The 47,672-nt window shown below is 63.1% G+C and carries 44 protein-coding genes; 31 read left to right on the forward strand and 13 right to left on the reverse strand.

The features are described 5' to 3' along the window. Positions 1–497 precede the first annotated feature (497 nt). From AX729_RS16255 to AX729_RS38680, 7 genes are all read left to right on the forward strand, one after another. Positions 498–1,787: a DUF2254 domain-containing protein gene (locus AX729_RS16255; protein WP_061024751.1), complete on the forward strand. Its 1,290-nt coding sequence runs from the start codon at positions 498–500 to the stop codon at positions 1,785–1,787. 127 nt (positions 1,788–1,914) lie between these two features. After that, positions 1,915–3,000 carry an AI-2E family transporter gene (locus AX729_RS16260; protein ID WP_061024753.1) on the forward strand — a complete coding sequence of 362 codons (1,086 nt, stop codon included), beginning with the start codon at positions 1,915–1,917 and terminating at the stop codon, positions 2,998–3,000. Between the two features lie 65 nt (positions 3,001–3,065). After that, positions 3,066–5,285 carry a DUF3141 domain-containing protein gene (locus AX729_RS16265; protein ID WP_061024755.1) on the forward strand — a complete coding sequence of 740 codons (2,220 nt, stop codon included), beginning with the start codon at positions 3,066–3,068 and terminating at the stop codon, positions 5,283–5,285. A gap of 29 nt (positions 5,286–5,314) precedes the next feature. After that, positions 5,315–6,277 (forward strand): phosphate acetyltransferase, encoded by a 963-nt coding sequence (locus tag AX729_RS16270; protein WP_061024829.1) that lies wholly within the window; start codon positions 5,315–5,317, stop codon positions 6,275–6,277. Between the two features lie 5 nt (positions 6,278–6,282). After that, positions 6,283–7,497, forward strand: coding sequence for an acetate/propionate family kinase (locus AX729_RS16275; RefSeq protein WP_061024757.1), 1,215 nt, complete (start codon positions 6,283–6,285; stop codon positions 7,495–7,497). Next, positions 7,494–8,282, forward strand: a complete 789-nt coding sequence (fabI, locus tag AX729_RS16280) for an enoyl-ACP reductase FabI (protein WP_061024758.1) — start codon at positions 7,494–7,496, stop codon at positions 8,280–8,282. The genes AX729_RS16275 and fabI overlap by 4 nt, the downstream gene beginning before the upstream one ends. A gap of 18 nt (positions 8,283–8,300) precedes the next feature. Beyond that, complete coding sequence (locus tag AX729_RS38680) at positions 8,301–8,564, forward strand: DUF3551 domain-containing protein (RefSeq protein WP_082770448.1); 264 nt, start codon at positions 8,301–8,303, stop codon at positions 8,562–8,564. A 41-nt stretch (positions 8,565–8,605) separates the two neighbouring features. Here the strand turns inward: AX729_RS38680 and AX729_RS16285 are convergent, their stop codons facing one another. The 5 genes from AX729_RS16285 to AX729_RS16305 all read right to left on the reverse strand — a co-directional run bounded on the left by AX729_RS16285 (position 8,606) and on the right by AX729_RS16305 (position 11,999). Beyond that, positions 8,606–9,064 (reverse strand): MaoC family dehydratase, encoded by a 459-nt coding sequence (locus AX729_RS16285; protein WP_061024760.1) that lies wholly within the window; start codon positions 9,062–9,064, stop codon positions 8,606–8,608. 13 nt (positions 9,065–9,077) lie between these two features. Beyond that, positions 9,078–9,728, reverse strand: coding sequence for a 3-oxoacid CoA-transferase subunit B (locus AX729_RS16290; protein WP_061024762.1), 651 nt, complete (start codon positions 9,726–9,728; stop codon positions 9,078–9,080). Between the two features lie 4 nt (positions 9,729–9,732). Then, positions 9,733–10,386, reverse strand: coding sequence for a CoA transferase subunit A (locus AX729_RS16295; RefSeq protein ID WP_061024764.1), 654 nt, complete (start codon positions 10,384–10,386; stop codon positions 9,733–9,735). A gap of 90 nt (positions 10,387–10,476) precedes the next feature. Next, on the reverse strand, positions 10,477–11,076 hold the full coding sequence (locus tag AX729_RS16300; RefSeq protein WP_061024766.1) for a hypothetical protein: 600 nt from the start codon (positions 11,074–11,076) through the stop codon (positions 10,477–10,479). Beyond that, positions 11,073–11,999 carry an alpha/beta fold hydrolase gene (locus AX729_RS16305; RefSeq protein WP_061024769.1) on the reverse strand — a complete coding sequence of 309 codons (927 nt, stop codon included), beginning with the start codon at positions 11,997–11,999 and terminating at the stop codon, positions 11,073–11,075. The genes AX729_RS16300 and AX729_RS16305 overlap by 4 nt, the downstream gene beginning before the upstream one ends. A 131-nt stretch (positions 12,000–12,130) precedes the next feature. On the opposite strand from AX729_RS16305, the gene AX729_RS16310 reads away from it, so the two are divergent. The 5 genes from AX729_RS16310 to AX729_RS16330 all read left to right on the forward strand — a co-directional run bounded on the left by AX729_RS16310 (position 12,131) and on the right by AX729_RS16330 (position 19,354). Continuing rightward, complete coding sequence (locus tag AX729_RS16310; RefSeq protein ID WP_061024771.1) at positions 12,131–14,638, forward strand: alpha/beta hydrolase; 2,508 nt, start codon at positions 12,131–12,133, stop codon at positions 14,636–14,638. A gap of 8 nt (positions 14,639–14,646) precedes the next feature. Then, the gene (locus AX729_RS16315; protein ID WP_061024774.1) at positions 14,647–15,510 is read left to right on the forward strand and encodes an alpha/beta fold hydrolase; all 864 of its coding nucleotides are present in this window, start codon (positions 14,647–14,649) and stop codon (positions 15,508–15,510) included. Positions 15,511–15,547: 37 nt separating this feature from the next. Then, entirely contained in the window at positions 15,548–15,898 is a 351-nt protein-coding gene (locus tag AX729_RS16320; RefSeq protein WP_061024776.1) for a phasin, read from the forward strand. A 58-nt stretch (positions 15,899–15,956) separates the two neighbouring features. Next, entirely contained in the window at positions 15,957–16,409 is a 453-nt protein-coding gene (locus AX729_RS16325) for a potassium channel family protein (RefSeq protein WP_061024778.1), read from the forward strand. Positions 16,410–16,552: 143 nt separating this feature from the next. Continuing rightward, a complete protein-coding gene (locus tag AX729_RS16330) occupies positions 16,553–19,354 on the forward strand; it encodes a PAS domain S-box protein (protein ID WP_061024780.1) in 2,802 nt (933 codons plus the stop codon). Between the two features lie 61 nt (positions 19,355–19,415). Here the strand turns inward: AX729_RS16330 and AX729_RS16335 are convergent, their stop codons facing one another. Continuing rightward, positions 19,416–19,772 carry an HdeA/HdeB family chaperone gene (locus AX729_RS16335; RefSeq protein WP_061024782.1) on the reverse strand — a complete coding sequence of 119 codons (357 nt, stop codon included), beginning with the start codon at positions 19,770–19,772 and terminating at the stop codon, positions 19,416–19,418. A 142-nt stretch (positions 19,773–19,914) separates the two neighbouring features. Further along, on the reverse strand, positions 19,915–20,598 hold the full coding sequence (locus AX729_RS16340) for a helix-turn-helix domain-containing protein (protein ID WP_061024784.1): 684 nt from the start codon (positions 20,596–20,598) through the stop codon (positions 19,915–19,917). 246 nt (positions 20,599–20,844) lie between these two features. Between AX729_RS16340 and AX729_RS16345 the strand changes: the two genes are divergently transcribed. The 3 genes from AX729_RS16345 to AX729_RS16355 all read left to right on the forward strand — a co-directional run bounded on the left by AX729_RS16345 (position 20,845) and on the right by AX729_RS16355 (position 22,934). Next, positions 20,845–21,477, forward strand: coding sequence for a response regulator transcription factor (locus tag AX729_RS16345; RefSeq protein ID WP_061024786.1), 633 nt, complete (start codon positions 20,845–20,847; stop codon positions 21,475–21,477). Positions 21,478–21,591: 114 nt separating this feature from the next. Then, on the forward strand, positions 21,592–22,023 hold the full coding sequence (locus tag AX729_RS16350; protein ID WP_082770449.1) for a response regulator transcription factor: 432 nt from the start codon (positions 21,592–21,594) through the stop codon (positions 22,021–22,023). A gap of 251 nt (positions 22,024–22,274) precedes the next feature. Then, positions 22,275–22,934 carry a helix-turn-helix domain-containing protein gene (locus tag AX729_RS16355; protein WP_061024788.1) on the forward strand — a complete coding sequence of 220 codons (660 nt, stop codon included), beginning with the start codon at positions 22,275–22,277 and terminating at the stop codon, positions 22,932–22,934. Between the two features lie 32 nt (positions 22,935–22,966). Here the strand turns inward: AX729_RS16355 and AX729_RS16360 are convergent, their stop codons facing one another. The 3 genes from AX729_RS16360 to AX729_RS16370 are packed head-to-tail and all read right to left on the reverse strand — an operon-like array spanning position 22,967 to position 26,157. Further along, entirely contained in the window at positions 22,967–23,551 is a 585-nt protein-coding gene (locus AX729_RS16360; protein WP_061024790.1) for an invasion associated locus B family protein, read from the reverse strand. Positions 23,552–23,570: 19 nt separating this feature from the next. After that, positions 23,571–24,458: an alpha/beta hydrolase family protein gene (locus AX729_RS16365; protein WP_061024791.1), complete on the reverse strand. Its 888-nt coding sequence runs from the start codon at positions 24,456–24,458 to the stop codon at positions 23,571–23,573. Between the two features lie 10 nt (positions 24,459–24,468). Next, positions 24,469–26,157 (reverse strand): aspartate:alanine exchanger family transporter, encoded by a 1,689-nt coding sequence (locus AX729_RS16370; RefSeq protein ID WP_061024793.1) that lies wholly within the window; start codon positions 26,155–26,157, stop codon positions 24,469–24,471. A 140-nt stretch (positions 26,158–26,297) separates the two neighbouring features. Here AX729_RS16370 and AX729_RS16375 point away from each other — a divergent pair, with 140 nt between their 5' ends. From AX729_RS16375 to AX729_RS16395, 5 genes are all read left to right on the forward strand, one after another. Then, positions 26,298–26,969, forward strand: a complete 672-nt coding sequence (locus AX729_RS16375; RefSeq protein ID WP_061024795.1) for a YoaK family protein — start codon at positions 26,298–26,300, stop codon at positions 26,967–26,969. Then, positions 26,966–28,723, forward strand: coding sequence for a SulP family inorganic anion transporter (locus tag AX729_RS16380; protein WP_061024797.1), 1,758 nt, complete (start codon positions 26,966–26,968; stop codon positions 28,721–28,723). Before AX729_RS16375 ends, AX729_RS16380 begins: the two co-directional genes overlap by 4 nt. 82 nt (positions 28,724–28,805) lie before the next feature. After that, positions 28,806–31,559 carry a decarboxylase gene (locus tag AX729_RS16385; RefSeq protein ID WP_061024799.1) on the forward strand — a complete coding sequence of 918 codons (2,754 nt, stop codon included), beginning with the start codon at positions 28,806–28,808 and terminating at the stop codon, positions 31,557–31,559. A gap of 11 nt (positions 31,560–31,570) precedes the next feature. Beyond that, on the forward strand, positions 31,571–33,271 hold the full coding sequence (locus AX729_RS16390; RefSeq protein ID WP_061024801.1) for an aspartate:alanine exchanger family transporter: 1,701 nt from the start codon (positions 31,571–31,573) through the stop codon (positions 33,269–33,271). A gap of 32 nt (positions 33,272–33,303) precedes the next feature. Further along, positions 33,304–33,738 carry a hypothetical protein gene (locus AX729_RS16395; protein WP_061024803.1) on the forward strand — a complete coding sequence of 145 codons (435 nt, stop codon included), beginning with the start codon at positions 33,304–33,306 and terminating at the stop codon, positions 33,736–33,738. 99 nt (positions 33,739–33,837) lie between these two features. Here the strand turns inward: AX729_RS16395 and AX729_RS16400 are convergent, their stop codons facing one another. After that, entirely contained in the window at positions 33,838–34,266 is a 429-nt protein-coding gene (locus tag AX729_RS16400; RefSeq protein WP_061024804.1) for a hypothetical protein, read from the reverse strand. A 1,131-nt stretch (positions 34,267–35,397) separates the two neighbouring features. On the opposite strand from AX729_RS16400, the gene AX729_RS16405 reads away from it, so the two are divergent. Next, complete coding sequence (locus tag AX729_RS16405) at positions 35,398–35,667, forward strand: hypothetical protein (RefSeq protein ID WP_061024806.1); 270 nt, start codon at positions 35,398–35,400, stop codon at positions 35,665–35,667. Positions 35,668–35,992: 325 nt separating this feature from the next. Beyond that, positions 35,993–36,739 (forward strand): outer membrane protein, encoded by a 747-nt coding sequence (locus tag AX729_RS16410; RefSeq protein ID WP_061024808.1) that lies wholly within the window; start codon positions 35,993–35,995, stop codon positions 36,737–36,739. Positions 36,740–36,966: 227 nt separating this feature from the next. Here AX729_RS16410 and ppk2 read toward each other — a convergent pair whose 3' ends face one another. After that, complete coding sequence (gene ppk2, locus AX729_RS16415) at positions 36,967–37,767, reverse strand: polyphosphate kinase 2 (RefSeq protein WP_061024810.1); 801 nt, start codon at positions 37,765–37,767, stop codon at positions 36,967–36,969. A gap of 43 nt (positions 37,768–37,810) precedes the next feature. Beyond that, a complete protein-coding gene (locus AX729_RS16420) occupies positions 37,811–38,266 on the reverse strand; it encodes a hypothetical protein (protein ID WP_061024811.1) in 456 nt (151 codons plus the stop codon). Between the two features lie 149 nt (positions 38,267–38,415). On the opposite strand from AX729_RS16420, the gene AX729_RS16425 reads away from it, so the two are divergent. The 9 genes from AX729_RS16425 (at position 38,416) to AX729_RS16465 (ending at position 46,811) form a co-directional block, all read left to right on the forward strand. After that, positions 38,416–38,871: a hypothetical protein gene (locus AX729_RS16425; protein ID WP_082770451.1), complete on the forward strand. Its 456-nt coding sequence runs from the start codon at positions 38,416–38,418 to the stop codon at positions 38,869–38,871. After that, entirely contained in the window at positions 38,864–40,099 is a 1,236-nt protein-coding gene (locus AX729_RS16430; protein WP_061024813.1) for an HlyD family secretion protein, read from the forward strand. The genes AX729_RS16425 and AX729_RS16430 overlap by 8 nt, the downstream gene beginning before the upstream one ends. 12 nt (positions 40,100–40,111) lie before the next feature. Further along, complete coding sequence (locus AX729_RS16435) at positions 40,112–40,528, forward strand: hypothetical protein (RefSeq protein ID WP_061024815.1); 417 nt, start codon at positions 40,112–40,114, stop codon at positions 40,526–40,528. 85 nt (positions 40,529–40,613) lie between these two features. Beyond that, positions 40,614–41,405 (forward strand): DUF2092 domain-containing protein, encoded by a 792-nt coding sequence (locus AX729_RS16440; protein ID WP_061024817.1) that lies wholly within the window; start codon positions 40,614–40,616, stop codon positions 41,403–41,405. After that, the gene (locus tag AX729_RS16445; protein WP_061024819.1) at positions 41,402–41,683 is read left to right on the forward strand and encodes a hypothetical protein; all 282 of its coding nucleotides are present in this window, start codon (positions 41,402–41,404) and stop codon (positions 41,681–41,683) included. Before AX729_RS16440 ends, AX729_RS16445 begins: the two co-directional genes overlap by 4 nt. A 92-nt stretch (positions 41,684–41,775) precedes the next feature. Further along, positions 41,776–43,659, forward strand: coding sequence for a sensor histidine kinase (locus AX729_RS16450; protein WP_061024821.1), 1,884 nt, complete (start codon positions 41,776–41,778; stop codon positions 43,657–43,659). 128 nt (positions 43,660–43,787) lie between these two features. Continuing rightward, a complete protein-coding gene (locus tag AX729_RS16455; protein ID WP_061024832.1) occupies positions 43,788–45,437 on the forward strand; it encodes a DUF3300 domain-containing protein in 1,650 nt (549 codons plus the stop codon). Further along, the gene (locus AX729_RS16460; RefSeq protein ID WP_061024823.1) at positions 45,434–46,348 is read left to right on the forward strand and encodes a DUF2950 domain-containing protein; all 915 of its coding nucleotides are present in this window, start codon (positions 45,434–45,436) and stop codon (positions 46,346–46,348) included. Before AX729_RS16455 ends, AX729_RS16460 begins: the two co-directional genes overlap by 4 nt. Next, the gene (locus tag AX729_RS16465) at positions 46,332–46,811 is read left to right on the forward strand and encodes a hypothetical protein (RefSeq protein WP_061024826.1); all 480 of its coding nucleotides are present in this window, start codon (positions 46,332–46,334) and stop codon (positions 46,809–46,811) included. Before AX729_RS16460 ends, AX729_RS16465 begins: the two co-directional genes overlap by 17 nt. The last annotated feature ends 861 nt before the right edge of the window (positions 46,812–47,672 follow it).

The following is a 47,672-nucleotide window of genomic DNA, read 5'->3' on the forward strand; positions in this document are numbered from 1 at the left end:
GTGTGCATTTTGCGCAGCGGACCGCGGGTGCGAGGTCAGCACCCGGTCTTCCCTGCGCTCTCTTGGCTCGAGAGGGTGAGCGACGAAGCAAAGCTCGGGCGGATTGCGCCGCGAGAGCGCGAAGCCGTGGCCGCTGTCCGCAAGAGCGAGGGCAACCGCTGGTTCGCCGGCCGGAACGGAGTCCACCCGGCGGATGCGATCGGAAGGCCAGCCAAGATCGCAGATCGGCGGCTTGCGTTGCTGCCACCAGCCCGAGCCAAGTCGAGCGAGCCGCACGCTGCAAAGCCGACGACCGCGCCCGCCAAGGCAGGTTTCCCGCATATGCCAAGCTTCATGATGATTTCCGTGCCGTGAGGCAGGGCATCATCGATCCGCTGCCCCCGCACACCGACCATTGATCGAGATCAACGAACAGGCGGCATCCGCGCCGATGCTGGGCGAGGCCGACAGAGGCGATGAGCCTCCCGCGCGACGCCGAGCCATGGAGACGAAGCGGAATGCAGCTGTGGCTGATACCCACGTTCTACGCGGCTGCGAGCATCGCGGCAGGCTTGGTGGTGCCGCGGCTGGAGTCCCGGTTCCTGGCCTCCGGTCTCGATCTGTCGACGTCCTCTGCCCAGGCGTATCTCTCGGCCGTTGCCTCCGGCATGATGGCGCTGACCGGCATCGTGTTCTCGATCGCCTTCGTGCTGGTACAGTTCAACGCCGTCGTCTATTCGCCGCGGCTCGTGGTCTGGTTCGCGCGCGACCGGCTGCTGTTCCACTCGCTGGGCATGTTCGTCGCGACCTTCATGTACAGCCTTGCGACGCTGGCCTGGGTGGATCGCCAGGGTACCCAGGGCGTCCCCCTGTTGTCAGCGGTGATTGTCGGAGCCATGCTGACGGCGAGCGTGCTGATGCTCGCACAGCTGGTCCAGCGCCTGAACAACCTTCAGATTACGCGCGTGTTGCAGTCGCTGGGCGATTCGGGACGAGAGGTCATCGCGAGCACATATCAAAAAGTGCAGTGGTCGACCGCAGCAAGCGCAACTCCCGCCCCACGGCACGCCGAGGCACCGGCGCTCACCATCAGGCACGTCGGAAGCCCGCAATCGGTGACGTCGATCGATCTCGAGAAGCTGGTCGAGCTTGGCCGCCGCATGGATGGCCTCATCGTGCTGGAGTGCGCCGTTGGCGATACCCTGATTGAAGGCACCGTCATCCTGCGCGCTCGCGGTGCGGCCAGCGCCGGCTTCGAGAGCCAGCTGCGCGCCTTCATCCATCTCGGCGACCAGCGGACGTTCGAGCAGGATCCGAAATATGCCATGCGTCTGCTGGTCGACATCGCCATCAAGGCCCTGTCTCCGGCCATCAACGATCCGACGACGGCCGTCCAGGCCATCGACCAGATCGAAGACCTCCTGCGGCGGCTGGCCAGATGCGACCTGGAGGCCTGTCGCGCCACCGACCGGGATGGCATTCCGCGCGTCGTCTATCGGATGCCGACATGGGAGGACTACCTCGCACTCGCATTCGACGAGATCCGGCAGTTCGGATCGACGTCCATCCAGGTGATGCGTCGCCTGCGATCGGCCCTCGTCGAGCTCGCCGCATGCGTCGACAGCGAGCGGGCACGAGCGGTCCACGCTTATCTCCGTCATCTGGATTCCGGAATCGAACGGTCCGGCTTCGATCCGGAGGATCGCGCCGCGGCCCGCATCGAGGATCGGCAGGGCCTCGGCCTGTCCCATCGCCAGGACGAGAGCGACCCGATCAGACGCGGGGGACAGGGGCGGGTGGCATCATGAGCAGCGGCTCCGCAGGATTGACGCGCGTGGAGTTGCGGGCGCCAGGCGTCGCCACAGCGGCCTGCACCGGCCTCACGCCGGCGTCGCTCGCTTGCCGTCGCCAACGAGGCGGCGGAGAGGGACGATCATGAGGACGCTCCTCCAACGCCTCACCGGCGAAGACGCGATCCAGCTGTCGATCCGTCTTGGTCTGCTCGCTCTGCTGATCTTCTGGACCTTCTACCTGGTTCGCCCGTTCGCGACTATTCTGGTCTGGGCGCTCGTGCTTGCGGTTGCGCTCAATCCTGCCTTCGTCCTGCTCGGGAGGGTTCTCGGCGGCCGCCCCAAGCTCGCGGCCGTCATTCTCACCGTAGTCAACCTCGCCATCTTCATTGGACCTGCAACGTGGCTCGGCGTGGGTGCGGTGGATGGCATCAAGGATTTTGCCGCCGAACTGGCCGCGGGCGAGCTGGCGCTTCCAATGCCGCCGCAGGCCCTCAAGACCTGGCCGCTGATCGGAGCGCAGCTCTACGAGCTGTGGGAGCAGGCCTCTACCAATCTTCGCGCGGCCCTGCAGCAGATCGCGCCGCATTTGAAGCCCTTCGCCGGAACGCTCCTCGGCCTTGCGGGGGATGCGGGCGTGGGGGCGATCAAGTTCCTGCTGTCGATTGCCATCGCCGGCGTCATCCTTCCCTATGGGCCGCAGCTCGTGGCGGCGGGCCGAGCCTTGCTCGCGCGGATCGTGCCCGAGCAGAGCGAGCATTTCCTGGATCTGGCCGGAGCGACCATCCGGGCGGTATCCCAGGGCGTGATCGGCATCGCGGTGATCCAGGCGCTGCTGGCCGGTGTCGGCTTCAAGCTGGTGGGCATCCCGATCGCCGGCCTGCTGGCGCTTCTGGTTCTGCTGCTCTCGATCGTGCAGATCGGCGCAGCGATCATCATGATTCCCGTGATCGTCTGGATCTGGACCGACAAAGACGTCACCACCGCACTGCTGATGACGATCTTTCTCGGAATCGTCAGCATTCTCGACAACGTCCTGAAGCCGCTGTTGATGGGGCGCGGCTTGACCACGCCGACGCTCGTCATCCTGATCGGCGTGATCGGCGGGACGCTTGGGCACGGAATCGTCGGTCTCTTCATCGGCCCCATCATCCTGTCGGTCGCCTGGGAGCTCACGGTCGCCTGGATCAAGACGGACGCCGCCCCACTGCCGGCCGTCGTCGAACGTTGACTTAAATCAACGGCGGCGCGTCGCGGAGGCGCCTTCTGAATGCAATACGACAGCGAGATCGGGACATGACGATGGAAAACTTGAACCTGCCGGGTGGTCCCCTGTCCGGGATGGTGGCGTCGGCCGTCGAATACATGGTCGATGCAGGACAGCGGAGCGTCCTGTTTCTGGACATCATGCGCCAGCGCGGCGACCAGTATCGCGAGCACGTCGCGCAAACGGCGCCGCATGTTCTGCAATATGCCGCTGAACTGATCATCGACGGGCGCAAGCTCGATGAGCCCGTCAACTACGTGCTGGTCCGCATCATTCCACCCAAGGGGGTCGAGATCGATCTCGAACGGCGGCCCTTCGTCGTGGTCGATCCACGCGCGGGACACGGTCCGGGAATCGGTGGCTTCAAGGCGGACAGCGAGATCGGCGTTGCCATGAAGGCAGGGCATCCCTGCTACTTCGTCGGATTCCTGCCCGAGCCGATGCCGGGGCAGACCATCGAACGCATCGCGCGCGCCGAGGCGCTCTTCATCGAGAAAGTCATCAGCCTCCATCCAAAAGCCGACGGCAAGCCCTGCGTGATCGGCAATTGCCAGGCCGGATGGGCCGTCATGATCCTGGCGTCGCTGCGGCCTGAGCTATTCGGGCCATTGATCATCGCCGGCGCGCCGCTCGCCTACTGGGCCGGCGTGCACGGCAAATATCCGATGCGCTATTCCGGCGGCCTGTTGGGAGGAAGCTGGCTCACCGCACTGACCAGCGATCTCGGCGCCGGCAAGTTCGATGGCGCCTGGCTGGTGCAGAACTTCGAGAACCAGAACCCCTCGAATACGCTCTGGACCAAGCAATACAATGTCTACTCCAAGGTCGATACCGAGGCCGACCGCTATCTGGACTTCGAGCGCTGGTGGGGCGGGCACGTCAACCTGAACGCCGAGGAGATCCAGTTCATCGTCGATGAGCTCTTCATCGGCAACAACCTCGCGGCCGGCAGGATCGAGATGTCGGATGGGCAGAAGGTCGATCTGCGCAACATCAGGTCGCCGATCGTGGTGTTCTGCTCCAAGGGCGACAACGTCACGCCGCCGCAGCAGGCGCTGGACTGGATCCTCGATTGCTATGCCGACGTCGATGAGATCAGGGCGTATGGGCAGACCATCGTCTACACCGTTCACGAAAGCGTCGGACATCTCGGCATCTTCGTCTCCGGCGGCGTTGCGAAAAAGGAGCATGCGGAATTCTCCAGCAACATCGACCTGATCGATATTCTGCCGCCTGGACTTTACGAAGCGACGTTCGAAGCCAAGGGCGAGGAGACCACGAGTTCCGATCTCGTCGTAGGGCGGTGGGTCATGCGCTGCGAGGCGCGAACGCTCGACGATATCCGCGCCATGGGCGGCAATTCGCCCGAGGACGAGCGGCGCTTCGCGGCGGCAAAACGCGTCTCCGAGATGAATCTCGCGGCGTACCAGAAGTTCGTCCAGCCCTGGATCAAGAAAATGGTCACGCCGCAGATGGCGGAGACCATGCGCAACCTGCATCCGCTGCGGCTCCAGTACGAGGTCCTCAACAGCCAGAATCCCTGGATGGGCGCCGTGAAGACGGCGGCCGAGGAGATCGAGGAGAAACGCAAGCCTGTGGCAAAGGACAACCCGTTCCTGGCCTTCCAGGAGCAGATGTCCAAGCAGATCGTTCATGCGCTGGATAGCTGGCGCGACGCACAGGAAGCCCTGAGCGAGACGATCTTCCTCAATGTCTATGGCTCGCCCGCACTTCAGGCGGCGGTCGGGATCGATCCGAACTGGGAGCCTGCGCGCAAGCGCGAGATGTCGGCTGAGCACCGGGCGATGCTCGAAAAGCGGATCGCCGAACTGAAGTCCAGGATTGGCGAGGGCGGTCTCCGTGAAGCCGCCATCCGCAGCCTGCTCTATATCGGCTCGGCACGCGGAATGGTCGACGAGCGGAGCATCGAGGCGTTGCGTCAGATTCGCCGTGACGCCGGCGGCTCGCGTATGACGCTGCCCGAGTTCAAGATGCTGGTGCGCGAGCAGTTCTTCATGCTGTTGCTCGACCAGCAAGGCGCCCTGGCCGCAATCCCGAAGATGCTCCCGGAAGATGTCGCGCAACGGCTCACGGCATTCACGATGATGCGCCAGGTTCTTTCCGCCAGCGGCGAAATCACCGGCGAGCGTGCAAGCCGCCTGCAGCGCATTGCCGCGCTGTTCGGTATCGACGCGGGAGAGGGGACGTCGAACATTGCCCCTTTCGACCCGAAGGCGAAAGCGTCCTAGGCGTCCATGGAAGGATGGGGAGCGAGATCATGTCAGCCGATACGAGGCCAGCGCAGTCTCCCAGCAAATACGATCGCTTGATTGCGGCAGCGAAGGCGGTGCCGCCGGTGCCGACCGTGGTGGTGCATCCCTGCGACGAGACCTCGCTGCGCGGAGCCGTCGATAGCGCCCAAGCCGGCATCATCCGGCCGATCCTGGTCGGACCCGAAAGAAAGATCAGGGAGACGGCGGGCAGGCACGATCTCGATATCTCCGGCTTCGAGATCGTCGATGCCGCGCATAGCGAGGAGGCCGCGTCCAGGAGCGTCGAGCTGATCCATGCCGCCAGGGGCGAGATGCTGATGAAAGGCAGCCTGCATACCGACGAGCTCATGCGCGCCGTGACGGCCAAAGCGGGCGGCCTGCGCACCGACCGCCGTATCAGCCACGTCTTCGTGATGGATGTTCCGGCCTATGCCGAAACCCTGTTCGTCACCGACGCTGCCATCAACATCTTTCCCGATCTCGATGCCAAGCGGGATATCATCCAGAACGCCATTGATTTCTACAATCAGGCCGGTTTCGGCAAATCGCCGCGCGTGGCGATCCTGTCGGCCGTCGAAACCGTGACCTCCAAGATCCCGTCCACGATCGAGGCGGCCGCCTTGTGCAAGATGGCCGACCGCGGCCAGATCAGCGGCGGCGTGCTCGACGGGCCGCTGGCCTTCGACAACGCCATCGATCCCGAGGCGGCTCGGATCAAGGGCATCAAGTCGGAGGTGGCCGGGCGGGCACAGATCCTCGTCGTTCCCGACCTCGAGGCCGGCAACATGCTGGCAAAGAACCTCGCGTACTTTGCCAAGGCCGATGGTGCCGGCATCGTGCTCGGCGCCCGGGTGCCGGTCGTGCTGACGTCCCGGGCGGACACGCCGCGTGCGCGCATGGCGTCCTGCGCGGTGGCGTCCCTCTACGCCAACGCCCGGCGCCAACATGCGCCGACAGTTGCCGCGTGACCGCCATGGACACGATCCTCGTCGTCAACGCAGGCTCCTCGAGCGTCAAGTTCCAGGTTTTCTCGGTCGAGGGCGAGGGTAGGCTGCGGCGGCAACTCAAGGGTCAGATGGACGGCATTGGCAGCCGCCCGCGATTGCGAGCGAGCGGCGCGAGTGGCGATCCGCTGGCCGAGCGCGCCTATCCGATCGAGGCGGTCGCGGACGTTCCGGCTGCGATGGAGATCGCGGGAAGCTGGCTGCGTGACGAGCTTCGTATCCACCCGATCGCGGTCGGGCACCGCGTCGTGCATGGCGGTCCGGATTATGATCGGCCGGTCTTGATTGATCACGGCGTTGTAGCCCGGCTGGAGCGGTTCGTCAGCCTTGCACCGCTGCATCAACCGCACAATCTGGCGCCGATCCGGTCGATCCTTGCCGGCTTCCCGGCCCTGCCGCAGGTGGCCTGCTTCGATACCGCCTTTCACCGGACGCACAGCGCGGTCGCCGACCACTACGCGATCCCGCATCGGCTCCATGCCGAGGGCGTGCGGCGCTACGGCTTTCACGGGCTGTCGTACGAGTATATCGCGAAGACTTTGCCGCAGGCCGCGCCCGATATCGCGAACGGGCGGGTCATCGTCGCTCATCTCGGTAGCGGCGCCTCGATGTGCGCCCTCAAGGCAGGGCGAAGCGTCGAAAGCACCATGGGCTTCACGGCGCTGGACGGTCTTCCGATGGGAACGCGCCCCGGGCAACTCGATCCCGGTGTCGTGCTCTATCTCATCTCCGAAAAGGGCATGTCGGCCTCGAACGTCCAGAACTTCCTTTATCGCGATTGCGGACTGAAGGGACTCTCGGGCGTCAGCAACGACATGCGCGAGCTCGAGGCCAGCGACGATGCCAGGGCGAAGCTGGCGATCGATCATTTCGTGTATCGGATCGGCCTCAACGCCGGCATGCTCGCGGCTGCATTGCAGGGCCTGGATGCCTTCGTCTTCACCGCCGGCATTGGTGAGAACTCCGCGACGATTCGTGCGCGTGTCGTCGAGCAGCTCGGATGGCTGGGTGCCAGCCTCGACGAGGCCAGCAACTCTCGCCATTCGCGGCTGATATCGCGTTCCGGGAGTCTCATCCCCGTCTATGTCGTACCGACCGACGAGGAGCTGATGATCGCGCAACACACGCTGTCGCTGCTGATGAAACAGCCATCGACCAATCCCAGACAAGAGAGGGCGTCATGATTCCCGTGTTCCCGGATACCAAGGTTGCCTTGAAGGGCAAGAAGGGCCTCATCGTCGGCATCGCGAACGACCAATCGATCGCCTGGGGCTGCGCAAGTGCATTTCGCGCCCTCGGGGCGGAACTCGCCGTCACCTACCTCAATGACCGCGCCAGGAAGCATGTCGAACCGCTGGCACAGGCGCTGGAAGCGCCGATCTTCATGCCATTGGACGTCATGGTGGAAGGTCAGACCGAACAGGTGTTCGAGCGGATCGCGAAGGAATGGGGCCAACTCGATTTCCTGCTGCACTCGATCGCATTCTCGCCCAAGGAGGCGCTGCACGGCCGCGTGGTCGATGTCGGGCGCGACGGCTTCCTGAAGACGATGGACGTCTCCTGCTGGTCGTTCATGCGGATGGCGCATCTCGCCGAGCCGCTGATGAAGAACGGCGGCACGATGTTCACCATGACCTATTACGGCAGCCAGATGGTCGTGAAGAACTACAACGTGATGGGGGTGGCCAAGGCCGCACTTGAAGCGGCGGTTCGCTACATTGCGGCCGAGCTGGGGCCGAAAGGCATCCGTGTTCACGCGATCTCACCAGGCCCGCTCGCCACGCGCGCGGCGTCGGGCATTCCCGAGTTCGATGATCTCATGGACAAGGCGCAGTCGACCGCGCCGACCCGCAGCCTCGTCAGCATCGAGGATGTCGGCAATGCCACGGCGTTCCTGGCGCTCGACGGCGCCAAGCTGATCACCGGCGGAGTTCTCTATGTCGACGGTGGCTATCACATCATCGACTGAACGATTCAGGAGGTTCGGGTGCGTGCGCTTGGGTTGAGCTTGTTGTTGCTTGCGATCAATCTCGTGCCGGCGCAGGCGCAAACCTACGATCCTCGCTATGCAGTATGTATGAAAGTCTACGACGGGTCTTTTGGCGGAGGTGAATGGATCGACTGCAGCTACGTATCGCTGCGGCAGTGTCAGGCTTCGGCATTCGGCCGAGCCGCCATGTGCGTGATGAACCCGTACTTCGCTCAGGCTCTCCCCCGTGGGGGATACAAGCGATATCCGCGAATCTACTGACGCCGACCCCCGTATCGTCGCGGCCTTCTGTCGGCTGCACGCTAGCGATAATGCAGGGCGATCAGCTCGGCGACGCAGGCCGGCTTCTTGCCGCCCTCGATCTCGATGACGAGATGATAGTTGACGCGCAGGCCGTCCGGCGGCACGTCCTCGGCTTCGGCGACCGTGATCCGCCCGCGTAACCTCGATCCGGCGGGCACGGGGGCCAGGTATCGAATTCGATCCGCGCCGTAGTTCAGGGTGTTGCGGAGGCCCTTCAGGCCCATCACCGAACGAATGAAGAGGGGCGCAAGCGACAAGGACAGCAGGCCGTGCGCGATGGTGGTGCCGCCTGGTGCTTCCCTCCTGGCGCGCTCCTGATCGACGTGGATCCACTGCTCGTCGCAAGTCGCCTTTGCGAACTGGTTGATGCGATCCTGCGTCACCTCGATCCAGTCGCTGACGCCGATCTCGGTGCCGACCGCGGACTTGATCTCGTCGAAACTGCTGAATATGCGCATGATCGTTGCCCGCTCAGATCTTCATTTCAGGAACGTTGTCGGGAATGACGAGCTCGGCGTCCGTCACCGCCATGACCTCGGCCACGCTGCTCCCGGGAGCAATCTCCAGCAATGTGGCCTTGCCGTCGTGAAAGCCGATCACCGCCATGTCGGTCACGACCAGCTGCACCGGCCGGACCGACGTCAACGGCAGCGTGCATTTGGCGACGATCTTGGATTTGCCCTTCGCAGCGTGCTGCATGGCGACGATGACGCGCCTGGCGCCGCTGACGAGATCCATTGCGCCGCCCATGCCGGGAACCATCTTGCCGGGGATCATCCAGTTGGCGAGAAGACCGTGGGCATCGACCTGGAGCCCGCCGAGCACGGTGACGTCGACGTGGCCGCCGCGGATCAGTCCGAACGACATCGCGCTGTCGAAGGTGCTGGCCCCCGGCAGCGCGCTGATCGGGCGGCCGCCGGCGTCGGTCAGGAGAGGGTGCTCCAACCCTTGCTCGGGAATCGGGCCCGTGCCGATCAATCCGTTCTCCGACTGGAAGAAAACGTTCAGCCCGGCCGGGACGTAATTGGCAACGAGCGTTGGAATGCCGATGCCGAGATTGACGAGGTCGCCGCTTCTCAGCTCCCTGGCGACGCGTCGGGCGATGATCTCCTGTGCGTCCATGGCTTCACCCGTTTGGGTTGGTGATGAGATAGTCGACCAGCGGCGCCGGCGTCACGACGTGGTCGGGCGCGATGACGCCAACGGGCACGATGTGTTCCGCCGTCACGATCACGGTGTCCGCCGCCATCGCCATGACCGGATTGAAGTTGCGCGCGGTCAACGCATAGGAGAGATTGCCGAGGTAATCGGCGAGAAAAGCGTGCACGAGTGCGAATTGCGCGCGCAATGCGGTTTCGAGCAGGAACGGCTTTCCGTCGACCTCGATCTGGCGCTTGCCTTCCGCGACCAGCGTACCAACGCCGGTCGGCGTGAGGACGCCGCCGAGACCGCACCCGCCTGCGCGAATGCGCTCGACGAAGGTGCCTTGTGGAATCAGATCGACTGCGATCTGCCTGGCCAGCATCTGTTGCTGCGCCTTCGGATTGAGGCCGATGTGGGTCGCCGTGAGACGCGAGACGAGTTCCGCATCGAACAACTTCCCGACACCCTTGCCGGGCAACGCAGCGTCGTTGCTGATGATGGAGAGTCCCGCCTTTCGTTGCCGGACGAGCTCGTCGAGCAGACGCCACGGCGTGCCGACCCCCATGAAGCCGCCGACCATGATGCTTGCGCCTGCCGGAATCAACGCGACGGCTTCTTCGATGGAAACGGCCTTCATGGTCCTAACTCCAGTCGGCAGAGATCAAGGAAGCGACAGAGAATGCTCGCTTTGCGTTCGTCACGGTCCATTGATCTGCGTCAAGGCTTCTCATGATTCGTGGACTGAGATGCCGACACCTTCGAGCGCATTGGTCCACAGCCCGCGAATCTCGGTGTGGCGATGTTCGAGCGCCGCGCTGACCGCGTCGCGATGGGGCACCAGTTCGGGCCCTTTCAGGAAGAGGATCTGAGCCTGTAGCAACCGGCCGCTCTCCAGTTCGATGCGGCGCAAGGCCATGACAAAGGGATCGTTGGCATCGGCTTCCCTGGGGAGCAAAGCTGCCGGCCTTATGCCGGCATGAACGGCATGCGCGAGTGTCGCCAGGCCGGCTGCCAGCGCCAGCGGCTGATCCGGAATGCCTTCGATTGGCTGAGGAAGCCACGCCATCTCCCAGGTCATCGACAGGTAGCCCAGCGCAACATCCGGGACCCAGGACGTGGCCCGAAGCAGCAGGGAGACGATCTCCGCCTCATGGTAGACCTGCGCGTTCAATTCGGTCTGCCAGGCGGATACGAGCTTTGCGGGCAACGCAATCGCGAACTGCCGGGCCAGCGCGCCATGGGCGGAAGTCAAGAACGCGGCGACGCGAGTCTGCTGTTGCGGCGGCACACGGCCTTGCGGGTCGAGCGGTCCAAAGAATTCGCTCATGTGGCGGGTCCCTGCACGGGAATGGCACGCAGATGATCGTAGCCGGCGGGAAATGGAATGAGCTCGCCGCCGGCTTGCTCCGGCGCGATCCAGACAGTCTTGTTGCCCTGCCAGCGGCCGGCCAACACATCCTCTGCGAAGCGGGCGAGCAGGTCCGCGGTCAGCGCCGGCTTCTCCAGCGTGAAGGCGTGATAGGCGCGTTGGATGATCACGAGCGCGCTGTTCGGAATCTCGGCGCGCAGGGTCTCATGCACTGAGCGGGGCGTCAGGAAGTCGAACTCGCCGTTCAGGATCATGGTCGGCAGGGCGATCGACGACAGTTGCGACGTCAGCGACCGGAAGTCGAGGAAGGACTCCATCAGGTTTTGCAGCGCGTAGACGTCGTTGACCAGCCAGCCCTGCCGCTTCACGCTGTCGAGTTGGTCCAATACTGGTCCTAGCCATTGATCGGAGACGTTCATCGGCAGCAGCAGATCCTGAAGGTAGCTGGTGCCGCCCAGGATCAACGCAGTCCGCAGCGCATTGCCAAGCAGGAACAGCTGCGGCGGCAGCTCCGCAAAGCAGCTCATCGGCACCAGCCCGGTCAACCGCCCGCCATGCTCGATTGCATAGCGCAGGGCGATCAGGCCGCCGAAGCTGATACCGGCGAGAAAGATGGGTCCGTCGCCGAGCTCTTCGATCAGGAGATGAAGCGCCGCCACCTGATCGTCCTGGCTGATGAAGAGCATCGGTTTGTCGGACTGTCCCTGGCCGAGCAGGTCGAACGTGGCGACGCGGAATTGTCGCGCCACGAGGGCGTCGCGATAGGCGGCCCAGAGCTCGGAATATTGCGTAAGCCCGTTGACCAGCACATAGGCAGGAGCGTTCGCCGGCCCATCAAGCTCGTAACGGATGCGATACGAGCCGTGGCTGAGAAAGGGCATGCGAGTGTCCGGACCAGATGGATGGCAACCCCAATGCTCGTCCACCAAAGCGGCGATCCATTGAGTTAGATCAAGGGTCGGCCGCGATCGCCTACCTAGCCTTCTGACAAAGTTGCCAGGAGGAAGCCGCCATGACCGGGAAAAATTTCGTTCGGCACTGCTGTGTCAGTCTGGTGTTGCTGCTGGTGGGGACCACGCTGGCGGTCGCGCAGCCCTACAGCCGCCGATCGTCGCAAATGCAGCATGATGAGCTGAAGAAGACGGTCGAGATTCCGAACTTTCGACTCGGCGGCAAGTACGATCTGTCCGATCCGTCCAAATGGGAGAATGGTGGCGAGGGCGGCGTGACGCTGGAGTCGCTCGGGGCCGGCAAGCTGCATTCGGCCTACATCGCCGTCGGCACGCCGCGGCGCAATGCCGCCGGGGAGATCACCAATGCCGTGATCATCAATTCATACTATTCCGGCGACTCGACGGACATGTACGAGCAGTGGGTCAAGGGTGCTGCCTTGTCGGGTGGCGTGCCGATCATCGGGCCGGGCCGTCCGATCGACACCAATCGCTACTATGTCGTCATGGTCGATCCGCTCGGTACCTGGGGTGCGAGCAAGCCGTCCGATGGTCTCGGCATCAAGTTTCCGCAATACAGCTACTACGACATGGTCCAGGCGAACTATCGCATGCTGCGCGACGGCCTGAAGATCGCCCGCGCTGCCTTGGTCACCGGCGTCTCGATGGGCGGCACGCAGACTTATGTCTGGGGCGTCATGCATCCGGAGTTCATGGGCGGCTTGATGCCGATCGGTGGCACCACCCAGTCGGATTCAGAGGACCCCGTCGGCAACTGGACTTTCCAGCTCATGACCGCCGCGATCGAGGCCGATCCGGTGTGGCAGCAGACGAAGGGCGATTATTACAAGCTGCCGAAGGAAAAGCACCCGATTCCCGGCATAGCCTTCGGCTGGTCGGTGCTCGGCCTGACCGGCTACGACTTCGCTTTCCGCACGACGCAGAGCTTCGCGGCCGTGCAGCCGGAAGTGTTCTACTGGAATCCGCCGAACGAGAAGGCCGCCAGCAGCGTGATGACGCGCGCCAAGCTCTACGACGCGGTCGATCTCGTCTGGCGCAACAGGGTGGGTGAGATTCACAACGTCAATCCCTATCTCGGCCGCATTCAAGCGCGCACGATGGTAATGCACATCACCAATGATGGCTGGCTGAACTTCAAGCTTGCCGAGCGCGCCGTCGATCGTGTGCCGGGTGCCCAGCTCATCTCCGAGGAGAGCCCGGTCGCCCATTACGGCGTGTTCTCGATCATCAACCACCGCAAGCACGATCCGAAGTTCGTCGCCTTCATGGACGACGTGGCGAGCCTCGACCGCGCGCAGAAATACGTCGACAAAAACTATCGCGTTCCGGGCGTGGCGGGAAAGATCGATCCGGCCAAGTCGTTCTGGAAGGATGCCGTGACCTATCCCTACCCGGTCAAATACGCGACCACGAAAGACAAGCGGGGCACGTCCTGGCAGATAGGCTACATGGACGAGTACGCCGGCACCGAGAAGGATCCAAAGGTGCTCGTCATCATTCATGGCAAGGGCGCGTTCGGCGGGCATTACGGCAACGTCATGCAATATGCGCTCCGTAGCGGCCTGCGCGTGATCGTGCCGGACCTGCCGCACTACGGCATGTCCGGTCCCGGCAATCTCGACAAGAGTCCGGCGCGGACGATGCAGGACATGCGCGAGGCCGTGTACGACCTCGTGGTCAATCAGCTCGGCGTCAAGAAGGCCTATTACCTCGGCCATTCGCTCGGCGGCCAGGTCGTCGTGGGCTATGCCCTCACGTGGCCGGACGCCGTCCAGGGCCTTGCGCTCGAAGCTCCTTCGGGCCTCGAAGAGTATCCGCGCGACATCACCATCGAAAAGGACAAGAAGGCGCGCCTGTTCGATCAGGTCTTCGATCATGATTTCGACAAGTGGAAGGAGACCTGGGGTCCGACCGGCATCCTCGCGGCGGAGATCGGACGTTCGGAACAGAGCGTCCGCGACTTCTTCTATTTCAAGAAGCGTGATCCGGAGACCAACGCCGTGTCGGCGGCGAAGAGCGGCTATTTCTACAGCGACAGCGAATATGCCCGTTTCCACACCGAGCAGCGCGTCGGGCTCATCAAGGGTAACCCGAAGGAGCTCGAGCAATGGACCAACGTCTTCATCTACGACATCTATTCGATCGGTTCCGAGCTGCAGCAGGATGACCCGAAGAACCTCTACCAGCGGGTAACGCAGATCAAGGCGCCGATCTTCCTCTCATTCGGCGACAAGGAGCCGTTCATCCCCACGCCGGCGTTCAACGGGTTGACGGACCTCGGACGCGACGTCATCACGCCGTTCATGTCGCGCATGACCGGTGCGGGCAACCGGCCGATCCTCAAGATCTATCCGGAGACCGGTCACTTCATCCACACCGACAATCCGGTGGAATTCCCGGTCGACGTGGTGGACTTCGTGATCAAGGGAACGGTCGACACGTCGTCGCCGCTCGGTACGGATCGGATGATCAAGGGTTCGGTGGTCTCGGCCTTGCCGGTGGCCCCGACTCCACCCGGCGCCGCACCGACGGCCGGCCTGAACAAGTAGGCACGACCATGTCAACGGTTGAAGCGGGCGAGGTTCGGCTAGGCTGGCGGGAGTGGGGACAAGGCGATGTCACCGTCGTCTTCATCCACGGCAATCTCGCCAGCAAGGACTGGATCGAGCTCGCTGCCCCGATGTTTCCGAGCGGACTGCGCGTGATCGGAATTGACTGGCGTGGCTGCGGCGACAGCGATCGGCCGAAATCTGCGGCCGACCATGCCAACTACTCGATGCAGCAGCATGCGCATGACATGCTGGCGGCACTGGATGCGCTGGGCATCGGGTTTTGCCATCTTGCGACCCACTCGACCGGCGGCATCATCGCCGCACGGATGCTGCTGATGCAGCCGCAGCGGTTCGGGCGGGTCTTCGCGCTCGACCCTGTCACGCCGCTCGGCATGTCTTTCAATGCCGACCAGGTCGGCCTTTTCCGGGCGATGATGGCGAGCAAGGAGCTGACGCGGACGGTGATGGCCACCGCGGCGTCTTCGCTGTTCGTGCCGGAGAGCCTTGCGCCGAACGCAATCCCGCGATTCCGCGAAGGTCTCGGCGAGATCCCGGCGCTGTTCGATCGCATCATTGAACAGACCTTCGGCGTCTCGGAGGGCATCTGGATCGGTACGCCGGTCAACCTCAGCCGGGAACGGGAAAGCCGCGAGCTGGAGCGCCGCATGACGGAAATCCAGCATCCGCATCTCGTGCTCTGGGGCGAGCAGGACAGATGGATACCGCTGGCGGACCTCGAGATCATGGCGGCGGCGATGCCGGACTGCCGGCTCGTGACGGTACCCCGGATGGGTCATTCCATGAATCTGGAGCTGCCGGCGCTCTATGCCGGCTATTTCGGCGCCTGGTTCGGGGGTCTTCCGAAATAGATGAAATCAATCCGTTCGTCACACAAGGAGTAGGACAATGGCAGACATCAATCCCTCGGCTGAGAATGTACGGACGATGCTGAACGAGACCCTCGGCCGGCTCCGAAAGGGCAGCGACGAATATTTCGCCCTGCTCGAAAAGGGGCTGACGTCGTCACCGCTGCCGATCGCCGACCAGGCCAAGCAGTTCTGCGATTTCATGCAACGTAATGTGACCGCGACGTTCGATCTCGGAGACAAGCTGACCAGGGCCAAGGACATGCAGGATGCCCTCAAGATGCAGTCCGAGTTCTTCCAGGACCAGATGCGGGCGCTGACCGATCAGGCCAGGAACATGGGTGAGACTGCAATGAAGGCGATGACGGGCGCCATGACACCGAAGATCTGAGCAGATTGCCATCCGGGAAGGGAGCGCCCCGCGGTCCTGGTGTGCGATGAGGAGGCCAATGGCGCTTCAATTCCTGCTCGGCACCATCGTCAGCCTCATGAACATCATGATCCACGCGCTGTTCACAGTCGGGACTATTGGCGTCGTTCGTTCTGCGGGATTGCGGTACACGGTTAGACCGAGACTGCACCTGATGGCCGTGATGGCCGCGACGGCGGCCGTTCTGATGGTGGCGCACACTTTGGAATGCGTCGTCTGGTCTGCCGCTTACCTCATGGCCGGTGTGGCGCCTGAGGGAAGCGACCTGGTCTATTTCGCCTTCGTCAACTACACCACGCTCGGCTATGGCGACATCACGCCGGTCCAGGCGCGCCGGCTGCTGGGTCCGATGACCGCGATGAACGGCATCCTGCTGTTCGGCTGGTCGACCGCCGTGCTGTTCGAGGTATTGCGCAAGACGCTGGAGCATCTCGCGGTGATCGAGGCGGGCGATGATGGGTCGGCGCTATGAGATCGGATGACGGCATTGACCGGTACGACATGCAGGCTGCTGCTCGATGGTCGAGGCCAGATCAACTCACGTCGCTTGCCGGGGACGCATTCGGCCTTCAGAACCGCGCCGGTCGTCGATGCGCCGAAGCCTAGGTCCGGACAATGCGCGAACCTGACGAGAACCGAAGCCGCCTTCAGGCAATCCTCGACACTGCGGTCGACGGTATCATCACGATAGACGAGTGCGGGATCATAGAGAGTGTGAACCCGGCCGTGCTCAAGCTTTTCGGCTTCGAGTCCGCAGCCGAACTGGTCGGCCGCAACGTCTCGATTCTCATGCCATCCAACCACGGCCGGCATCACGATGAATATATCGCGCGCTACTTGCGGACCGGGGAGGCGCGCGTTGTCGGGATCGGGCGCGAGCTCGAGGCTGCGCGGCGTGACGGCTCCATCTTCCCGATTGAGCTGGCCGTTAGCGAGGTGTCCGGAGAGGGCGGGCGGCATTTCACCGGCGTCATACGGGACATCAGTGCACGAAAGCAGGCCGAGGCGGCCCTGCGTGAGAGCCAGGCGCGCATCGAAGCCGTTCTCAACACCGCGGTGGACGGCATTCTGACGATCGACGAACATGGCATCATCGAAAGCGCCAATCCGTCTGCCGGTCGCCTGTTCGGCTACGACCCGGTCGAGCTTGTCGGGCGAAATGTGTCCATGCTGATGCCCGCAGATCACGCGAAGGCTCACGATGGCTACATCGAACGTTATATCAGAACCGGCGAAGCACGCGTGGTGGGCATCGGCCGGGAAGTCGAGGCGTTGCGGCGGGACGGTTCGACCTTTCCGGCCGAACTCGCCGTCAGCGAGGTGCGTTTCGGCGACCAGCTTCGCTTCACCGGCATCATCCGGGACATCACGGTTAGAAAAAATGCGGAACAGGCCCTGCTCAGGGCAGACGCAATGAAGGATGATTTCCTTGCCAACACGTCACACGAGCTGCGCACGCCCCTCAATGGCATCATCGGAATCGGCCAATCCATGCTGGACGGGGCAACTGGTCCGCTGAGCGAAGAGCAGAAGCGCAATCTGGGTATGGTCGTTGCAAGCGGCCGGCGACTCGCCAGTCTCGTCAATGACATCCTGGATTTCTCCAAGCTGCGCCACGAAACGGTCGAACTGCACCGCAGGCCTACCGATCTTCATGCTCTCACCGAACTCGTCCTGGCGATCTCGCGCACACTCGTGGGTAAGCGCGCGCTGCGTCTGTTCAACCGGATCGATGCTCAGGTACCCCTGGTCGAAGTCGATGAAGACCGCGTGCAGCAGATCCTGTTCAACCTGATCGGAAATGCGGTCAAGTTCACGCAGGCCGGTGTCGTCGAAGTCTCGGCGAGTCGGCAGAACGAGTGGCTCGACGTGACGGTCAGCGATACCGGGATCGGCATCGGCGCCGACCGGCTCGAAACGATATTCGAATCGTTCTCGCAGGGCGATGGATCCATCGTCCGCGAACAGGGCGGCACCGGACTTGGGCTGGCGATCAGCAGGCAGCTCGCCGAACTCCATGGCGGCGGCATCAGCGTCACGTCGGAGGTCGGTGTCGGGTCGCGCTTTACTGTTTCGCTCCCACTGAGCCCGACCACGCGAGAGATGCTCACACCCGAAAGCCGGTCGGACGAACCCGTCAGCCGGCTCATTCCGGACGTTGAACCGAGCCGGAGAGCGGCGAAAACAGCCGCGCAGCCTGCCGCTTCCGGTCTGAGGGTTCTCGTGGTGGACGATGAGGCGGTCAATGTTCAGGCCCTGGTCAATTTCCTGACGCTGGCGAAGTACGACGTCATCACGGCCGCGGACGGGCGAGAGGCACTCGATCTTCTGGCCGGCGAAAGACCATGCGACATCGTTCTGCTCGACGTGATGATGCCCAAGCTGTCGGGCTTCGAAGTCTGCGAGCGCATTCGTGAACGCTACTCGGCCGCGGAACTGCCGGTGATTCTCCTGACGGCCAAGAATCGCGTTTCGGACCTGGTGATGGGATTCGGCGTGGGAGCAAACGATTATCTGACGAAGCCCTTTGCCAGTGACGAACTGCTGGCGCGCGTCAGCGTTCATCTCGAACTCGCCAGGATCCGCGACAGCTATTCGAGATTCGTACCCCGGCAGTTCCTCGAGCAACTCGGCAAGCAGCGCATCGTCGATGTCGTGCTGGGCGATCAGGTGCAGCGCGAAATGACGGTGATGTTCTCGGACATCCGTGATTTCACGCGGATGTCGGAAGGCATGACCCCCGCGGAGACGTTCAGCTTCGTGAACCAGTATCTCGGCACGATGGAGCCCGCCATCTCGGGCCATGGCGGCGTGATCGACAAGTTCGTCGGCGACGCCGTCATGGCGCTGTTTCCACGGCGGGCGGATGATGCCGTGCAGGGAGCGCTGGACATGATCCGGCGGCTGGAAGCCTGGAATGCGCAACGGGACAGGAGCGAGCCGCCCATAAAGATTGGCATCGGCCTGCATACCGGAAGCCTGATGCTCGGAACGGTGGGCGCCCGTAACCGGATGGATACGACCGTGATCTCGGATGCGGTGAACCTGGCCTCGCGCGTGGAGAGCCTCACGAAGATCTACCGCGTGCCGCTGATCGTCACCGAAGAGACGTACCTCGCCCTGCAGAATCCCATCAGCGTTTCCGTTCGCCGCATCGACCGGGTTCTCGTCCAGGGAAAATCGCAGCCCGTCGTGCTCTATGAGGTCCTGGACGCCGACGACCTGCCGGAGCGAGAGGCGAAGCAGCGCGCGCTGCCGGACTTCGAGAAGGGCGAGTTGCTGTACGAGGCTCGGAAGTTCCAGGACGCGATTGCCCATCTGGAGCAGGCTCTGGCTCGCAATCAATCGGACACGGTCGTCCAGCTCCTGCTGGAACGCTCCCGCCGGTTCGCGGGGTTCGCCGAGGCCTCATCCTAACAGCTATTGTTGATCCTGGTCGTTGCCGAAAGCCCTGGCAATCATCATGATCAGTCGGCAGCTACTTGCTCAGCTTGATCCCTTCACGCGCCCGGTATTCGTTGAAGACGACGTCGATCGCCTGGATGACCTTCTTGCCGGGATTTGCCTTGCAATGAACGATGATCTCGTGCTCGAGCGCCTTGGTTCGGTCTACGCGCATCAGATGCTTCTTCGCAAGCCCGTTGTACCAGCCGCTGTACCAGACCATCAGGTAGTCCGCGTCCTCCTGGAAGGTGTTCGCGAGCTGGGCGCAGGTCAGCGCCTGGACGTCGATATAGCCGGCTGCGTTCGCGTAGGTCTTCAGCTCGACCTGCGCAGCTGCTGGTACAGCGGAGAGCAAGGTGGCGCCGATGGCAATCCAGATCGTGCGTGACATCAAGGTCTCCTGGTGCAAGCGGTCCGCGTTAGAACGTCAACGGTGGCCAGCCCGGTCAGGGGGCCTCGCCGATTGTTGCGGTGTATTCCACGGCGGCCTGCGGTGCAGCACGGTGGACGATTTCCGCTCTTCCCTTGCGGTGTCAGTTCTGGAGATCGAAACTGGCGAGTTTCAACCGATCCAGCAGTACGATCTGACGCTGCGTGTTGCCGACGAAGCCGAGGACGCCGAACTCATGCAGCCGCGACAGCGCACGCGAGACGGTCTCCAACGTCAGGCCGAGATAGTCGGCGATATCGCGCCGCGACATCGGCAGGGCGATGACGCCCGCCGCCGTCAGGCGCTTGTCCATTTCGAGCAGGAAAGCGGCGACCCGCTCCAGCGAGGTTTTGCGTCCCAGCAGCAGCATGTGGTCTTCGGCGTGGTGGAGATTGGCGGTGGTCATGCCGAACAGGTTCTTGGCGACCATCGCATCGCTCTTGGCAACCAATTCGAGGCTTTGGCGTCTGATCAGGTGGACAGTGGTGTCGACAATGGCTTCCGCCGTGAAGCGATGAGCTTCGCCATTCTCAAGGCCGAAAATGTCGCCCGGGAGGTGAAACGCACCGATCTGGCGCCGGCCGTCTGCCAGCAGCTTGTAACTTCGCACTGCACCAAGCTTGACCTGATAGACGTACTCGGCCGGTTCCTTCTCTCCGTAGACTTCTGTGCCCTTCTTGTAGGTGAATTCGCTCAGACTGACGATCGGATTCGACTCGCTGGTCATGCCGAAGTCGCGGAGTGAATTGGGGCGTGGGGACCGGTCGGTTGCCATACGCACAAACATGGGCCGCCTCCTCTGGTCGCTTAACGGCTTGCCAGCAGCTCGGATCATTTCACTGCCGGGGAGCGCCTCACTTTTTCCCGGACGATTAGCGTACGATGGCGGTTGTGTTATAGGCCATTGTCTCTCAGGTCATTGTACCAAGGGGCAGGGTGGAATACGTTGCAAGACATGAAGCGCTTCAGGCGCATTCCTTATCGGTTGCTTTTGTCGCACATTTGAGGTTTGCCGCCCCCTCCAAGAGGTCAAATGCCCGGCTTGGTTCACGTGGTAGACGATGACGCCTCCTTCCGCACTGCAGTCGAACGCCGGCTGAAGCTTGCTGGCCATGAGGTCGCGACCTATTCGTCGGCCCAAGACCTTCTCGACCGGCTACCGGGCGACGATAGGCCCGGATGCATCCTGCTCGATGTGCAGATACCCGGCCTCTCCGGTCCCCAGCTGCAGAGCCAGCTCGCAGCGCTCGGCTCCACGCTGCCGATCGTGTTCGTGACAGGCTACGCCGACACGGCAACGACCGTACGTGCCATCAAGGCCGGCGCCGAGGATTTTCTGACCAAACCGGTCTCGTCGGAAGATCTGCTCGATGCGATCGATCGCGCCTTGATCCGCCAGCAGGCCGACCAGATCCGGCGCACAAAGCTCGGTTCGCTTCAGCTTCGGCTGAAGTCACTGACGCCGCGCGAGCACCAGGTGTTTTCATTGATCGTACGCGGCAAGATCAACAAGCAGATTGCCCACGAGCTCGGCACCGCGGAACGCACGGTGAAGGCGCATCGCCATCAGGTGATGGAGAAGATGCAGGTGCAGTCTCTGGCCGAACTCGTATCGGCTGCGGAGCGGTTGGGCTTTCTCGATCCCGAAGCCAACCAACCGGGCTGAATGTTCGGCGGTGCCGTCGGGTCTCCGCCGGGCAACCTGCACAAAAGGACAGTATCGTTGCCCGACAAGGTTATGCTTTAGTCGGAGCGCGGATAGCAGGCCAGGCATTGCCGGATGTGGTATCTTCCGGCAGACAAACGCTTTTCCGATACTCGCAAAGGGCCGCCGATCTTGTCTTCGTGCAAGCCCGTTCTTGTCGTCGACGACGACGCATCGATGCGCACGAGCATCAACCGGCTTCTGCGCGCGCACGGCTTCACTGCGCTGCTGTTCGACTCGGCGCATGCGCTGCTCGGTCATGGTGGCTGCGGCGAGGCCGTATGCATCATCATCGACATCAATCTGAATGGTGCCTGCGGAATTGAACTGCGCCGCAGGCTGGCAGAGGATGGCGTTGCGACGCCGGTCATCTATATCACCGGCAACGACAACCATTCGAGCCGCACGGCCGCAATCGAATCTGGATGTATTGCCTATCTGACCAAGCCGTTCCCGGCTGAGGCGTTGATCGAACCCATCCATTGCGCCCGGTCGACGGCAAGCTAGCGGCTTGTGATTGCATCGTTATCCCGAAGTTCGGGGGCGTTGATGCGGATGTTATGATAATTCAGTTCGACCCCGGGACGATTCAGGCAGCGTTGTGTACTGTCGCGTCGATGTGAGAATTGCGGCCGTTGGTCCCTCATTCCGGGTAAATAGGTAGCCCATTGCGAGTTTGCGGCAGATCAAGTGCTCTCGATCGCCATTGCCTAAAATTCCCGAATTCGACGCCCATTCAATTTGTACGGAGTTCTGTAATGTTGATCAGGACCACGAGCCGCCCTGCGGTTGACGGACAATTGGCGGTCCTGGCCGGCGAGCCGGTCTCTTGCAGCGAATTCACTTATCGCAGAGGGACCGAAGTCTTCGGCGAGGGTGAGGCGGCCGACTACGTCTATCTGATCGTATCTGGCGCGATCCGGACCTACAAACTGCTCACCGATGGCCGCCGGCAGATCAACTCGTTCCATCTTCCGGGCGACATGTTCGGGCTCGAGAATGGCGCAGTTCATCGCTTCACGGCCGAAGCGGTGATCGAGACCCAGGTTCGCATCACGAGCCGGCGCGGCCTGCTCGAGAAGATCGAGAACCAGGAGGAGGGCCGGGCAAGCCTTCTCACCCTCGTCACGCGCAATCTCCAGCACGCGGAGAACCACATGCTTCTCCTGGGCCGGAAGACGGCGCTCGAGAAGGTCGCCGCATTTCTCCTGGAAATGGACGAACGGCAGTCCCATCCGAACAAGATGAGCCTGCCCATGAGCCGACGCGACATCGCCGATTATCTCGGATTGACCCTGGAAACCGTGTCCCGCGCTCTCTCGACGTTGCGGAATGACAAGATGCTGCGGTTCGACGGGCAGACGCAGCGACAGCTCGTGCTTCTGGATCGCAAAGGACTGGCGCAGCTCGACGCCTGACGGCAAAGAGCCGATGACCTGCCGGTCACCGTTCACTCGTCGATGTCTTGTTCGAACGTCTGCGCCGGAGCGCCTTTGTGGGTTGAGACGAACTGCGTCAGCGGCACCGACGTCGTCAGCGACAGCAGATTGGAATCGGTCATCTCCAACAGGAGCTCCTTTCCAGCTTCCATGTCTTTGATGATCTTTGGGTCGGCGACATCAGCCGCGATGCAGGTGTTGCTGAGGCACCAGGTGTAGGGCACATGATAGGAATTGCCTTGATCCACCGAGAGTTTGACAGGGTGCTGCAAGTACAGGCCGACCGGTAAGAACACTTGTAGTCGCCCGTTGCGGCCGTCGTCGGGCTCGATCAAGTCCACGCGGACGGCCACTTGGCCGGTTGGAAAGGTGCCGGTAATCGATGTCCGGCACAGCGTCGGAGCTCCACCTGCCTTGAAGCACAGCTTGCGCCAGCTTCCGTACGTGATGTCCTTCACCTCGCGCTGACCCCGGGGGGCGACTTCGGCAGGCTTGGCGGCGGGTGGCTTCTCGCGGGCGCCCGCGTCGCGCACCGTTGTCGTCGTCACGATAGCCAAAAGCAGCGAGACCGATAGACAGGAACGCGCGGTGATCATGGCCGTGTCTCCAAATATGTCAATTCGGCTGTCTTTGAGCCTCGAGAAACTTCGCGACGAGCGGCGACCAGATGGGGATTGCGTCCGGCGATCCTATGAAGAAGTGGCCCTCGTTGCCGAACGGAGGCATGAGATGATATTCGGCACGGCCGCCGGAGGCCGTGAAGGCCTCATGCATGCGCCTGGACAGTGCCGGACCGAAGAACGTGTCGTTCTCGATATAGATCCAGAGCATCGGTACGCGCGAGGTGCGGCCGAATTCGCCGGTTGCTTCGACCAGCTTGTCCGGCGCGCAGTTGTTGTTCGGCTTGCCGTCGACGCGGCCGCCGCGGCCGGCCGCAAAGGTGATGATCGCCTTGACTTGCGGCGGGTTGAGGCTCGACAAGGCGATGGACGCCCAGCCGCCGGCGGATTGTCCGATGACGATGACGTCGTTGGGCACGATGCGCTTGTCCGTGGCCATGTAGTCGATGATCCAGAGGTCGGCCTGCGCGAGCGCCATGCCGGGGGTGCGGAAATTTGGATTGCTGCACTTGCCGATCTTCGCGAAGAACGGGCCGTAGAGCCCGCGCTCGGGAATATCGATGGCGGCGGCGCCATAACCGGGTCCGACCGGTGCGACGACGAAATAGCCGCGCATGGCGAACCATTTGGCGGCATCCCGGAATTCCACCAAAGGAAAGAAGCTGCGCTCCGTCGGATTGAGCGAGACGCCGTGGTTCATGATGGCCAGTGGAAACGGGCCGTCGCCGATCGGTCGCACCACGTAGGCGAACGTCGGAAGCGGCAGCGGCAGCGCCCAGACCTCTTCCTGGATGCGGCGTGAGGCGGCCTGATCGTCCGCGCGTGCTGGCGCAGCGCTGCAGGCCAGCAGCAGCATCGCCGTCAGGAGTAGTCGAACGCTCATGCGTGTCTCCTCACCCGGTGAACGTGCAGGCCACGATGATCGGTCCGAGCACGGTCAGGACGACGTTGCCGACCGCGTAGGGAACGGCGACGCCGAGCACCGGCGTCTGACTTTCGGCAACTTCGCAGCATCCCGTCACGGCCGCATCGACCGTCATGGCGCCGGCGAGCGCGCCGCAGGTGATGACCGGGTTCATGCGAAGCACGTGATAGGCAAACAAGGTCGCGACGATCAGCGGAACCAGGGTGACGACGAGGCCCATGCCGACCAGCATCACGCCGTGCGCCTGAACCGCCACCCAGGCAGCCTGGCCGTTCGCGAGGCCGATCGCAGCGATAAAGCCGCCGAGGCCGAAGTCGCTCAGTGTCTGTTGTGCGGCCGGCGGCAGGGCGCCGAGGGTCGGGCGCCGCGAACGTACCCAGCCGCAGACGAGGCCCGCGATCAACGCGCCGCCGCCGCCGCCGAGCGTCAGCGCAATGTTGCCGACCTTGAAGCTGATCAGCCCCGCGAGCAGACCTGCGGCGATCCCGGCCGCGAGGAATGCGATATCGGTGCGGTCGCCGGAGCGCACGATCTGTCCGACCAGGGCGGCGGCGCGCTCGATGTTGCGGGTGGTGCCGACCATCGTCATGACGTCGCCGACATAGAGCCGCGTGTCGGGGCTCAAGGGAACCTCGCGGCCCATCCGGGTCAGCGTGCGCAGAAACACGCCGCGCGCGTCGTTGCCGAGGCGATCGGCGACCTCCTGGAGGGAACGGCCGTGAAGCTTGCGGTTATCGACCAGGACATCGACCACATTGCCCGGTATCGCTTTGAGAATTTCATCGGCATCGATCTCGGTCCCGATGACGGGTCGAGCGGCGACGATGGCGGCCGTTCGCCCGGCAATGACGATGTCGTCGCCCGCTTCGAGCACAGTATCCAGATGCGGTTCGATATCGGCGCCCTGCCGCACGATGCGCTCGATGACGGTGCGGCTGCCGATCTCCTCCTCGATCGCCTTGACGGTGCGGCCCGCGGCCGCGGCAACGCGATAGGCGCGGGCCTGGAATTTGCGATAGTGCAGGTTCTCTGTCTTGGGCGGCTCACCGCCAGAAAGCTCGGCTTCGAGCTTCTTCGCTTCGACCTTGAGGTCGATCCCCATCACTTTCGGTGCGAGCAACGGGACGTATATCAGCGTGAGAATATAGCCCAGCACATAGGTCACGGCATAGCCGGCAGCGATGTTGGCCTCCTGATGCTCCAGCACGTCCTTGGGGAGTCCGAGCTGGGCCAGCGCACCCGAGGCCGTGCCGATCACCGAGGACTGCGTCAATGCGCCCGCGGCAAGTCCCGATGCCGTGCCAGGGTCGAGCCCGAAGCCGAAGGCGAAGATGAGCACGATGATGAGGCCGGTGCCTCCGAGCACCAGCGCGAGCGCGACTTGCGTCAGCGTTCGGAGGCTCAGGGAAGCGAAGAACTCGGGCCCGGACCGATATCCGATGGTGAACACGAACAGGCTGAACAGCAGGATCCTGAGCACGGAGGGAAACGTGAAGGTGCCGAGCTGACCGATCAGCACCGCGACGATCAGCGTGCACGCCGTCGTGCCGAGGGAGAATCCGCGGATCTTGAGGCGGCCGAGAACGGTCCCGAGCGCAATCGATAGCAGCAGGAAGATTTCCGGCGCAGCAGAAATGATTCCACTGACTGCGTTCATGGCCGTGGATCCCCAGCGCTTTGTGGCAGCTCAAGCTGGGCTCGCGCGCGGCAGGGATGGTTGATCCAAATCAATCCTTTCATCCGCGGGGCCGCCCTTGATGGACCGATGCCGGACCTGCGACGAACCACGTCATCAACATGAGCTCGGTGGACACCGTCAGTGCTTCGCTGCGCCGCGACGAGACGGTATCGATCGCGCTGTTGCTGGCTTTCGTCGGCGGCTATCTCGACGCCTATACCTGGATCATCCATGGCGTGATGGCCAATGCCCAGACGGCAAACCTCGTTCTGCTGTGGGTCCATGGTTCGGCCGGGAATTGGGGCGACGCGCTTCATTTCGTGCCGCCAATCCTCGCATTCGCGGTCGGGATTCTGCTGGTGTCCTGGCTTCGCGGCGTCGCCGGACGACGTATCAGCGCCATCAGCACGCTCCTCGAAATCCTCCTGCTGGTGACGATCGGCGTCCTGCACAACCGCCTGCCGGATCTCGCCGGCACGCTCGGAATCTCCTTCGTTGCGGCGATGCAGACTGCGGTCTTCACCAAGGTCGATGGCGTGGCCTACAGCTCGGTGATGATCACCGGCAACATGCGCCAAGCGATCGAAGGCCTTTACACGGCTCTATCCGGTGGCGGGCCGCTGCGCCGCTCCGGCATATTTGCCGCGCTCTGCGTCGCTTTCGGCGGGGGCGCGGCCATCGGGGCCTTTGCGACCAAGGGCATTCCCGATCTTGCGCTCGGCATTCCCGTGACCGCTCTGCTGATTGTCCTGCTGCAGTGCGAGATCGAACGGAGCGAGGTGCCCGCATGAGTTCGCTGTCCGATCGAGGCGTGGGATGGTCGCGACTCCTTCCGGTCCCCGGCTGGCTTGTCGCCTATCGTGGCGAATGGCTGTCCTCGGACGCGGTGGCCGGAATTACGTTGGCAGCCTACGCGATTCCCGTATCGCTCGCCTATGCGACGCTCGCCGGCCTGACGCCGCAGGTCGGCATCTACTGCTACATGCTCGGCGGTGTCGGCTACGTCCTGCTCGGCTCGTCGCGGCAGCTCGCAATCGGTCCGACTTCGGCAATTTCGCTGATGATTGCCTCCACGGTCGGGGTGCTCGCCGGCGGGGATGCGGTGCGGTACGCGCAGATCGCCAGCCTCGCGGCCTTTGCGGTCGCGGTCCTGTGCTTCGTCTGCTGGCTGTTCAAGCTCAGCGTTCTCGTCCGTCTGGTCAGCGACAGCATTCTGGTGGGCTTCAAGGCCGGCGCCGGGCTCACCATCATCATGAGCCAATTGCCGAGCCTGTTCGGCGTGGCGGGCGGCGGGCACAATTTCTTCGATCGTGCGTTTCGGCTCGTCGCTCAGATCGGCGATACCAATCTTCTCATCCTGGCGATCGGCGCGGTGGCGCTCGTGCTCTTGCTGCTCGGCGAACGATTCCTGCCCGGAAAGCCGGTCGGCATCACGATCGTCGCGTTGTCGATCCTCGCGGCCACGCTGCTGGGTCTACCGGCTGCGGGCGTGCCTGTGACCGGGAAAATCCCGGAGGGACTGCCGACGCTCGCGCTGCCGACGTTTGGTCTCCTCCAGTTCGATGATCTCTTCCCGCTCGCCGCGGGATGTGTGCTTCTGGCCTACATCGAGGGCGTCTCGGCTGCGCGCAGCTTCGCTGCAAAGCACGGCTACGCACTGGATGTGCGGCAGGAATTCCTGGGGTTGGGAGCCGCGAATCTCGCCGCGGCCTGCGGCCATGGTTATCCCGTCGCCGGCGGGCTGTCGCAATCCGCCGTCAACGACAATGCGGGGGCGCGCACGCCACTTGCCTTGCTGTTCTGCTCGATTGCGCTGGCGCTGTGCCTGCTGTTCTTCACGGGACTGCTGACGAATCTGCCGAAGGCCGTCCTGGCCGCCATCGTCTTTGCCGCAGTGTATCGGCTCGTGGACGTCCAGGCTCTGCTGCGGATGTGGAAGGTCAGCAGGCTCGACTTCTATGCCGCGGCGATTGCGCTCGTTGCCGTTCTGTTGCTCGGCATCCTGCAGGGGGTCCTGCTTGCGTCGATTGCATCGATCTTCCTCCTGCTGGCGCGCGCATCGAATCCGAACGTTGCATTCCTCGGCAGGCTTCCGGGAACCGGCCGCTATTCCGACAGCGCCCGTCACGACGGCGTCGAGCCGCTCGTTGGCGTGATCGCGTTCCGTCCCGAAGCCTCTCTGCTCTACATCAATGCCGAAACCATCCAGACGGTGGTTCTCGAAGCCGTGAAGAACTCGTCTGACGTGAAGTTGGTGGCCTGCGATCTCTCCGCATCGCCCTACATCGATCTGGCTGGCGCGCGTATGCTGAGAGATCTCCATGACGAGCTCGCTGCTCGTCACGTCGCTTTCTGCATCGTCGGCGCTCACGCGCAACTGCGCGACCTGCTGCAGGCGGAGGGGCTCGCGGAGAAGACCGACAGCTCGCAGTGGCTGCGATCGCTCGACGGCGTCCTCGGCGACTTTCAGGTCGAACAGCCACTGTTGCAACGCGAAGCGCCGATCCAAACGCCGCCAGCGCCCCCGATATCTCGCGACCGTTGACTTGGATCAATGGAGCGGTCCCCCCGCCGCCCACGGTCCACCGTCACCTTCCTTGCGAGCCGATGAGAACCGGGAGATACAGATGTCCAAGGACGCCAAGCCAACGCAGAAGCGTATCGATCAGTTCTTTTCGGGGCCCGGTGCACGGGCCGACGATTGGCGTGACCTGGTGGATGCTGCAAAGGCGTGGGCCCGCGGCGGCGATCGCGCGAAGTACGATGCGGCGCTGGCCGATCTCTCGGTCACGGAGGAGTTTCACGGCTATCCCGGCCTGCAACTGATGGCGGCGCTGCGCGAAGCAGCGGCGGCCGGGGATGGGGCAACGTCGCTTGCCCTTGCGACACGGATCACCCAGGCGTTGGCAACGCGATCCTTCCGCCAGCATGCCGGCGATTGGAACACGAAGGATGACGGCGACGGCGATGTGCCCGAGCTGGTCCCGCCGACCTTCGGCGCGCATACGACACGCAGGCCCTATTTCGAGACGCTGATCGTCACCGGGCTGTCCCCCGGCCACTGGCCGGCGCTCGCTGGCGAATGGCGCAAGCTGCGGCGCCCGGTCGACGCCTTCGTCTATGAGCCGGTCATCGTCGGCAGCCTCGAAGACGCCTTCTGCGCGACGATGCTCAACCCCAACATCGGGGCCGTCATCATCAACGAGGGGTTTGGCCTGCGTTCGCGGCACAATGCGCCGGTGCTCCGTTCGATCACGGCGTCGGCGGGCCTCAACGACGAGTCCGATGCCTCCGCGCTGCGGCTTGCACAGATCATCAAGCGTGTCAGGCCCGAGCTCGACCTGTACATGATCTCGAATCGCGACGTCGAGGAGCTGGCCGGCAGCCCCGAAGCCAGCGTCATCCGCCGCATCTTCTATTCGGTGGAGGAGTTGCTCGAGCTGCATCTGTCGATCCTCGAAGGCATCCAGGATCGCTACGACACGCCGTTCTTCGACAATCTCAAGAAATACGCGCAGCGCCCGATAGGGACGTTCCACGCGCTGCCGATCGCCCGCGGCAAATCCATCTTCAAGTCGGACTGGATCCGCGACATGGGCGAGTTCTACGGCCCGAACCTGTTCCTGGCCGAGAGCAGCGCCACCACCGGCGGCCTCGACAGCATGCTGGAGCCGACCGGCAACATCAAGAAGGCGCAGGAGAAGGCCGCCCGCGCCCTCGGCGCCGACCGCGTCTTCTTCGTCACCAACGGCACCTCGACCTCGAACAAGATGGCGGTGCAGGCGCTGCTCGCGCCCGGCGACATCGCGATCGTCGACCGCAACTGCCACAAGTCGCACCATTACGGCATGGTGCTCGCAGGCGCGCAGCCGCTCTATGTCGAAGCCTTCCCGATGACGGAATATTCGATGTACGGCGCCGTGCCGCTGAAGTCGATCAAGCAGGCGCTGCTCAGCGCAAGGGCTGATGGCCGGCTCGAGCGGGTCAAGATGCTCGACCTCACGAACTGCACCTTCGACGGCCACATCTACAACACCCGGCGGGTGATGGAGGAATGCCTCGCCATCAAGCCCGACCTGATCTTCCTATGGGATGAAGCCTGGTTCGGCTTCGCGCGCTTCTCGCCCTTCCTCCGCCGGCGCACGGCGATGGGGGCCGCCAGCGAAATCGAGGCATGGATGCATGATCCGAAGTCGGTCGCGGCCTATGAGAAGCAACAGGCCGAGCTCGGCAAGAATCCGTCGGACGAGGCGTTGCTCAAGACACGGTTGATTCCCGATCCGCGCCAGATCCGGTTGCGCGTCTATCAGACCAATTCGACCCACAAATCGATGTCGGCGATCCGGCAGGGCTCCATGCTCTCGGTCAAGGACGTCGAATTCCACACGGTCGAGCAGCAGTTCAAGGAGGCCGTCTTCACCCACGCCTCCACCAGTCCGAACCAGCAGCTCATCGCCAGCCTCGACATCTCGCGGCGGCAGATGGAGCTGGAGGGCTACGGCCTCGTCGCCAACGCGATCGAGATCGCGCTCGCCATCCGCCACGCCGTCAACAACAACCCGCTGCTCTCGAAGTATTTCCGCATTCTCGGCGCCGACGCCATGGTGCCGGCGCAATACCGCCAGAGCGGCTTCACCGATTATCTCGCGCCGGGCGTCAACTGGGCGAATACGTTGAAGAGCCTGGACGAGGACGAGTTCTGCCTCGATCCCACCCGAATGACGCTGGTGTGCGGCACGGCCGGCTACGACGGCACCCAGTTCAAGGGCATCCTCGCCAACGACTACAACATCCAGGTCAACAAGACCTCACGCAACTCGGTGCTGGTCCAGTCCAACATCAACAACACCCGCAGCGACGTCGCGCATCTGATCCGCGTCCTCGCGGAGATCGCGGGCGAGGTCGATCGCGGGCTCGCGCAGGGCGGAGCCAACGCGAAGAAGACTTTCGAGGCGCGGGTCAAGAGCTTGATGACCGACGTGCCTGACCTGCCGAATTTCTCGCATTTCCACCCGAGCTTCCGCGGCGATGCCGGCACCAAGACCAACGAAGGCGACATCCGCACCGGCTTCTATGCCGCCTATGACGTGGCGGGGTGCGAGCATATCCGCCTCAACGATCCCGAGATCGACCGGCGGCTGAAGTCCGGGCCCGAGCTCGTCTCGGCCAATTTCGTGATCCCGTATCCGCCGGGCTTCCCCATCATGGTTCCCGGCCAGGTCATTACCCAGGAGACCATCGACTTCATGCGCAAGCTCGATGTGAAGGAGATCCATGGCTACGACGCCAAGGAGGGCTTGAAGCTCGTACGCACCGAAGCTCTGGCGAAGATCGGCCGGCCCAAGCCCGCCGCCGCGCCCAAGCTCAAGGCCGCGTCATAAGGAGACGCAACATGCAGAGCTTTTTCACATTCCTGCAGCAGAACCCCTTTCTGTTGCTGTTCTTCGTCGTCGGGCTCGCCGTCTGGATCGGACGGGTCAGCATCAAGGGCTATGGCCTCGGCATGGTCGCCGGTGCCATCGTGGTCGGCGCCGGTCTGTCGGTGTGGGCGTCCGTCTATGGGGTCAAGCTCGAGCTGAACAACTTTGCCAAGAGCCTGTTCTACTATCTCTTCATGTACGGCGTCGGCTTGCGCGTCGGGCCGTCCTTCGTCAACAGCCTGAAGGGCGATGGGCTCAAGTTCTGCGTCTTGGCGGTGGTGTCCAGCGTGCTGGGTCTGGCGCTCGTCGTCATCTTCTCGAAGCTGTTCGCACTGCCGATTGGCGCCGCCGGCGGTATGCTGGCGGGATCGCAGACGATGTCGGCCGCAATCGGTTCGGCGGAGCAGGCCATCACGTCGGGCGTCGTCAAGCTGCCCGAGGGCATGAAGCCGGAGGATGCTTCCGGCATGATCGCGCTGTCCTACGGCATCACCTATATCTGGGGGACGATCGGCATCATCCTGATCTGCAAATACCTGCCGCGCTGGTGGGGCGTGGACGCCAAGGCGGCGGCGAAGAAGTACGAAGAGGAATTCGGCGTCAAGGATCTCGAAGGCGGCGGCCTCACCGGCTATCGCCAGTTCGGCCTGCGTGCCTACCGGCTGGAGAATCCAGCCCAGGCCGGCATGAGCATCGCCAAGTTCCGCGCCGTCAATCCCGAATACCGCATTGTCAACGTGGTGCGCAGCGGGGAATCCCTGGGAGCTGATCCCGACCTCGTGCTGCAAAGGGCCGACGTCGTCGCGCTTGGCGGCGCGACCGCGCATCTCACCGACAAGATGGGCCTGATCGGGCCCGAGGTCGCGGATGCCAAGGCGCTCGGAATTCCCATGGATCAGGCCGACATTCTCGTCACCAACAAGGAGATGGTCGGACGCACGTTCGAATCGTTCCGTGACACCGCATTGGCCGGCCAGTTGCAGGTGACCAAGGTCGAGCGCGGCGGCGTGCCGTTTCCAGCGGGTCTCAAGACCGAGCTGCAGCGGATGGACATCGTCTCGGTTGTCGGCCTCAAATCGGCCGTCAATGAACTTGGCGAGATGTGGGGGCGCATCGCCCGGACCAACACGTCGACCGATCTGCTGACGCTCGCGGCCGGCATGATCATCGGCTTCCTGATCGGCATGGTCGAATTCCCGGCTTTCGGCGCCAAGATCGGGCTCGGCAATGCCGGCGGCCTGTTGCTGTCGGGCGTGATCGTCTCCTCGCTGGTCTCGCGGCTGCGCTTCTTCGGCAACACGCCGAATGCGGCGCGCAACGTGCTGGAGGATCTCGGCCTCGTCGTCTTCGTCGCCATCGTCGGCGTCAATGCCGGCGCAGGGCTGCTGGCGCAGCTGACAGGTGCGGTTGCCCTGAAGATATTCGTTGCCGGCTTCATTGCCTGCACGATCCCGCCGTTCGTCGTCTGGGCGATCGGGTACCACGTCTTCAAGATCAATCCGGCCGTGCTGATGGGCGGCGTCGCCGGTGCGCGGTCGCATTCCGGTCCGTGCCGTGAGGCCGCGGTCGAGATCCAGAGTTCCGTGCCCTGGATCGGCTTCCCGGTCGGCTACGCGGTCTCGGGCATCCTGCTCACCGTATTCGGCTACTTCGCGATGATCCTGGCTCAATAACCGGCGCTACAATCAAAAGGGGAAGTGACATTATGAGAAAGCGTTCTATCGGCGCCGTCCTGGCTACCTCGCTCGCAATCGTTGCCGGCTTCACCACGCCATCGCGTGCCGAGACCGGCGAGGTGGCGGTGGTCTTCACCAAGGGCGGCTTCGTCATCGGCGTCGGCGGCGGCGAGGGGGTTCTTGTGCTCCGCGGCAAGAGATACCCCTTCACGGTCTCCGGCATGAGCGTCGGCTTCACGATCGGCGCTTCGACCACCAAGCTGGTCGGTCGCGCCCTCAACCTGAGGGGCCCCGCTTCCATTGAAGGCTCTTACGCCGCAGGCGGAGCGGGCGGGGCGGTTGCCGCGGGAGCCGGCGTCGTTCAGTTGCAGAACGCGAACGGCGTCATCCTTCAGCTCAGCGGCCCGAAAGTCGGCGCGGAGGTGTCGGCAGCGGTTGGTGGCGTGACGATCCGCTTGAAGTAAGCGAGGTGACGGGCCGCGCCGATGCGTGGCCCGCTTTCCTGCGCGGTGGGATGCGTTTCACGTATCCTCTTTTGGACGATTCGCGAGCGGCGTCAGCGATCACCAGAAGCCGAATCTCTCGACTTTCCATTGTCGTGCGACCCGAACCGTAGGCGGTATCGCACGCCTGTGCGCAATTCTGCGGTGACGTTGCAGCTTTGCGTCCCGCATCTTCTGCGCATGCGGTGGTTCGATCGCATTCGGCGGAAGCAACTGTGCCATTGCGCTCCGCGCTGTGGCAGGCACGTCGGCGACCAATGCCGGCGCAACGACGCTATCCTTGCTCGCGATCTGCGGAAGAATGACTGGCGGTGCGCTGGTATCGAAAACGATGCGCTCCGGCCATTTCCGATCGGAGTGAATGCGGGCAGCGGGCGAGCCGTCCTCCGCGCTTGCGGTGACCTGCGATGTCGCAAAATACGCGTTGGACATGAGCAGCAGCGCAAACAGCCCTGCGCCGACGAAGAGAAAGTACCGTGCCAAGGGCATCTTGGTTCCTTCATCCCCGCCCGGATATGAAGACAATGTTATGTGCGTGTCGATCGAGGGTGATGCCGATCTCTCGATCAACTGAGTGCCGCGGTACCGGCGGCAGGCCGGTCCCCTCGATCGGGGACGGGCCTGTCGGCGTAGTCTAGTAGCAGGGCGGGTATGGCGCGTATCCGCAGCGTGCATAGGCTCCAGTCGCGGCGGCTCCGACGGCCGCCGCCCCGACGCCGACCGCCACTCCGCGGCGGACTGGTGCCCGGACGACGCCGGCACCGGGAGCACCAACGCCAACCCCCGGGCGTCCGACGCCAACGCCGGCGCGTCCGCCGCGTGCGAATGCGTCAGTTGAAATCATCGCAACGCAGCTGATGCCGAGGATGGCAGATGCGGCGAGGCAAGTAATGATTTTACGTGACATGATTGATCTCCTTTCCAGGGTTGATCAAACGTCACGCTATTCCTCCTATGCGGGTTGGGATTGATGTAGAACAACAACCTGAGCGTCCGTCGTCACGCGTTGTGCGTGCTGTGTCAAAGCGCGGAGGCCGCCAATGACACGTGAAGTCTTTGACGTCCGCTCTCTGCCGACAGCGGCATCCGATCTGATGTTCACTTCAGCGTCCGACGCGAGAATGCCGACGATGGGCGCGACAATCGATCGCCACCATCGAGATGTAGTTTACTCTCGACTCTTCATCTGAAAAGGAATCCACTGAATTCATCACCGTCCGACCGGACGACCATCGGTGATGCAGGGGTGTTGTACTTCCGTTTGCTCAGGGGGGTGTCATGCCGCAGGTTCAGCGCAGCACAGATCAGTCCGCCGATTTTGGATGTCGCTTCGCGACGACAGCGGGAGGCGCGCCTCCAAGCCAGGAGCTTTGCGCGTTTGAACTTCCCGGCTGCAATGCATGCCCCAGGGCGCTCCGGGTCGCACGCATCGTGAGACGTGAGGAAGATCCGATGAAGTCGGAGCTCTGGCGCGCGTGGATTGCGCGCGTCGCACATCCCTGACTGACGGTCTGAAGTTTCCCGCATCATGGCAGCCTTCCTGACCATTGATACGGATCAACCTGGGGACTCGACTTCCGGCCAGCTTGGTGCAGCGGCAATGCAGCACTGGGGCAGCCGATGGCCTTCACCTGGTATGTCACCTTTGAAGTTCACAAGCGCGGTGTTTTGCCCAGGAGGCGAAGCCCGCGGGAGACCAGAACGTTTGAAACGGAGGCGCAAGCCAGGAGTTTTGCGCGAGCCAAATTCGACGAGGGGCTGATCGTCTACGCCGGCACGATCAACCCATCGATCCCGAGACGATTGATTCCCTCTGGCGAAATCTCGCATTGGATTGGAGACGGGCAAGATCGAAAGATCGTCGATCCCGATAACGAAGGCTCCGGATGAGCCGGAGCGGCAGCCGGTTCCGCGATGGCAGCCCACTTCATGCGAAACAAGGCAGGTTGAACGCCGAGTTCGGCAGGAGCCGCTTCCCCCAACCTCAGCCCTGCAACGTGCTTGCACTCTGGCCGTCGACTCCGGAGCGACGAGCAGGCCGGCAACATCATCCGCAAGTCCTCCAAAGGATCGATTTTCCATTTTATCCCGCGTGTGGCCATTTTGATACATGGGCAGCGGGACAACGTGCGTACCGTCGCGAATTGGAAGCGCGCATTGGAAAAATCGACGTCGTTCAAAATCCGAACGAACTGCGATGAGGATGGAGACTCAGATGAAGACTTATCTTTTAGTTACAGTTGGGGTGCTGGCATTGTTGGGTGCGGCGCCCGCGTCCGCGGCAGATATGGCGGTCAAGGCAGCGCCGCCCCCCGTTATGGCTCCGATCTACAACTGGACCGGTTTCTATATCGGCGGCAATGGCGGCTGGGGTCAGAGCCACAATTGCTGGGATTTCGTTACGCCCGGAGGCGTGGTTGCCGACGGTTGTCGGGATCGGTCCGGAGGCGTCATCGGCGGGCAGCTCGGCTATCGCTGGCAAGCCGGTCAGTTCGTGTTCGGCCTTGAAGGACAGGGCGATTGGGCCGACCTCAGCAGTTCGCGCGCCAGCTTGATCAACCCGGCGTTCTCCACCCGCACCAAGACCGATGGCATCGGCTTGTTTACCGGCCAGATCGGCTACGCCTGGAACGCGGCGCTGCTGTACGTCAAGGGCGGCGCAGCCGTCACCGGCAATACCTTCGACATATTCAACGCGGCCGGAGTCAGCGTCGCCTCCGCGAGCTCGACCCGATGGGGTGGCGTCGTCGGCGTCGGCTTCGAGTATGGCTTTGCTCCGAATTGGTCGGCAGGCATCGAGTACGACCACTTGTTCATGGGTGACGCGAACAACTCGTTCTCGGTCGCAAATCCGATCGTTGCGGGGGCGGTCAACCGGATCAGCCAGGACGTGGATATGCTCACCTTGCGCATCAACTACCGGTTCGGCCCAATGTCCCAGCCGGTTGTGGCAAGATACTGACCGATCCGAACGTCGTATCGCTTGGAATGCGGGCCGGCAGAAATGCCGGTCCGGTCGGGAGGCGTGGCTTCGTCGCTCGGAAGATCGTCTACCGAGCGGTCTCGAAGATCCAGCGTCGCCGACGAGGCTGAAGACAGCAGCCTCGACTATCGCAATGTCGGAAGTCCCTTGCTGCCATGGCGAGGGCCGTACCAGCGTTGCTTGATGTTCGTTGAGCTTCGCTGCGGTCAATATCGCTCGGCGACGAAGTTCATTCCGCGCAAGCCCGCCTGGTCATTGTAACGTTCCTTGTCGGAGCGTGGCGGCAGCTTGACCTTGTCCTTCTTGATCCGCTTGTAGGGGATCGCCTTCAGCAGATGCGCGATGCAGTTCAACCGGGCCCGGCGCTTGTCGTCGGAGCGGATGATGTACCATGGCGCGTGTTTTGTACTGGTCCGCTTGAGCATGAGATCGCGTGCCCGCGAATACTCGTACCAGAGGCGATAGGATTCGAGATCCATCGGGCTCAGTTTCCATTGCCGGACTGGATCGTCGATCCTGGCCCTGAAACGGCGTTCCTGCTCGTCCATTCCGACCTCGAGCCAGATCTTGACCAGGATGATTCCGCCGTCGATGACGTACTTCTCCATTTGAGGACAGAGGGTCAAGAACCGGTCGTGCTCCTTGGGCGTACAAAAGCCCATGACATATTCGACGCCCGCGCGGTTGTACCAGCTCCGGTCGAAGATCACGATCTCTCCGCCGGCGGGAAACTGTTCCATATAGCGCTGGAAGAAGAGTTGGGTCTTTTCCCTATCGGAGGGCGCTGGAAGCGCGACGACGCGAAACACCCGCGGACTGACTTTCTCCGTGATGGCCTTGATCGTGCCGCCCTTGCCGGCGGCGTCCCTCCCCTCGAAGAGGACGATGACACGCAGCTTGTTCGCCTTCACGAAGTCCTGGAGGTGGCACAGCTCGATCTGGAGCTTCTCGAGATGCTTCTCATAGTCCTTGCGCTTCATGCGTTCGGCAGGTTCGTTCTTTGCCATGCGTCCCTCTTCGTAACCTCTGCTCCGACGGCGTCACGACAGGCTAGTCGTCTCCCCAGGAGATCGTCACGCCGATGTCCCCCGGCATGCCACCCGGGAAATCGATGATCTGGTAGGCGATGCGATAGCCGCGCGGCTTCAGATAATCCGTCCAGAGCTGGAATATCTCCTTCGGAATGCCGGTCAGCGTGTTCTCCCAGCCGGGCTCCATCTGGTTGATGGCGCGTCCCTTGTCCGTGCACAGCGTGTTGGGGAAGCGGTAGACCTGCACTTCCGTGAGGCCGTTTCGCACCGCACGCTGGATGACGGTCGAGGCGAGCTTGATCTTCTCCTCCTCGGACTTCCCCGATGGCTTGCTCAGCCGTTCGATCAGGGCCTGCTTCTCGGCTTCGGCGGCGGTGGCGAGGCGCACATATTGCTCTGCTTTCTCGGCCTCCTTCAGCGCGGCTTCCTTCCTGATCTGCGTTGCACTGGGGATGAGATCGTCAATGCCTGGCATGGCGGCGGCTCCTGATTGCTGGTTTGTTCCAGTTATCGAGGCTAGGGGGGGCGAAGTTCATTCCCTTGATGCAAATCAAGCAATTCGACCGCGGCCTCGTCACTCTCACCGCAGTTTGGGGGACGCTCGGTCCCGGTCAGGAGAGAACGTTGAGCGAGCAGCTGCACCCGTTGGGCCCGCATCACCTGCCCTTCTACATCATTGCGCCCGGTGAGACCGACTGGCTGATGGTGGGGACCGGGCTGTTCCTGATCGGTGCCGTTTTCAGCGTCGGACTGCTTTATTGGTATCTGCACAGCCTGCCCGAGCGCATGGCCCACAAGACGCAGAAGCTGCAGTTCGAGATCGTGGCAGTGCTGGGCCTGATCGCGCTGTTCACGCACGAGCATCTCTACTGGATTGCCGCGCTGGTGCTTGCGATGATCGAGCTTCCGGACTTCGGGACGCCCTTGCGCAGCATTGCAGGATCGGTCGAGCGGATCGCGGACGGTGCATCGCCGAGCGGCGGCGATCGGGTGATCGTCGATGATGCCTCTTCGACGGAAGCGCGGGCCGAGAATCTGCTTCCGGCGGCATCCAGCAGCAAGGTACCCAGCCATGCTTGAGCTCACCATCTGCTCACTGTTGACGATTCTTCCGGACTATCTCTACCGGCGTTTCGTGCAGGGTAAGCGGTTCGGCAAGGAGATCACGCTCTTCTCCGTCTGGTACGAGCTCAGATGGGGCATCACCGGCTGCCTGATGCTGACGGTGTCGCTGATCACGAGCGTCTTCTTCTTCCATCCGTCAACCCAGAACGCGGCGTTGCTGTTCCGGACGGTCCCGATCCTGCCCGAAGGCTCGGGGCGCGTAGCCGAAGTCAATTTCGGCTACAGCGCGGCGGTGAAGAAGGGCGACGTCCTGTTCACGCTGGACAGTTCGAAGCAGAAAGCCGCGCTCGAAACCGCCACCCGCAAGGTCGCCGAAATCGATGCCTCACTGGAGTCCGCGAAGTCCGACGTGGCCAAGGCTGAAGCGCAGCTTGGGGAAGCAAGGGCCAACTATCAGCAGGCCAAGGACGAACTGGAAGTCAAGATCGAGCTGCAGCGCCGCAACCCCGGCATCGTAGCCCAGCGGGACATCGAGAAGCTCCAGGTGATCGTCGATCAGCGGCAAGCGGCAATTGATGCGGCGACCGCCGTGTTGCAGTCGGCGACCTTGCGCGTCTCGACGTTGTTGCCGGCGGAGAAGGCGAGCGCTCAAGCCGCGCAGGCCGAGGCTCAGGTGGACCTGGACAAGACCTTCGTTCGCGCCGGCGTCGACGGACGCGTCGAACAATTCCTCATTCGCGTCGGCGACGTGGTCAATCAGTTGATGCGGCCCGCCGGCATCCTCATTCCCGAGGGCGCCGGTCAGGCCAAGTTGCAGGCCGGATTCGGCCAGATCGAGGCCGGCATCATGCGGGTAGGGATGGTGGCCGAGGCGACCTGCATCTCGAAGCCGTGGGTGATCATCCCCCTGGTGGTGACGTCCGTTCAGGACTACATCGCAGCGGGTCAGTTCCGGTCAGGCGAGCAACTCATCGAGGCACAGAACCTCGCCAAACCGGGCACCATTCTCGTGTTCCTCGACCCGCTTTACAAAGGCGGTCTCGTTGGGGTGACGGCCGGCAGCAGCTGCATCGTCAATGCCTACACCAGCAATCACGACGAGATCGTCGATCCCAAGACGTCGACGGCTCGCAAGGTCGCGCTTCACGTCATCGACGGAATTGGGTTCGTGCATGCGTTGCTGCTGCGCATCCAGGCGCTGTTGCTGCCATTCAAGACGCTGGTGTTCGGAGGCGGCCACTGATGGAGCAGATGGATGCATGATGTGAGAGCACTGGTCGCGGGAGCAGCGCTATCGCTCGGCGCCTCGTTCGTATCGGCCGGCGGCGCGGGCGCCGTGGAGCTGAACGGTGCCTGGGCGACCAGCGCGGATCAATGCGACAAGGTCTTCAGCCGCGAGGGCGGAAAGCTCGGCTTTTCCGACATGTCCGAAGTCTACGGCGGCGGCTTCATCGTCGACGGCAAGCAGTTGATCGGCAAATCCGCCCGCTGCACCGTCACGGCGAGGAAGGACGACGGCATAAACGTCAACCTGGTCGCGTCCTGCGCGACCGACATCATGCTGTCCAGCGTTCAGTTCAGCCTGAAGCAGCTCGATGCGAACAGCATCGCCCGACTGTTTCCGGGGATGGAAGACATGGAGATCAGGTATCACCGCTGCCCGTTCAACTGAGCAGACGGCTGCGCAGGCTTGATGCATGTCAAGCATACTGTGTGCGGGCAGGCGTCAAGTGCCGTTCATCCCCGGGAGGATAGACATGACATCCAAGAGACGAGTTCACAAGACGATCTATGCGCTGCTCGGAGCAGCGACGGTCGTGGCCGCTTTCGGCGCTCGGGCGCACGCGGACGATCCGGCCAAGATTCTCAAGTCGATGTCGGACCATCTCGCCGGCCAGAAGACGCTGTCCGCGTCCTTCGACAGCGACATCGAGATCATCACGCCCGAACTCCAGAAGATCCAGTTCGCGAGCTCCGGCGAGATCAAGATGAGCCGCCCGGACAAGCTCCGGGTCAGGCGCACCGGCGGCTATGCCGATGTCGAGCTGGTCTATGACGGCAAGCTGATTTCGATCTATGGCAACAATGCCAAGAGCTATGTCCAGGCAGACGCGCCCGGGACAATCGACAAGATGATCGACGCTCTTCAGGCGCGTTCCGGTGCCGGCATGCCGGGTGCCGACCTGCTGCTCTCCAATGTGTTCGACGAACTGATGGCCACGGTCATCGAAGGCAAGCATATCGGGCAAGGGGTGGTCGACGGCGTCGAGTGTGAGCATCTCGCATTCCGCACGCCAGACACCGACTGGCAGATATGGATCGAGACCGGCGCCAAGCCCGTGCCGCACAAATACGTCATCACCAGCAAGACGATGGCGGGTGCGCCGCAATATACGCTCCGGATCAAGAACTGGAAGACCGATGCCTTGGACGCCGCCGCCTTCGCGTTCGCTGCGCCGGCGAACGCCACCAAGGTCGATCTGGAGGGCGCCGTAATTGCAGAGTTCGACGAGCTTCCCCCCGGCACACCGTCAGGAGCAAAGAAATGATCGCATTGCGAAAATTCGTTCTGTCCGCCGCTGCCGTGGCGGCTTTTGCGGCCGGGTTGTCCTGCAACGAAACCGGCGGCCTCATCGAAGGAAGCTTCTTTGCCGAGGCCCAGGCCAGGATCGGGCGCCCCTTGACGCCCATGAGCTATGCCGGTGTTGCCCGGAGAACGACACGCCGCGCGGTCGCCGTAGGAGCGGCCGGAGCTGCCGGTGCCTACTACGGATCCTCCTGCGTGCAGGTCGTGGATGCCTACGGGCGGGTCGTGACGCGCTGCTGAGCAAACCTGCCTGGGGCAAGCCGTTTCCGCCGTGCGGCCGGCCTCCAATTGTGCTGTGATGGAGTCGATCATCACGGCAGGCGAAGGTGAGCATGAGCGGACGCGTCCCCATCGCTGCAGCCGTCTGGTCCGGCCGGCCCGCGTGTCTTGCCGCTTGCCTGATGGCGTTTCTGGTGATCCTCTGCGGATCGGCAGTCGGCGCCGATCGCAGCGAGCCCAAGCGGATTCTGTTGCTGCATTCCTTCGGGCGGGACTTTCGTCCGTGGAGCGAATATGCGCTGAGCATCAAAGCCGCGCTCGAGCAGAACGCGCCGTGGCCGCTGGATGTCCAGGAGCACACGCTGCTGACGGCACGGTTCAACAATCCCGGGCCGGAAGGACCGTTTGTGGATTACCTCCGCTCGCTTTATGCGGGCGTACCCCCGGATCTTGTTGTGAGCATCGGGGCGCCGGCTGCTCGATTTGCCCAGAAATATCGCGATCAGCTCTTTCCCGATGCGCCGATGGTCTTCACCGTGGTCGAAGACCGGCTGGTGAACCGTGCGGACTTGACCGACAACGACACCGTGGTCTCGGTCCGGAACAATTTCACGGCCGTCTTCGACGGCGTCCTCAAAGTTCTGCCGAACACGAAGACGATCGCCGTCGTAATCGGAGCCTCTCGCCTGGAGAAGTTCTGGTTCGACGAGATCAGGCGCGAAGCGACGGCTTTCGAAGGGCGCGTGGCATTCGTCTGGTACAACGAACTGTCGTTCGACGAGATTCTGAAGCGAGCATCGGTACTTCCGCCGAACACGGTGCTGTTCTGGGGCTTGATGTCCGTCGACGGCACCGGCATCGTGCATGAAAGCGATCTGGCCCTGCGCCGTCTTCGCGCCGTCGCAAATGCTCCGATATTTTCCTACCAGGAGCCGTTTTTCCACGGCTATACGGTCGGCGGGCCCATGCATTCGATCAGCGCGACCACGACGAAGACGGTCGATGCCGTGATCCGCATCCTGGCCGGCGAGAGACCAAGCACGATCAAATTCGAGCCCCTCCAGCTCGGGTCTCCGAAATACGATTGGCGCGAAATGCAGCGTTGGGGCATCAGCGAGAGCGACCTGCCCGCTGGAAGCGAGGTTCTGTTTCGCCAGGCGGGGATCTGGGAGACGTACCGCTGGCAGATCGCGGTGATAGCCACCGTCATCCTGATCCAGGCAGGTCTGATCAGCGGCTTGCTCTACGAGCGACGCCGGCGGCTCGTAGCCGAGGTCGAGTCGCGACAGCGTCTCGCGGAACTGGCCCACGTCAACCGGTATGCGGCCGCCGGCGAGCTGGCCACGTCGATCGCCCACGAGCTGAATCAGCCGCTGGGGTCGATCCTGACGAACACCGAGACGGCGGAGCTGATGTTGAAGAGCAGTTCGCCCAATCTGGTGGAAATCGGAGAAATTCTCGCCGATATCAGGCGCGACGACCAGCGGGCCAGCGAGGTAATCCGCAGGCTGCGCAGTATCCTGAAGAAGACGCCGTTCGAGATCGCCAATATCGACCTCAACGCCACGGTGGGGGAGACGATCAGGCTGTTGTCAGCTGTCAGCGACGGGCGACGTATTGCCCTGAAATTTGCGCCGTCCACCAGCGTATTGCGGGTCAAAGGCGATCCCATTCAGCTTCAGCAGGTCGTCCTCAACCTGATCATCAACGCGATCGACGCGATCTCGCAGGCCGGCGCGGCGGAGCGAGAGATCAACGTGGCTACGGCCCGGTCCGACGCGTTCGCGGAGATCCGGATTGCCGACAGCGGGCCGGGGATTGCTCCCGCGGACGTGAAGAACATCTTCAACCCGTTCTTCACCACCAAGCCGCACGGCATGGGCATGGGCCTTGCGATCGTCAGGACCATCGTCGAAGCCCATGGCGGCAAGATGTTTGCCGAGAACCAGCCATCGCGCGGTGCGCTGTTCACGATCCGGCTGCCGCTCGTGCGTTGATCGCCGGTCGCTGAGCCGCCGGCTGACGCATCGCAGCAAATCGCATGCGCGAGGTTTCCTTGATCCTTGTCAACGAAGTTCCGAGTGCGTCACCGATGCTGACAGCCGCCTCGTCAATGGAGGATGTGATGTTTCGTAGCGGCAAGATCCTGATTGCGCTCATGCTGTTCATGGCGATACCCGTCGCGACGTTTGCGCAGACGCCTGACAAACCGGCGGCCGCGGCGGCGCAACCGGCAAGCCCGGCCGCGCCGACCGCGGAGCTGCTGAAGCCCGAGCAACTGGAGGCGCTCGTGGCGCCAATCGCTCTCTACCCGGACGATCTGCTCGCAAACGTGCTGGCCGCTTCCACCTACCCGCTGGAGGTGGTGCAGGCGGACCGATGGCTGAAGGAGCGCAAGTCGCTGAAGGGCGATGCCTTGAAGGTCGAAGTCGACAAGCAGCCCTGGGACGACAGCGTCAAGGCGCTCGCGAGCACGGCGGACGTTCTCGCCATGATGAGCGACAAGATCGAGTGGACCAAGAATCTGGGCGATGCGTTCCTCGCCCAGCAGCCGGATGTGATGGACGCGATCCAGCGCCTGCGCAGCAAGGCTTACGACAACAAGAAGCTGGTGACGACGAAGCAGCAGAAGGTCAGCGTCCAAACCCAGGAGAACAAGCAGGTCGTCGTGATCCAGTCGGCGGATCCAGAGATGATCTACGTGCCGTACTATGATCCGGCAACGGTCTATGGGTCGTGGCCCTACGCGGAATATCCACCCTACTACTTCGGATATCCGTCCTATATCGGTGCCGGCGTGATCGCTGCGGGTCTGGCCTTCGGGACGGCCTGGGCGATCGGACGCTGGGGCAATTATTGGGGGGGCGGCTGCAATTGGGGTAATCGCAACGTCTACGTCAATCACCGGGCCACCAACATCAACGCCGGCTGGCAACATAATCCGACGCATCGTCAGGGCGTGCGCTACAACAATGCGAACGTATCGCAACGCTTCGGCAGCAACAACCTGAAGGCGGGCACCGCGGACCGGATGGATTTCCGCGGCCGCGACGGGCAGCAGGTGTTGAAGCCTGGCCAGGGCGCGGGCGAGCGTGCCGGAGACCGGGCAGGTGATCGGGCAGGCGATCGGGCCGGTGCCGCGGATCGCGCCGGTAACCGCGATGGCGACCGCGCGGGCTCCGCTGACCGGGCCAAGGGCGGCGGAGATCGTGCCAAGGGCGGTGGCGATCGCGCCAAGGGCGGCAGTGACCGCGCAAAGGGCGGCGGAGACCGCGCAAAGGCAGCGAACCGGAGTAGCGGCGGTGGCAATCGTGGCGGTGCCATGAACGTGTCTTCGGGCAAGGCTGCGGCTGCGGCGTCGAACCGCGGGCGATCGAGCATGGCGAGCGCGGCTCCGCGCGGCGGAGGCGGTGCGCCGAGCATGGCCGGCCGCGGAGGTGGCGGAGGTGCCGCAATGCGCGGCGGAGGCGGCGGTGGAGGCGGACGCGGAGGTGGCGGCGGCGGCCGTCGTTCCGACATCGCGCTGAAGCACGATATCGTCCTGCTCGGCCATCTCGGCAATGGGCTCGGCTACTATCGCTTCAGCTATACCGGCAGCGATAAAGCCTATGTCGGCGTCATGGCGCAGGAGGTCGAACTGGTCATGCCGAACGCGGTCATGCGCGGCAGCGACGGGTATCTGCGGGTCCATTACGAGAAGCTCGGCCTGAAGTTCCGCACCTACCGCGACTGGCTCGCCGCCGGCGCGACGATCCCGGCGGAGGTCACGCGATGATCAGCCTGAGATCATGTCGTCGCGCTGCTTTGCCTTGCGTCATGGCGCTCGCGCTGATGAGCTCCGCGAGCCTGGCGCAGCAATCCTACCAGACGCCTGAACAAGCGGCGTCCGCGCTCGCTGCCGCGGTCAAGAGCGGTCCGCGTGAGATCCTGAAAGTCCTCGGCAGATCGGCGGCCGACATCGTCTCGTCCGGAGACGAGGTCGCCGATGCCGATATCCTTGCACGCTTCGTCTCCATGTATGACTCCAAGCACGCGATCAAGGCGGAGGGCAACAAAAAGGCCACGCTGATGCTCGGACCCGAGGACTTCCCGTTTCCGATTCCGCTCGTCAACACCAGAACGGGCTGGGAGTTCGATACCGACGAGGGACGCATCGAGGTGCTTCGTCGCCGTATCGGCCGCAACGAGCTCGATGCGATCCAGACTTGTCTCGCCTATGTCGATGCGCAGAACGAATATGCCGACAAGGATCGCGGCGAGGGCACAGGCGTCTACGCGCAACGCTTTGTCTCTACGGCCGGCAAGAAGGATGGGTTGTTCTGGTGGGACGACAGCGACCCGAGCCCGCTCGGCGTGCTGGCGGCACAGGCCTCGGCCGAAGGCTACAAGGCCGGTGAGAAGCCGGCGCCGTATCACGGCTACTATTTCCGCATCCTCAAGGCCCAGGGGTCCGATGCGCCGGGCGGCGCGCTCAACTACGTCGTCAAGGGCAAGATGATCGGCGGCTTCGCGTTGATCGCCTGGCCTGCGGAATACGGAAATTCCGGCGTCATGACCTTCCTCGTCAATCACGCGGGCACCGTCTACCAGAAGGACCTCGGCAAGCGCACGGAGTTCGTCGCCCAGCGCACCACGCTGTTCGATCCCGACCAGACCTGGAAGAAGGTCGATGCCGCAAAGCCGTGATCGCATCTGCGACCACAACCGCCTTGCACGGCGCGCGTTCCTCGTTCGCCTGGCGGCGCTGGCGCTCCTGGCCGTTTCAGTGCCGGTGACGCCGTCGCTTGCCCAGGCATCCGGCCAGGTGCGAGTCAAGATCGTGAAGGCGGGTCTGCTCGTCGGTGGCGGCGCCGGCAGCGGTGTCCTGACCTATCGCGGCCGCAACTATCCTTTCCGGATCACTGGCGTCAGCCTTGGCATCACCGCGGGTGCGACGGTCGGACGGCTCGATGGCTGGGCGTCGGGCATTCGCGACATCGGCGACTTTGCCGGCACCTACACGTCCGCCGGTGGCGGCGCCGCCCTGGTCGGCGGCGTCAATGCCGTCCATCTCAGGAACGAGAAGGGCGTCACGATGGTGCTGCAGGGACCAGAGGCTGGGGTGGAATTCGCCGCCAATCTCAGTCGAGTCACGATCTCGCTGAAGTGAGAGTGCGCATCGTCACCCGTCAAGCATCGCGAGACATCTCGAATTGTCGGTGCATTCGATTTCGACTGGAGATGCCGTGCGGAACGAGAAGCTCGGATGCCATGCCGCTGACGCCGTTCCGCCACGCAGCGCAGGCGGAAGACGCTTTCGCAGTTCGCTGCTGGGCCTCCAGCTCAAAGAACTCCCTAGCTGAGTCTCAACTGAGGACTTGCTCAGACTTGAGCCCATCAAAGAGACAGTAAAGCATGATGGGGATGAGACCTGATCTTTGCAACGACGGAGGTGCACTACCTCTCCCGCTGGCCGGAGTGGTAACGGCCCGCGGCAAATCGATTCGAGCTAAAGCCATTCGGCTTTAGCTTTGCCCATCTGGATCAAAGTCCTGTGTCGCCCCTTGTCAACCCTCTCCGCGAAAACATTCCACTTTACCGAAATTCGGATTTGTCGTATGTGTCGCCCATCCCGGCTCATCCTTGAGGGGCGATCGTGTGGTCGTCATGTTCGCGAGCCGGGCTTGCGGTGGACGCGGCAGCGTCGGGCGCGAAAGGCCGGGGCAGGGCGGATTGCTCTCCGTGAGTCCTTGGCATCGCGCGGACGAACGGCGCTGTCAGGCTTCGTCTCGCCTGCAAGTTTCCGGCTCCGTCGACAGGGCCGGGAAAACTGCGGCGAAATGGCGGGCCGTGCGTACGGCAAAACCGTGTGGTCCTGGCCGTCGTTGCTACGGTCAAGCCCTTGCGAATGCGGCAGTCGCGTCAACCGGCGCGGTGCCGGTGACTTTCGCCGGGGCGAGGGAGGCCAGAGGGAACTCGGCTCCCGGGAGAGCGCGGCATAAGCCGTCCGACCATCGCGCAGGGAAGGCCG

Source organism: Bradyrhizobium sp. CCH5-F6 (assembly GCF_001556045.1).
Taxonomy (GTDB): domain Bacteria; phylum Pseudomonadota; class Alphaproteobacteria; order Rhizobiales; family Xanthobacteraceae; genus Bradyrhizobium.

What these genes read in the sequence shown, in the direction of transcription:
- AX729_RS16335 (WP_061024782.1), bottom strand. Translation starts at nt 19,772, where the DNA reads ATGTCACGCACGATCTGGATTGCCATCGGCGCCACCTTGCTCTCCGCT.
- AX729_RS16430 (WP_061024813.1), top strand. Translation starts at nt 38,864, where the DNA reads ATGCTTGAGCTCACCATCTGCTCACTGTTGACGATTCTTCCGGACTAT.
- AX729_RS16325 (WP_061024778.1), top strand. Translation starts at nt 15,957, where the DNA reads ATGGCGCTTCAATTCCTGCTCGGCACCATCGTCAGCCTCATGAACATC.
- AX729_RS16320 (WP_061024776.1), top strand. Translation starts at nt 15,548, where the DNA reads ATGGCAGACATCAATCCCTCGGCTGAGAATGTACGGACGATGCTGAAC.
- AX729_RS16300 (WP_061024766.1), bottom strand. Translation starts at nt 11,076, where the DNA reads ATGAGCGAATTCTTTGGACCGCTCGACCCGCAAGGCCGTGTGCCGCCG.
- AX729_RS16345 (WP_061024786.1), top strand. Translation starts at nt 20,845, where the DNA reads ATGCCCGGCTTGGTTCACGTGGTAGACGATGACGCCTCCTTCCGCACT.
- AX729_RS16360 (WP_061024790.1), bottom strand. Translation starts at nt 23,551, where the DNA reads ATGATCACCGCGCGTTCCTGTCTATCGGTCTCGCTGCTTTTGGCTATC.
- AX729_RS16420 (WP_061024811.1), bottom strand. Translation starts at nt 38,266, where the DNA reads ATGCCAGGCATTGACGATCTCATCCCCAGTGCAACGCAGATCAGGAAG.
- AX729_RS16310 (WP_061024771.1), top strand. Translation starts at nt 12,131, where the DNA reads ATGACCGGGAAAAATTTCGTTCGGCACTGCTGTGTCAGTCTGGTGTTG.
- AX729_RS16410 (WP_061024808.1), top strand. Translation starts at nt 35,993, where the DNA reads ATGAAGACTTATCTTTTAGTTACAGTTGGGGTGCTGGCATTGTTGGGT.
- AX729_RS16435 (WP_061024815.1), top strand. Translation starts at nt 40,112, where the DNA reads ATGCATGATGTGAGAGCACTGGTCGCGGGAGCAGCGCTATCGCTCGGC.
- AX729_RS16285 (WP_061024760.1), bottom strand. Translation starts at nt 9,064, where the DNA reads ATGCGCATATTCAGCAGTTTCGACGAGATCAAGTCCGCGGTCGGCACC.
- AX729_RS16465 (WP_061024826.1), top strand. Translation starts at nt 46,332, where the DNA reads ATGCCGCAAAGCCGTGATCGCATCTGCGACCACAACCGCCTTGCACGG.
- AX729_RS16370 (WP_061024793.1), bottom strand. Translation starts at nt 26,157, where the DNA reads ATGAACGCAGTCAGTGGAATCATTTCTGCTGCGCCGGAAATCTTCCTG.
- AX729_RS16255 (WP_061024751.1), top strand. Translation starts at nt 498, where the DNA reads ATGCAGCTGTGGCTGATACCCACGTTCTACGCGGCTGCGAGCATCGCG.
- AX729_RS16350 (WP_082770449.1), top strand. Translation starts at nt 21,592, where the DNA reads ATGTGGTATCTTCCGGCAGACAAACGCTTTTCCGATACTCGCAAAGGG.
- fabI (WP_061024758.1), top strand. Translation starts at nt 7,494, where the DNA reads ATGATTCCCGTGTTCCCGGATACCAAGGTTGCCTTGAAGGGCAAGAAG.
- AX729_RS16440 (WP_061024817.1), top strand. Translation starts at nt 40,614, where the DNA reads ATGACATCCAAGAGACGAGTTCACAAGACGATCTATGCGCTGCTCGGA.
- AX729_RS16270 (WP_061024829.1), top strand. Translation starts at nt 5,315, where the DNA reads ATGTCAGCCGATACGAGGCCAGCGCAGTCTCCCAGCAAATACGATCGC.
- AX729_RS16385 (WP_061024799.1), top strand. Translation starts at nt 28,806, where the DNA reads ATGTCCAAGGACGCCAAGCCAACGCAGAAGCGTATCGATCAGTTCTTT.
- AX729_RS16330 (WP_061024780.1), top strand. Translation starts at nt 16,553, where the DNA reads ATGCGCGAACCTGACGAGAACCGAAGCCGCCTTCAGGCAATCCTCGAC.
- AX729_RS16290 (WP_061024762.1), bottom strand. Translation starts at nt 9,728, where the DNA reads ATGGACGCACAGGAGATCATCGCCCGACGCGTCGCCAGGGAGCTGAGA.
- AX729_RS16340 (WP_061024784.1), bottom strand. Translation starts at nt 20,598, where the DNA reads ATGTTTGTGCGTATGGCAACCGACCGGTCCCCACGCCCCAATTCACTC.
- AX729_RS16445 (WP_061024819.1), top strand. Translation starts at nt 41,402, where the DNA reads ATGATCGCATTGCGAAAATTCGTTCTGTCCGCCGCTGCCGTGGCGGCT.
- AX729_RS16275 (WP_061024757.1), top strand. Translation starts at nt 6,283, where the DNA reads ATGGACACGATCCTCGTCGTCAACGCAGGCTCCTCGAGCGTCAAGTTC.
- AX729_RS16375 (WP_061024795.1), top strand. Translation starts at nt 26,298, where the DNA reads ATGAGCTCGGTGGACACCGTCAGTGCTTCGCTGCGCCGCGACGAGACG.
- AX729_RS16365 (WP_061024791.1), bottom strand. Translation starts at nt 24,458, where the DNA reads ATGAGCGTTCGACTACTCCTGACGGCGATGCTGCTGCTGGCCTGCAGC.
- AX729_RS16355 (WP_061024788.1), top strand. Translation starts at nt 22,275, where the DNA reads ATGTTGATCAGGACCACGAGCCGCCCTGCGGTTGACGGACAATTGGCG.
- AX729_RS16450 (WP_061024821.1), top strand. Translation starts at nt 41,776, where the DNA reads ATGAGCGGACGCGTCCCCATCGCTGCAGCCGTCTGGTCCGGCCGGCCC.
- AX729_RS16380 (WP_061024797.1), top strand. Translation starts at nt 26,966, where the DNA reads ATGAGTTCGCTGTCCGATCGAGGCGTGGGATGGTCGCGACTCCTTCCG.
- ppk2 (WP_061024810.1), bottom strand. Translation starts at nt 37,767, where the DNA reads ATGGCAAAGAACGAACCTGCCGAACGCATGAAGCGCAAGGACTATGAG.
- AX729_RS16395 (WP_061024803.1), top strand. Translation starts at nt 33,304, where the DNA reads ATGAGAAAGCGTTCTATCGGCGCCGTCCTGGCTACCTCGCTCGCAATC.
- AX729_RS16455 (WP_061024832.1), top strand. Translation starts at nt 43,788, where the DNA reads ATGTTTCGTAGCGGCAAGATCCTGATTGCGCTCATGCTGTTCATGGCG.
- AX729_RS16390 (WP_061024801.1), top strand. Translation starts at nt 31,571, where the DNA reads ATGCAGAGCTTTTTCACATTCCTGCAGCAGAACCCCTTTCTGTTGCTG.
- AX729_RS16260 (WP_061024753.1), top strand. Translation starts at nt 1,915, where the DNA reads ATGAGGACGCTCCTCCAACGCCTCACCGGCGAAGACGCGATCCAGCTG.
- AX729_RS16460 (WP_061024823.1), top strand. Translation starts at nt 45,434, where the DNA reads ATGATCAGCCTGAGATCATGTCGTCGCGCTGCTTTGCCTTGCGTCATG.
- AX729_RS16315 (WP_061024774.1), top strand. Translation starts at nt 14,647, where the DNA reads ATGTCAACGGTTGAAGCGGGCGAGGTTCGGCTAGGCTGGCGGGAGTGG.
- AX729_RS16400 (WP_061024804.1), bottom strand. Translation starts at nt 34,266, where the DNA reads ATGCCCTTGGCACGGTACTTTCTCTTCGTCGGCGCAGGGCTGTTTGCG.
- AX729_RS16405 (WP_061024806.1), top strand. Translation starts at nt 35,398, where the DNA reads ATGGCCTTCACCTGGTATGTCACCTTTGAAGTTCACAAGCGCGGTGTT.
- AX729_RS16305 (WP_061024769.1), bottom strand. Translation starts at nt 11,999, where the DNA reads ATGCCCTTTCTCAGCCACGGCTCGTATCGCATCCGTTACGAGCTTGAT.
- AX729_RS16295 (WP_061024764.1), bottom strand. Translation starts at nt 10,386, where the DNA reads ATGAAGGCCGTTTCCATCGAAGAAGCCGTCGCGTTGATTCCGGCAGGC.
- AX729_RS16265 (WP_061024755.1), top strand. Translation starts at nt 3,066, where the DNA reads ATGACGATGGAAAACTTGAACCTGCCGGGTGGTCCCCTGTCCGGGATG.